We start from the raw sequence: 57,671 nt of genomic DNA, 5'->3' as shown, positions 1-57,671 counted from the left end.
GACCATCGCGGCGGACGGCCCCCACTGGCGCCGCGTCGTCCCGTCACCCGAGCCGCTTCGCCTGGTGGAGCAGGAATCCATCGAGCAGTTGGTGAGCAGCGGCACGATCGTGGTCTGTGCAGGAGGGGGAGGAGCACCCGTTGTCGACGAAGGGGCGTTGCACGGCGTCGAGGCGGTCGTCGACAAGGACCTGACCTCGGCTGAGCTCGCGATCGCAGTCAAAGCCGACCGTTTGCTCCTGCTGACGGACGTGCCCGCCGTGATGACGGACTTCGGTCTGCCCAGTGCCGAGCCGCTGCATCACCTCGACGTGGACGAGGCTGAACGGCTGACCTTTCCCGCGGGATCGATGGGCCCGAAGGTCGAAGCATGCCGTCGATTTGTCCGGGCGACTGGATCGACGGCCGCGATCGGCGCGCTAGTGGACGCAAAAGCGATCCTGAGTGGTGCGGCTGGTACGACGGTACTCCCAGTCGCACCGTGAAGGTGCCGACAGCCACAGCCCCATCGGCACCTCTACGCCGCCAGGCAGTGTGACGATGGGGCCATACAATCGCATGCAAGGTGAAGATAGTTGTGGCGCCACTGATAATGTCACCGTAAATAGCCGGACTTGAGAACCCAGACGACGCCACGAATTTGCGTGAGCTTCTTGTCTGCGGCTGGATCTGGCCACTATCGCATATGCGCTGCCAGCGGTTCTCGCTGAAAACCCGACGGCTGACGGCGTGTCGGTTAGGGTTTCCAGAGCGCACTGATCCCGTCGGGAGCTCGTGACGAGTTGCGGTTCAAGGGGGGACTTGACCCCCCACGTGTAGCAAGCTTGCGCAGTTCGAGTGTTCATGCGCTATTGGATAGCTCGGACCTAGTATAGAGGGCCAGTCGGCACTAATCAATCTTTCGGGCTGATTTGTATCGACTGGAGCAAGGACTTTCGCGGCGACCTGTTCGATCGCGCGCTGATCTGGAATCAGGCCCATCTGCGCCAGGTACTGCGTGAGTGCAAGCGGTACTACAGCGAGCACCCAGCCCGCCGACGCGGCATCCCTGCGGGCGGGCTTCAGCCTGGCGAACCCGCTCCGATCGAACGCCTCATCATAGACCGACATGATTTTCTCGGCTGAGTCATCTACGAGTATCGCCATGTGCCTTGACCTGCATGGACGTAGTTTTCGGCACGCACACCGCCACGGTGGCTTGTACGCGCTGGAACGCGTCGTCCAAGACAATCCCGCCCAGCGGCAGACCGTGATCAACGTGATCTGTGCCTACCTGCGCAACCACTACACCCCGTCGGCTGGGTGGTATGCCGCCCGCCAGATCGGACGGTCTGCGGCCGACCGCCGAAAGCCCGTAGTGCTCAGCGCTGCTGCTGCTTGAACCGCTCGACGTCGTCCTCGGTGATGGGCAGCAGGTAACCGCGCTTGTGCTGGTCCCGCACGTCCTGGTACGTCCAGGTCGTCTTCCACCCGGAATCGGGCAGGTACGACTCCTCCTGATCGAGCCCCTCGGGACTCGTCCAGGTCCGGATGACCTCCCGTGCGTCGTCCACAGAGGACTTGCCTTCGGCCAGCCAAGCCCAGTAGCGGTACTCGGGATCCACCTGAACCTCGTTTCGGCAGAAAGTGGACGTGCCCCCAGAGAGAAACCGTGGGCGCGTTCATTATGACGGGCGATCAGAGGCCCTTCTCGTCGATCAGGACCGAGCCGACCATCCTCGGCACGTCAGCCCAGAGCTCTATGCGCTTCGCCTCCAGCGTCTCGTACTCCTCGACCAGGACTACACCGATCCGGGCCGTGGCAGCGAATGTACGTGTGTATGTCCTCGTCGCTGGATTCGAACGTCGGTGATGGTCCGTACGCGTTGTCAGCGGCGTGAGTTGCGGGTGTAACGCGTCGACCGATTCCACGCGACTGGAGTCGGAAGCGCCCCGCCGGAGAAGGCGGTTGGAGGCACGCACCGCAGCTGGTCGTGCCAACTGTGCAACCTGTCTGCGGCTTCGTCATCGGCGTTGAGCGTTGACTGTCGACATTTCGATACGATCAGCCTGTGAGCACAGACGCCTTGCCGAGCCTCGACCGGACGACCCTGCGGGAGCGTGCGCTGGTAGCGCTGCGCTCCGCGATCTTCTCCGGCCAGTACGCGCCGGGGGACCACCTCGGTGAGGTCGAGATCGCCGCGCGCCTGTCCATCAGTCGCGGCACGGTCCGCGAGGCGCTGCGACACCTCGAACAGGAAGGCCTGGTGACGGCGGGCCTGCGGGGCATGCTGCGGGTGCGGACTTTGTCGGTGGACGAGGTGCATGAGCTTTACCGCGTGCGTGGCGCCCTGGAAACTCTCGCGGTCGCCGAGCTCATCGCCTCGCCGCGCCGTGAGGAGGCTGTGACGGCGCTCGACATCGCGTTGGTGAAGCTCGACGCCGCGGTCGACCTGATCGAGCAGATCGAGCTCGACCTCGGGTTTCACGCACTGCTGTGCGAGCTGTCGGGCAACACGATCCTGCTGAAGTCGTGGCGGCACCTGGAAGGTCCGACGCGAGTGGTGGTGATGAGTGCTGCCGCTGGTCAAGACCGCGAGGTCACGTTGTCCGCTGATCATCACCGGCCGATCGTGCGTGCGATCGAGCGGGGGGACGCGGAGGCGGCGCGCACGGTCATCGACGGGCACATGCGGGAAGCGGCTGAGAGGCTGACCGCACAGCTCTGAACGCTCCGCTCCTGATCAAAGGCCTGAGCCTGGAAGCACGCTCGCTGACTGTTGGGTGTTGACAGTCGAACACTCGGCGAGCAAACTCCTCGTAACATTCGACTGTTGACACTCAACACTGAGCGAGGAGGCTTGCGTGGAGAGTTCAGGTCCCGCCCACCGCAGCGAGGGCAGTCCGCAGAAGATGCGGGTCGCCGTGGGCTGCGGCATCGGTGCCACGATCGAGACGTACGACTTCATCGGGTTCGGCACGGCCGCCGCGTTGTACTTCGGGCAGGCTTTCTTCCCCGAGTCGGATCCTCTCTCGGCCTCGTTGCTCTCGTTCGCCACGCTCGGCATCGGGTTCGCGGTTCGCCCGCTCGGCGGGATCATCGCCGGTCACCTCGGCGACCGGATCGGTCGCAAGCCGGTGCTCGTGGCGTCGTTGCTGCTGATGGGCATCGCGACGGTGCTGATCGGCTGCCTGCCCACCTACGAGACGGTGGGCGCGTTGGCCCCGATCCTGCTCGTCGCGGTGCGGGTGGTGCAGGGTCTCGCGTTCGGTGCCGAGTGGGGCGGCGCGATCCTGATGACCTTCGAACACGCTCCGCGCAAGCGAAAAGGCCTCTACACCGGCATCACCCAGGCCGGCTTCCCCGTGGGGCTGCTGCTCGCGAACCTGGCGTTCCTGTTCAGCGCCCAGCTTCCCGGCACGTGGGCGTGGCGGGTGCCGTTCCTGCTGTCCGCGGTGCTGATCGTCGTGGGCATCCTGATCCGGCTCAAGATCGACGAGTCGCCGGAGTTCGAGGAGCTCAAGGAATCCGGTCAGCGAGCGAAGAACCCGCTGTGGGAGGTCCTGCGCGACGACTGGCGCAACGTGCTGCGCGCCTTCTGCCTGCGCATCGCCGAGACGGCAGGCTACGCGGTGTCGGTGACGTTCATGTTGTCCTACCTGAAGATGGGCGACGAGCCGCTGGCGTCGAGCTCGCTGAGCCTGCTCGCCCTGACGACCGCGGCAGCCGTCGGCATCGCGGCCACCACGCTGTGGGGCCACGCCTCCGACCACATCGGGCGCCGGCCGATCTACCTGCTCGGCTGCGCCATCACCGTCGCGTGGGGCCTGCCGATGTTCTTCGCGGTCAACACCGGTGTGGCGGCCTTGATCGTGCTCGCGTTCGTCATCAGCTACGCGGTCTGCCAGAACTCGCTGGCGGGCGTGCAGGGCGCGTGGTTCTCCGAGCTGTTCGACGCCCGCACCCGCACCGCCGGGGTGTCGCTGGCCTACCAGATCTCGGCGGTCGTCTCCGGGTTCACCCCACTGATCGCCACCGCGCTCTACGCCGCCACGGGCTGGCTGGGCCCGGCACTGCTGTTCTCCGCCTACGGGGTGCTGGGGCTGCTGGCCGCCATCACGACGCGGGAGACGTGGAACGCCGCCGACCGCGGCCAGGCCGTCGCACCGAGGAAGGAGAAGGCAGTTGTCTGAGCGAGTGCACCGGCTCCAGCAGTCGGCACAACGCATCCGGCGGTACGCGCTGGACATGGGGGAGGTGCAGGGCCAGGGCTACATCGGCCAGGCGCTCGGCGTCGCCGACGTCCTCGCCGTCGTCTACGGAGACCAGCTGAACTTCCGCGCCGACGACCCGCACTGGGACGGACGCGACCGGTTCCTGCTCTCCATCGGCCACTACGCCATCGCCCTGTACGCCGCGCTCGCCGAGGCCGGCGTCCTGGCAGTCGAGGAACTGCAGACCTACGGCAGCGACGACTCACGCCTGCCGATGTCCGGCATGGCGAGCTACACGCCCGGCATGGAGATCTCCGGCGGCTCGCTCGGCCACGGTCTCGGCGTCGCCACCGGCATGGCGCTCGGCCTGCGGCACAAGGGAAATCCGGCAAGGGTGTTCAACCTGCTGTCGGACGGCGAACTCGACGAGGGTTCGACGTGGGAGGCCGCGCTCGCGTGCGCCCACCACGGCCTCGGCAACGTCACCGCGATCGTCGACGTCAACGCGCTGCAGGCGGACGGTCCCACGGCGGGCGTGCTGCGCACGGAACCGCTGGTCGACAAGTGGCGGTCGTTCGGCTGGAACGCTGTGCGGGTCGACGGCAACGACGTCGCGGCGCTGGTGGACGCGTTCGACGCGATCGCCGAGCACCGGTTCGCGCCGTCGGTGCTGATCTGCGACACCCAGGTCGGCCGCGGCGTGCCCTTCCTGGAGACCAGGCCCAAAGCCCACTTCATGCCCGTCGAGGCGCACGAGTGGCAGCTCGCCCGCGAGGCGCTGGAGGTTCCCGCATGAGCACCCCGACCAAGAGGCTCACCACCTCCGCGATGATCGCGTCCTTTGCCGACGAGGGCCAGCGCACGAGCAAGGCCCCGTTCGGCGAGGCGCTCGTACGGCTTGCCCGGGAACGCGCCGACGTCGTCGGGCTGTCCGCCGACCTCGCCAAGTACACCGACATGCACGTCTTCCGCGACTCGTTCCCGGACAGGTTCTTCCAGATGGGCATGGCCGAGCAGGTCATGCTCGGCGCCGCGGCCGGGCTGGCCGAGGTCGGGCTCGTGCCGTTCGCCTCCACCTACTCGGTGTTCGCGACCCGGCGGGCGTACGACTTCCTGTGCCTGGACATCGCCGAACCGTCGCTCAACGTCAACGTCGTCGGCGCACTGCCGGGCCTCACCACGGGATACGGGCCTAGCCACCAGGCGACCGAGGACCTGGCGATCCTGCGGGCGATGCCGAACCTGACGATCGTCGACCCCTGCGACTCCGTCGACATCGAACAGGCCGTTCCCGCGCTCGCCGCGTCACCCGGCCCCACCTACATGAGGTTGTTGCGCGGCAACGTTCCCACCGTGCTCGACGAGTACGACTACACCTTCGAACTCGGCAAGGCGGCGTCGCTGCGCTCCGGCCGTGACGTGCTGATGATCTCCACCGGACTCATGACGATGCGCGCCCTCCAAGCCGCAGAACGACTGGAGCGCGACCACGTCGACGTCGCCGTACTGCACGTGCCGACCATCAAGCCGCTCGACACCGCGGCGATCCTGCGGGAGACGGCGGGCAACCGGCTCGTGGTCACCCTGGAGAACCACTCCGTGATCGGCGGCCTCGCCGAGTCGGTGGCCTCCTGCCTCGCGTTCGCCGGCGCGGCAACGAAGATCGTGCCGATCGCGCTGCCCGACGAGTTCCTCGCCGCGGGCGCGTTGCCGACCTTGCACGACCGCTACGGCCTGTCCGTCGACGCCATCACCGCGCGCGTGCGCGCCGAATACTGACCAGGGGAGAAGCACCATGACCACTCGTACCGCCATCATCACCGGCGCGGCCTCCGAACGCGGCATCGGCAGGGCCACCGCGCACGCCCTGGCCGCGACCGGCTGGGAGATCGCCGTCCTCGACCTCGACGAGGCCGGCGCCAAGGCCGCCGCCGACGAGATCACCGAACGGCACGGCGTCCGCGCGATCGGCGTGCGCGCCAACGTGACCGACCGCGACGAGGTCGAGGCCGCGGTGTCCACTGTGGAGTCGACGCTCGCTCCCATCGGGGCACTCGTGAACAACGCGGGCATCACCTCGCCGGTGCGCTTCGTCGAGGTCTCCGACGAGGAGTGGGACCGCGTCTTCGACGTCAACGTCCGCGGCAGCTACCTGATGACCCGCCGCATCGCTCCGGGCATGGCGGAGCGGGGCTTCGGCCGGATCGTCATGCTCTCGTCGGTTTCCGCGGAACGCGGCGGCGGCGTCTTCGGCGGCGTCGCCTACTCGGCGGCCAAAGCGGCGTTGCTCGGCTTCTCCCGTGCCCTGGCGAGGGAACTCGGCCCGAACGGCGTGACGGTCAACTCCGTCGCCCCTGGCCTCATCGACACCGACATCACCGCGGGCAAGCTCTCCGCCGAACGCAAGGCCGCGATGGTCGCCGACATCCCCGCCCGCCGCACCGGCGACGTCAACGACGTTGCCGGCGTCATCACCTTCCTCTGCAGCCCGGACACCGGATACGTCACCGGTGCCACCTACGACGTCAACGGCGGCTCGCACATCCACTGACTGGACGAGGTCACACGCGCGGGAGGGTGGTCGGCGTCGGCATCTGAAGCGTCGTTCAGGCCCTGCGCGACTTTCTTGATCACTGAGCGCAGCCAGGCGTGGCCGGCGTCCTGAGCGTGTACCGGATGCCACCACATCGCTTCCTGCAGCGGTACCGACGGGAAGGGCGAAGGCATGACGCGGACGCCAGGTGTGGGGGAGCGTTCAACCAGCCGTTTCTGCACGAGTGCAACGCGTCTGGTGTTCGCGACCACCATGGGCAGCAGGTGGAACGACGGGACCGAGACGTCCACGTTGGGGCTGATGCCGAGCATGCTCAGCTGGCGGGTGACCGGCGCGTCGTACGCGCGTTGGTAGACCGCCCAGGGCAGCTCGGCGAGCTGGGCGAGGGTCAGTTCGCCGCCGACGTCGGGGTGGTCGTCGGAGACCAGGCACACCCACTGGTCGCTGAACAGCTCCACTGCCGGGAAGCCGTCGATCACGCCGTGGGGCAGCAGCAGTCCGTCCACAGTGCTCAGAAGGGTGCCGAGGTTGTCCAGCAACGTCGGCGAGGTCTGCTGGAAGGTCAGGTGGACGCCCGGTGCTTCGGTGTGCAGCGCGCGGGCCAGGGGGACACCGAGGACGGTCGCGCCGTAGTCGGAGCTGATGAGCGTGAACTCGCGGGTGTCGGAGGCGGGGTCGAACGTGGCCTGGCTGGTGAACGTGCGTTCCAGGACCTCGCACGCGGTGGCGGCGCGGTCGCGGAGGACGGCGCCCAGCGGGGTGAGGCTGTAGCGCGAGCCGGTGCGGGAGAGCAGCGGGTCGTCGAAGTGGCGGCGCAACCGTGCGAGTGCCGCGCTCATGGCCGGCTGGGTCAGTCCGATGCGTTGTCCTGCCCTGGTGACGTTGCGTTCCTCGAGCAGAGCTCGCAGGGCAACGACGAGGTTGAGGTCGAGATTCGACAGGTTCACCGCGCCTCCGGTCATCCACGCCATGGATGGAACGCATCTAGAACATTCATTTCCGTGATTATTTAACGCCGGTCACAGTAGTCCTCACAACACGGGAGGACACCTGATGGCAACACTGGCGCAACCGGTCCGGTTCGCACTGGGCACCTTCTCCGGCGACGGGAGGCCGTTCCCCGGGCTGGTGGTCGGTGACCGAGTGCTCGACCTGGAGACGGCACTTCCGTGGCGGCCGGCCTCCGTCCTCGCGATCCTGGACCGCTGGGAGGAGGCCCAGGACCAGTTGCGCGGCCTCGCTGCTGACGAGAGCCAGGAGTGGCGGTCGCAGGACGGTCTGCGGGTGCACGCTCCGGTGGAGCCGCGGCAGGTGATCCAGTCCGGCGCGAACTATCGTCAGCACGTCATCGACCTGGTCGTGGCGAACCGGCCGAAGGACTCGGCGGAGACCGAAGAGCAGGCACGGGAGCGCGCGGCCACGCTGATGGATCGCCGTGCGCGAGACGACCTGCCCTACGTCTTCACCGGCCTGCCCTCAGCGATCACCGGACCGTACGACGACGTCGTCCTCCCGTCCTGGGCGATGCAGCCGGACTGGGAACTGGAGCTGGTCGCGGTCATCGGCAAGCCCGCGCACCGCGTGTCCGCCGAGCAGGCGCTGGAGCACGTCGCCGGCTACACCATCGCCAACGACCTCACCGCGCGTGATCTCGTGTTCCGCACGGACATGAAGGAGATCGGCACGGACTGGTTCCGTGCGAAGAACGCTCCGGGCTTCACGCCGCTCGGCCCGTTCCTGGTGCCCGCGCAGTTCGTTTCGGACCCCATGGACCTGCGGCTGACGCTCCGCCTCAACGGGGAGACCATGCAAGACGAGTCCACAAAGGACATGATCTTCGACGTCGCTCGTGTGGTATCGTACGCCTCGCACACCGCGCGCTTGCTGCCGGGTGACGTCGTCCTGACCGGCTCCCCGGCCGGCAACGGCATCCACCACGGCCGGTTGCTGCGCGACGGCGACGTCATGGAATCCACCATCACCGGTCTGGGCGTGCAGCGCACCAGGTGTGTCGCGGAGGAGCAGGCGTGAACCCGGCCGATCCGGAGGGCGCGATCGCCGCGGCCGCGAAGAGCTGCTCCAACTGGGACCGCTGGGGCCAGGACGACCGGCTCGGCACGCTGAACTTCCTCACGCCCGGCAAACGGGCGGAAGGCGCGGCGTTGATCAGGCGAGGTGAGAGCTTCTCGCTGTCGCTGCCGTTCGACATGAACGGGCCGCAGAAGGGCTGGCGGCGGCGGACCAACCCCGTGCACACGATGCTCGACACCGGAACCGATGCCGCCGCGGGCCTGCAGAAGTTCCCGCACGGCATCGGCGGTGCCGACGACGTGATCTCCATGCCGTTGCAGTGCTCCACGCAGTGGGACGGCCTCGGTCACATCTTCGACCACGGTCGCGCCTGGAACGGCCGGGACGCGGCTACCACGGTCACTTCCGAAGGCGACCTGGTCACCGGCATCGAGCACATGGCCTCCGCTGTCGCCGGACGCGCCGTGCTGCTCGACGTCGGCCGAGTCATCGGTGATGGCGAACTGCCCGATGGCTTCGCCATCACCGAAGCCCACCTCGTCACCACCGCGCACGCACACGGCGTCGAGGTCGGAACCGGTGACATCGTGCTCGTCCGCACCGGACAGCTGGCCCGAGCCAAGCGGGACGGCTGGGGTGACTACGCGGGCGGCCCGGCACCGGGCCTGTCGTTCGGCACCGCCGAGTGGCTGCACCGCAGCGAGATCGCCGCGATCGCCACCGACACGTGGGGGTTCGAGGTCCGGCCCAACGAGTTCGCCGACGCCTTCCAGCCCCTGCACCAGGTCGTCATCCCGCACATCGGGCTGCTGGTGGGCGAGATGTGGGACCTGGAGGCGCTCGCGGAGGACTGCGCCCGTGACGGCGTCCACGAGTTCTGGCTCACCGCCGCGCCGCTGCCGATCACCGGAGCCGTCGGCTCACCGGTCAACCCCGTCGCCGTCAAGTAACCCACGAGGAGTCGTCATGTCCCACTCCGTCCTCGTCCTCGGCGGGGGAACCGCCGGAAACGCCCTGACCGTGCTGCTCCGCCGCGACGGTCACCTCGTCGACCTGGTGGAGGCCAAGCCGGACTGGAACGCCACGGCCGGGTCCGGCATCACGTTGCAGGGCAACGCCTTACGCGTGCTCGATGAAGTCGGTGTGCTCGACGGCGTTCTGCGCGAGGGGTTCCCGTTCAACGAGCTGGGCATCCTCGACCCGAGCGGCGCGGTGGTGGCCGTCCAGCCGACCGCCCCGATCGGGGGGACCGGCCTGCCCGCCACCCTCGGAATGCAACGACCGCGCCTCCAGCAGATCCTCATCGAAGCCGTTCGTGCCTCGGGAGCAGGGGTGCGGCTGGGTCTCACCGCCACTGCGTTCGAGCAGCACGACGGCGGTGTCGACGTGATCTTCTCCGACGGCACGCGGCAGCGGTACGACCTGGTCGTCGGTGCAGATGGCCTCAACTCCTCGACCCGGCGCCTGATCGGCATCGACGACGTCCCGGTGCCGACCGGCATGGCCATCTGGCGGGCACCCGTACCGCGGCCCTCAGGCGTGGAGCACACGCAGATGATCTACGGCGGGCCGTGCTTCATCGCGGGCTGTTGCCCCACGGGCCCTGACACCGCCTACGCCTACCTGGTGGAACGCAGCCGCGACCGGGACAGCATCGTGCCGGACGCCTACGCGGACGAGATGCTGGTTCTCGCGAAGAACTACGGCGGCCCGTGGGCGGAGATCCAGAACGCTCTCACCGATTCCGCGGTGGTCAACTACTCGTGGTTCGACCGGCTACTGGTCGACGGACCGTGGCACCGCGGCCGCGTCGTGCTCGTCGGCGACGCCGCGCACGCCTGCCCTCCGACGCTGGCCCAGGGCGCCGCGATGTCCCTGGAGGACAGCCTGGTCCTCGCCGAACTGCTGGCCGCGCACGACGTCTGGGACGACGCCGTCTTCACCGCCTACCGCGACCGCCGCTACCAGCGCGTTCGAACGGTCGTGGACGCGTCCGTCCAACTGGGCCAGTGGCTGCTCGACGGCGCGCGCGACGCGGACGTACCCGGTCTCATGGGTCGCACGATGGCGACGCTGGCGGAACGACCGTGACGGCACCCACCGTGGACGTGCACGCCCACGTCCTGCTCCCCGAAGTGGACCGGCTCGTGGCCGATGCCCCAGGTCACGCGAAGGCTCGCGAGCTCGACGCACGGCGCAATGGTCCCGAGGCGCAGTCCGTCAGCGGTGCGATGATCAAGGAACGGCTGAGGCTCCTGACGGACCACGTCCACCGGCTCGCGGCGATGGACATGGTCGGTGTCGACGTTCAATTGGTCAGCCCTTCGCCCTCGCACTACCACTACTGGTCGGATCCCGAACTGGCTCAAGCGGTCTGGGAGACGGCGAACACCGCCACCGCCAAGCACTGCGCGCAGGCGCCCGACCGCCTGCGCGGCCTCGGACTGGCGCCGTTGCACCACCCCGACCAGGCGGTGCGCGCGCTGGACCACGCCCTGAGCGCAGGGCTCGCCGGCGTCGAGATCGGCAGCCACGCGCCCGGCCGTGAGCTGTCGGACCCCGCCTACGAGCCGTTCTGGGAACTGGCCGCCGAAACCGGCGCGATCGTCTTCCTGCACCCGTTCGGATGCACGCTCGACGAACGCCTGGACCGCTGGTACCTGTCCAACAGCGTCGGCCAGCCCGCCGAGAACGCCGTGGCACTGTCCCACCTGATCTTCTCGGGCGTGCTGGACCGCCACCGCGACCTCCGGGTGCTGGCCGCACACGGGGGTGGCTACCTGCCCACGCACATCGGACGCGCCGACCACGCCTGGCGAGTGCGGTCCGATGCCAGAACCAGCGCACATCCACCCAGCCACTACCTGCGCCACAACCTGTTCTTCGACTCGCTCGTCCACGACGCCGGAACGCTGCGCGAACTCGTGCGCGTAGCCGGACCATCCCGCGTGCTGCTCGGCTCGGACTTCCCGTTCGACATGGGTACCGACGACCCGCTCGAAGCGCTGCGCGGCGCAGCGCTGTCCGAACCGGACTTCCACGCCGTGCGCGGTGGCAACGCCGCCGCACTGCTCACCCTGGAGGAGAACCGATGACCAGGCGATTGCTGACCCACCTGAGGCACGTCGACCTAGCAGTGCCCGACTACGACAAGCAACGCGAGTTCTACGCGGGGGTCTGGGGCCTGACCGAGGTCGCGAACGACACGGGACTCAGCTTCCTCGCAGCCGAAGGCTCACCCGAGCAGTACATCGTGCGGCTGCGCAAGGCCGACGAGAAGCGGCTGGACCTGATCGCGTTCGGTGCCGCCACCAACGAGGACGTCGACGTGCTCGCCGACTCGCTGATCGCAGCCGGCGTGCAGTTGATCAGCACTCCCGACAAGCTCGACACGCTCGGCGGCGGCTACGGCTTCCGGTTCTTCGACATCGACGGCCGCACCGTCGAAGTCTCCGCCGACGTCGACACCCGCAGGCACCGCCGCGTCGAGGAGAAGGAAGCCATTCCGGTCAGGCTGTCGCACGTCGTGCTCAACTCACCCGACCTCAACCGCACCCGTGCCTGGTACGAGAAGCACCTCGCGTTCGCGCTGTCGGACAGCCTCAGCTCGCCGCACATGGGCGAGGTCATGCACTTCATGCGGATCAACCCCCAGCACCACAGCCTGGCACTGGCCAAGGGACCGCACACCTCGCTGCACCACATCTCGTTCGAACTGCGCGGCATCGACGAGTACATGCGCGGCACCGGACGCCTGCTGCGCGCGGGAGTCCGCAAGATCTGGGGACCCGGCCGGCACCTCGCGGGCGACAACACGTTCTCCTACTTCCTCGACCCACACGGCAACACCGTCGAGTACACGACCGAGCTCGAACTGCTGGACGAGGACGCGTGGCACCCGCACGTCTACGACTTCTCCCAGCCCGAGGTCACCGACCAGTGGGGCACGGCCAACCCGATGAGCGAGCTCGTCGCCAAGGAGTCGTTCAACGACCCGGACCGCGGCTGCTTCGTCGCCCCGCCGGTGTGACGCGATGAGGTTCGCCACCTATTCGTATGAAGGAACCACACAAGTCGGCGTACTCGACTACGACATGCTCCACCCACTCGACGCGGGTTCGCTCACCGAAGTGCTCGGCGACCTCGCGGCCGCGGGCAACGAAGCGTTGTCGAAGCCGCCGGGTCCGCACCTGTCGGCGGTCCGTCTGCTCGCGCCGGTGCAACCACCGTCGGTGCGGGACTTCGTGACGTTCGAGGAACACGTCGACGGCATGCGCGCCGGCGCGGGCGTACCCGAGCAGTGGTACTCCGCGCCCACCTTCTACTTCACCAACCCGCACGCCGTTTTTGGCCCGGACGACGACGTGCCCGTCCCGCCGGGGTGCGAGCGGTTCGACTTCGAGCTGGAGGTCGCCGCGGTCATCGGGCGAGAAGGTCACGACCTCACCGCGGACGAGGCGCGCGGTCACATCGCCGGGTACACGATCTTCAACGACTGGTCCGCTCGCGACCTGCAGAACGCCGAGATGGCGGTCGGGCTGGGGCCGTGCAAGGGCAAGGACACCGCGACCACCCTGGGGCCGTGGCTGGTGACCCCGGACGAGCTCGAGCCTTGGCGTGACGAGGACGGCTTGTTGCGACTCGCGCTGACCGCCGAGGTCAACGACGAGGTGGTCGGCTCGGACCTGTTGTCGAACATGAGCTGGACGTTCGAGGAGATGGTCGCCTACGCCTCGCGCGGCACGTCGGTACGTCCGGGTGACGTGCTCGGCTCCGGGACCTGCGGCAACGGCGGCTGCCTGGCCGAACTGTGGGGCAGGGGCTCTGACCGGCGCCCGCTCGAACCCGGCGACACCGTCACCCTCACCGTCGAGGGCATCGGCTCGTTGAAGAGCACGGTGGTCGCCGGTGTGCGGGCCCGGCCGCTGCCGCCGGCCCGCCGGCGACCGCGAACCAGGCCGTGACGCGGTCAGGAGGACGCGCGTTCGACCAGCTTGGGCTCGATGACCTTGCGCTGGTGGACGTGGACGTCGGAGTCGATCTCGTCGGCGAGCAGCTCCGCCGCCGCCTGCCCCAGCTCGTAGCCGCCGACGTGCACCGACGTCAGCGGCACGGCGGCGGCCTCCGTGGCGTCTATGTCGTCGTACCCGACGATGGCCAGGTCGCCCGGTACCGAGACGCCGGCGCGCAGCACCACCTGCAGCAGTCCCAGCGCCAGCAGGTCGTTGGCGCAGAACACCGCTGTCGGCCTGCGAGCAGATGCCAGCAGACGTTCCCCGGCACGTCGTCCCTGCTCGACGGTGAACGCCGCCATCTCGAGCACTCGCAACGAGTCGTGCGGCCGCTCGGCGAGGTCGAACGCCCGCAGACTGCCGGCGTGCCGGTCCACGGACTGGCGCATGGTCATCGGGCCGGTCACGAAGGCGATGCTGTCGTGCCCACGCCCGAGCAGGTGCGTGACCGCCTGCTCGGCACCCGCCACGTCGTCCACCGCGACCGAGCACACATCAGGCAGATCGGCGACGTTGTCCAGCAGGACCACCCGCAGGCCACGCGACCGCAACGAGGCGAGCCACTGCGCGGTCGGCTGCACGGGGTTGATCAGCACGCCCTGCATGCGTTGCTCGGTGACGAGGTCGAGGTAGCGGCGTTCCTTGGCCGGCGACACGTCGCTGTTGCACAACATCACGGCGTTGTCGTAGGCGAGCATCGTGTCCTCGCAACCGCGCGCGACATCGGTGAGGAACGGGTTGCGCACGTCGAACACGATCAGCGCCACGGCCTTGGTGCGGCCGCTGACCATCGTGCGCGCGGCCGCGTTCGGGACGAATCCCAGCCGCTCGATGACCTCCAGCACGCGGGCACGCGTCGGCGCGGCGACCCGGTCGGGCCGGTTGAGGACGTTGGAGACCGTGGCGACGGAAACCCCGGCGGTCTCGGCCACCTGCTTGATGCCCACAGCCGACACCGTCAGACCTCCAGCGGGGTTGAGCTGCCCGGAACTCTACCCGGGACAGGGTCCTGGTGAGCCGGGCGGCACGACGTCGTGAACCGGTGCACGCCTGGCCCGGTGTGCACCGGCTCGCTGCCGGGGAGATCGATCACGGCGGTGGTGTTCGAGGGCACGACGACCTCGACCGTGAGCCGCTCACCGTCACGCTGCCACTGCACGTGCGCCGTGCCGTACGGCGTCTCGTGCTCCGCGGAGGCGTGGGTCAGGCCGCCGCCAGGCCTCGGGGCGACGCGAAGCCGACGGTAGCCCGGTGCGTCAGGTGCGAGACCGGCGACGGTCCGGTGCAGCCAGTCGGCCACCGAGCCGAACGCGTAGTGGTTGAACGACGTCATCTCGCCGGGGTTCACCGACCCGTCCGGCAACATCGAGTCCCACCGCTCCCACATGGTCGTGGCGCCCATGCCGACCGCGTAGAGCCACGACGGGCACTCCCGCTGCAGGAGCAGCTGGTAGGCGTCGTCCAGGTGACCGGTGTCGGCCAGCGCGTCGAGCACCACCGGTGTGCCCGCGAAACCGGTGCCGATGCGGTGTCCTTCCTGCCGGACGAGCTCGGCCAGTCGCCGGCCGGTCTGGAGGCGCAGCCCGTCGGGAACCAGGCCGAACCGCAGGGCCAACGCCAGCGCGGCCGGCGTGTGAGCGTCCTTCAGGTAGGTGGCGATGAACCCGGTCTTCACGCGGTCGTGGAGTTCGAGGTAGGGGAGTGGGTCTTCGCTGAGCAGAGTGGCGATCTCGGCGAGTGTGCGGGCGGAGTGCGCGGCGTACACGGTGGCGACGAGGTGCGCGTCGGTTCGTGCGGCCCACGGGTCGTCGGGCGGGGAGGCGGGGTCGAGCCAGTCGCCCAGCTGCTTGCCCCGTCGCCACACGCCGTCCTCGTCGAGCAGGGAGGCGACGAGGTCCACCCACGCTCGCGCGCTGTCGTACTGCCTGCGCAGCACCTCGATGTCGCCGAACCGGTCGTGCAGGACCGCGGGTACGAGCACAGCCGCGTCGCCCCAGACCGCGCCGGGCCAGGCCGGGTGCCACTCGCCGGCGGGCAGCGTCGGGATGGCGGGGACGAAGAATGGCACGGTGCCGTCCGGCAGCTGGTCGGCGGCGAGGTCGGTGAGCCAGGAGGTCAGCAGCCCCGCGGAGTAGAACAGGAACGACGCTGTGGGCGCGAAGACCTGGATGTCGCCGGTCCAGCCCAGCCGTTCGTCTCGTTGCGGGCAGTCGGTGGGGATGTCGAGGAAGTTGCCGCGCATGCTCCAGACGACGTTCTCATGCAACCGTTCCAGCGCCGGATCGGAGCAGGTGAACCAGCCGGTGCGCCGCATGTCCGTGTGGCACACGACCGCGGTCACGTCCGAGGGGTCGAGCTTGCCGGTCACCTCGGCGTAGCGGAAGCCGTGGAAGGTGAACCTCGGCTCCCACTCCTCGGCTTCGCCACCGCGCAGGACGTACCGGTCGACCGACGTCGCGGTGCGCAATGGCCGCACGCACAGTTCGCCGTTCTCGAGCACTTCGGCATGCCGCAGCACCACCTCGTCCCCGGCCGCACCCCGGACGCGGATGCGCAGCCGGCCGACGAGGTTCTGCCCGAAGTCCACCAGGAAGCGGCCCTCGGTTCGGGAGATCACCGCGACAGGGCGGACCAGCTCGGTCCTGCGCACCGGCGGCCCGCTCGGCGCCACCAGCGTCGCGGTGTCGCGTCGCACGACCTCGACCGGGTGCCAGGCGGAGTCGTCGAACGTCGGCTCGGCCCAGCCGACCGGCTCCGCTCGGGCATCGAAGTGCTCACCCTCGTAGAGACCGGCGGTGACCAGGCCGCCCGTGCTCGATCGCCAGGACTCGTCGGTGCCCACGATCTCGCGGCCGCCGTCGGAGTAGGTGATCTCCACCTGCACCAGGGCGGCGAGGCGGTCACCGTAGATGTTCCGGGTGCCGCCGTTGAATCCCAGACGGCCCCGATACCAGCCGTCCGCCAGGACGACGCCGATCACGTTGTCCCCCTGCCGCACCAGATCGGTCACGTCGTAGGTCTGGTAGCGCAGGCGGGTTCCGTAGCTCGTCCAACCTGGTGCGAGCACGTCATCGCCCACGACGGTGCCGTTGAAGAGGAGCTCGTACACACCGTGCGCGGTGGCGTAGACCCGAGCCGCGACAACGGTTCTGTCGACACGGAAGAGTTTGCGCATCAGCGGCGGTCGCACAGTGTCCACAGGGGACACCATGTGCGCGCGCCAGTCGTCGGCCCGCAACAGACCAGTTTCCAGGGTCGTCGGCTCACTCCACGGCGTGGACCGCCCGTCCTCGCTCCAGACGCGCACTCGTACCGCCCGGCGCTGCCGCGACTCCAGCGGTCGAGCCGGCCACGGTGTCAGGTGCGACTCGCCGGAGGCGACGCGATGCCGGGTCAGCTCTGTGCCCGGACCGGAGATCTCCACCTCGTAGGCCGCCTGCGTCCATTGTCCTCGCGGGTCGTTCACCGTCCACGACAGACGCGGCCTCGACTCGCCGATGCCGAGGGCATGGCGGTGGTGCTCGACGGTCGGCGCGGTGACGCGAAGGGGCTGTTCCACTCTTCAAGTTGTAACGCTTCAACTAGCCTCTTGTGAAGCATCTGTCCCGCGTGAGTTGCGTTCATGCATGTATAGCAACCATGTTCCATGCATTCGCTTGACGAGTGAGGTCTGCGTCACCTATGTTTCGCCAAACCTTGTAAAACGTTTCAATCGCTGTCTCTCCGGCGAGAACGGAACACCTGTCATGGCAACAGCGCTTCATCCGCGCCGCCGTGCTCGTTCGGCCCCGTGGTGGTTCCTCGTGCCCGCTCTGGCGTTCTTCGCCTTCGCGGCACTGGTTCCAAGCATTCAGGGAGCCGGGTACGCCTTCACCGACTGGGACGGGATCAGTCCTGAGCTGACCTTCGTCGGCCTGGAGAACTTCCGAGAGCTCCTGGAGGACGAGACGGCGCGCTCGGCCCTGCTGAACACGGTGCTCGTCGCCGCTGCCATCACGGTGGTGCAGAACGCGATCGGGCTGCTGCTGGCCCTCGGCGTCCACGCCCGGATCAAGAGCCGGAACGTGCTGAGGGTGTTCTTCTTCGCTCCCGCGGTGATCACGCCGGTTGTCACGGCCTACCTGTGGAAGTACCTGTACGCGCCGGAAGGGTCGATCAACGCTCTGCTCGGCGCTGTGGGCCTGACGTCGTGGCAGCAGGACTGGCTCGGTGACGCCGACCTCGCGCTGTGGTCCGTCGTCGCGGTCGTGATCTGGCAGTTCGCCGGCTACTCCATGGTGATCTTCCTGGCGGGGCTGCAGTCGATCCCGCAGGAGGTCGTCGAGGCGGCGGCGCTGGACGGGACAGGCCCGGTGAGCCGGTTCTGGTACGTCACGCGGCCGATGCTGAGCCCGGCGATGACGATCAACCTGATGCTGTCGGTGATCGGCGGCCTGAAGCTGTTCGACCAGGTCTGGGTGATGACCCAAGGAGGTCCGGGCGGTGAGACCGACACGATGTCGACGGTCATCTACCGGCAGGCGTTCCAGTTCAACGAGTTCGCCTACAGCATCGCGATGGCCGTGGTGCTCACCGTGCTGGTCGCCGTGATCAGTTCGGTCCAGTACCGCGGGTTGAACCGGAGCGGAGGTGCCAAGTGAACCGCTACACGTGGCGCACCGCGGGCCTGGAGGCGGCGATGATCCTCGCCGCGCTGGCCTTCGCCTTCCCGGTGTACATCCTGCTTTCGTTGTCTTTGCGCGGAACCGGCGATGACCCGTCGCTGACCTTCGCGAACTACGGCGACGCCTGGCAGCAGGCGAACCTCGGTAGTGCGTTGCTCACGAGCGGATTCGTCACCGTCTGCAGCGTCGCGCTCGTCGTGGTGCTGTCCGCCATGGCCGCCTACCCCTTGGCGCGCAGCACCCGTGCGTGGTCCAAGGCGGTGTTCCTGCTGTTCATGCTCGGCTTGTTGCTGCCGTTCCAGCTCGCGCTCATCCCGCTTTACCAGACCATGCGCGACCTCGGCCTGCTCGGAAACCCGATCGCGCTGGTCATCTTCTACACAGGACTGCAGACGCCGTTCTCGGTCTTCCTCTACACCGGCTTCCTGCGAGCGCTGGACCCCGGTTACGAGGAGGCGGCGCTGATCGACGGATGCGGCCCGCTGCGAGCCTTCTTCTCGGTCGTGCTGCCGTTGATGCGTCCCATCACCGGCACCGTCGTCATCCTCAACGCCATCTTCGTCTGGAACGACTTCCTCACCCCGCTGCTGTACCTCAGCGGTACAGAGCAGCAGACCGTGCCCGTCGCGCTGTTCGGCTTCGTGGGTCAGTACGTCTCCCGCTGGCCGATGGTGTTCGCGGGACTGGTCATCGGAATCGCGCCCGTGCTCGTGGTCTACCTCGCGATGCAGAAGCGCGTGATCCAGGGATTCGCCGGCGGCCTGAAGGGCTGAGCCCGCCCCATCACTCACACCACGTCACACACGGAGTACAACGATGTCCTCGTCGAAGCGTGCCCTGGCAGCGATCGCGACCTCCGCGCTGCTGCTGTCCGCCTGCGGTTCCGGGTCGTCCACCTCGGACCCCAACACTCTCAAAGTGGCGGCCAACGCCACGGACCGCGCGTCGATGGACGCGGTCGTCGCCGCGTTCAAGCAGGAGAACGCGGGGATCAACGTCACGGTGACCTACGCGGACACCGACCAGCTGCAGAGCACGCTGCGCACCCAGCTGTCCTCCGGCACCGGCCCCGACGTGTTCACCGTGTGGCCCGGCAACGGAAACCCCGGCGCGCTCCAGGTCCTGCAGCCGGCGGGCTACCTTGCCGACCTCAGCAGCCGCCCGTTCGCCGCGAACATCCCGGCCGGCGCCCGCTCGGTGACCCAGGTCGGCGGCAAGACCTACATCGTCCCGGCCAACTACAGCGGCATCGGCCTCATCTACACCCAGAAGGCGATGACCGAGATCGACGGCCAGGCGCCGAAGACGTGGGACGAGCTCATCACCCTCTGCGGCAAGGCGCGTGCCAAAGGCAAGGTGCTGATGGCGCTGGGCAACCAGACGCCGTGGGTGACCCAGCTGGTGACCTACTCGCTCGTCGCCACCACGACCTACGCCGACGACCCCGAGTTCGCTCAGCAGATGACCGACGGCAAGGCCACGTTCGCCGGTTCCGGGTGGAAGACCGCACTGGACAAGTACCTGGAGCTCAAGAACGCCCAGTGCTTCAGCGACCAGCCGCTGGGCACCAGCTACGAGACCACGCTCAAGGACGTGGCCCAGGGCCGCGCGGTCGGCGTGGTCCAGGTCGCCAGCAGCCTCGCCGCGGTGCGCACGGAGGCCGGTGAGGGCGTCGAACTCCACATGGCCGCCCTGCCCGCAGGCAACGACCAGGCCAAGACCCGCATGCCTGGCGCCGTGTCCGGTGCGTACGGGGTGAACGCCAAGAGCGGCAACCAGGAGCTGGCAGTGAAGTTCGTGGACTTCCTCGCCTCCGAGAAGGGGCAGAACCTCTACAACGAGAAGGGCGGCACGCTCCCGGCCGTCCCCAACACGAGCTTCAAGGTCGACCCGGCCCTCGCGTCGCTCGACCAGCACCTGCGCAACGGCACCACGGTGCCGTTCATGGACCAGCTGTGGCCCAACCCCAAGGTGCAGCAGGAGCACTTCAACCAGGTGCAGAAGCTCTTCTCCGGCTCGACCACGGTCGACGAGGCCCTGGCCGCCTTGGACAAGGCATACGCCGCCAAGTGATCGTCACCTCCTGAAAGGTTGACATGGACCGTCGAAGCTTCATCTCAGCCACCACACTGACCGCCCTGACCGCGTTGGTGAGCACCCGCACTGCGAGCGCATCCACCGCCGCAGCCGATCCTCGAGTGGACCAACTGCTGTCCCGCATGACGCCGGGGCAGAAGATCGCGCTGATCCGGTGCGACTTCGCTTCCCTGTCGGCGCTCGGCATTCCTGCGCTGAGCATCGCCGACGCCTCAGCCGGACTTCGCGGCGAGACCGGTGTCACGGCTTTCCCCGTCCCGCTGGCGCAGGCCGCTACCTTCGATCCCGCGCTCATCGGCCGGATGGCGTCGGCCATCGCGGTCGAAGGTCGCGGCAAGGGGTTCAACAACCTGCTCGCCCCGACGGCGGACATCGCACGGAGCTGGCACTTCGGCCGGCAGTCGGAAGGGTTCGGAGAGGACCCCCACCTGTCCGCCGTCCTGGCGACAGCCGCGACCACCGCGCTGCAGCAGGGCAAGACCATCCCGACTCTGAAGCACTTCGGCGCCTACACCCAGGAGGTGGATCGGTTCGTAGTCGACGTCCAGGTGACCGAGCGGGCGCTGCACGAGGTGTACCACGCGCCGTTCCGAGCCGCGATCAAGGCAGCACCACTGGCCTCCGTGATGATGGCCTACCCCAAGATCAACGGTACCTACGCCACCCAGAGCCCGGCCTTGTTCGACGATCTGAAGCGTATCGCCGGTCTGCAGGGCTACACCGTTCCGGACTTCTGGGCCGGCGATGACCAGGTCGCCGCCGCGAAGGCCGGCATGGATCTCGCCGGACTCGGACCCGGCGGTGTGAGGATCTCCGCCGACGACCTCGCCCGCAACGTCTCACAAGCCCGCATTGACGACGCCGCACGTCGAGTGCTGTCCGCGATGTTCGCCGCAGGGTTGTTCGACACACCGCTGCCCACGCCGTCCCCGGTGGTCAGCACACCCGCCCATCAGACGCTGGCGCACGACATCGCCGTGCATTCGACCGTGCTGCTGACCAACCGGGGTGTCCTGCCGTTCTCCTCGTCGGTGAAGTCCGTCGCGGTCATCGGAGTCGCCGACACCGCGGCGATCACGGGCGTGTCCGGCTCGACCTACGTCGACCCCGGCACGTGGACGACACCGTTGCAGGCGATTCGCGCTCGAGCGGGCGTCACGGTCACGTCCTCACCCGGGACAGTGGGCGACGTGCCGCTGCCGGTGGTGCCTGCCAGCGCGCTGCCCGGCGGTCTGAACGGCACGTTCTACGCCGGGGCGACCCCGACCGGAACGCCGGTGGCAACGCAACGAGTCCAGGACCTCGACTTCGAGCAGCCGCCCGTGGCCAACCTGCCGACGACGTGGTCTGCCCGGTGGACGGGCACGCTGGCACCGACGACGACCGGTCTGCACCGCTTCTCCCTACTGGCTTCCGGCACCGCGAAACTGGTGGTCGACGGCAGGACGGTGATCTCCGGTACCCGCCATCTGCGCCGCTTCTTCCTCGGCCCGGCCGACTACCCCTTGCAGGGGACCATCAGCCTCACCGCTGGACGGCGGGTGAGCATCACCATCGAGTACACCAACGCGACTGCGGAACCCGGCAACAGCGCGCTGACGTTCGGATGGCAGCCCAATTCGCTCATCCCCGCAGCCGCGAACACCGCCACGGCTGCCGACGCCGCGGTGGTCGTGGTCAATCGCGTGGCCGGCGAGGACATGGACCACACCACGTTGTCCCTGCCCGGTGACCAGAACGACCTCATCGCCGCCGTCGCCGCCGCAAACCCGAACACCGTGGTCGTGCTCAACACCGACGGTCCGGTGGCCATGCCGTGGCTGAGCTCGGTGCGCGCCGTCGTTCAATCCTGGTACGGCGGCCGGGGGTGGGGGACCGCACTGGCGTCCGTGCTGTTCGGCGACGCCGATCCGGCCGGCCGGCTCCCGGTCACCTTCCCGGCATCGGAGACTCAAGGCCCCGCGGCCGCCCCGTCGTCCTACCCCGGCGTGAACAAGGTGGTCCGGTTCGCCGAAGGCGTGCACGTCGGCTACCGCTTCTACGACCGCAACGGGCAGGAGCCGCTCTTCCCGTTCGGTCACGGGTTGTCCTACACGACCTTCACCGTCGCCGAACTCGGTGTCTCCTGGACGAACGGCTCGCTGACCGCGGCCGCCACCGTCACGAACACCGGCACCCGATCGGGCTGGCAGGTCGTCCAGTTCTACGCGGCGCTTCCGGCTGGCGCTGATGCCGAGGTCCGCAGACTCGTGGGATTCCGCAAGGTCGCGCTGACCCCAGGACAGCGCCTCCAGGTCTCGATCACCGTCCCCGCGGAAGCATTGTCCGTGTGGAACCCCACGGCTGACCGCTGGGAGCTCAAGCCCGGGCTGCACACCGTCTCGGCGGGCTTCTCCTCACGAGACCTACCGGTACGCCGCGCCATCACGCTGTGAACGCGAGGGGCCGGTGCCTTTGTCAGGCACCGGCCCCGTTCACGTCACACCAGCCGCACTCGTATGGGGAGCGACTCCCACGCGCGCAGGGTGTTGTTGTGATGTCGCTTCGCCGGCCCCGCGAGCTCGATCCGCTCCACCCTCTTCGCGAGGGCGGACAGCAGCGCGGACGCTTCCAGCCGCGCGACGTGCTGGCCCACGCACTGGTGCAGACCCATGCCGAACCCGACGTGCCCGGACGGATCGCGGTCCAGGTCGAACACGTCCGCGTCGTGCCACCGCCGAGGATCGCGGTTCGCGGCGCCCAGGAACATCAGCACCTTCTCGCCCTCCCGCACCGGGACACCCGCGACCTCGGTGTCCCTCGTCGCGGTGCGGAAGAACGTCTGCACTGGCGACTCCCACCTGACCGCCTCGTCGAAGGCGACCCTCGCCAAGTGCGGTGCGGCGCGCAGCCGTGACCACTGCTCGGGGTGGGTCGCGAAGGCGTACAGCACAGCCGCGATCCCGTGCACGGTGGTGTCGACGCCCGCCGAGAGCAGAGAACGAACCACCAGCGGGGCTTGTTCATATGTGATGTCTCCGCGGTCCGCGGCAGCCCAGATGGCGGCGCCGAACCCGTTCTCGTCCAGGACCTCGCGAGCGCACTGGGCGTTCACCCACGCAGACAGCTCGCCGATCGAGGCATCGCCCCTGGTGAAGAGATCGTTGCGTGGCCCGAAGGCGTTGAACAGGTGGTCGCCGTAGGGGAGCAGGTTCTCCCTGCCGCTCTTCGGAATGCCGACTGTGTCCGGGAAGACCCTCAGCGGGAACGCCTGGGCGAGCTGGGTGATCGCGTCGAACTCCCGCTGGGCCACCACCGCCTCGACGAGGTTCTCGGCGTCGGCGAACCAGGCGCCGTGGAGCTTGCGCAGGGCTCGCGGACCGAGGACCTTCTCCAGGACGGCACGAGGGGCGTCGTGGTGTGGGGGATCGGCTTCCAGCAGCAGGCTCGGCGGACGCCACGGCTTCTCGTACCGGAAATTGCTCAAGCCGACGCCGGCTGCGGACTGGAAGCTCTGCCAGTTACGCAGAACTGCGTGCACCTGCTCGTATCGCCCAAGGGCGTACACGTCGTGAGCACTGAGGCGCACCACCGGCCCGGTCTCGCGCAACTGCCCCTGGAACGGAAGCGGGTCCTCCAACACGTCACGGGAGAAAGGGTCTACTTCGGACACGGGAACGGTGAGCATGGGTGTCGTCTCCAATGTCAGACGTCGAGCACGAGTCGGCCGGATCCACACCGGGACACGCAGGGGAACAGACAGTCGCCTGCGGCGCGCTCGGCATCGTCCAGGATGGAGTCCCGGTGCTCCGGGATGCCGGCGACGACAGCCGTCTCACACGTCCCGCACGTTCCCTGTCGGCAGGACGAGAGCACGCCGGCGCCCGCGGCGTTGATGGCGTCGAGCATCGACTGCCGCGGCGCGACCACGACCGTGACCCCGGTCCGCCGGAGCTCGACCTCGAACGGCTCGTCGGAGGCGGAGGACACCTCGGTGGTGGCCACGAACCGTTCGGTTCGCACCTGGCCGGCGGGGTGGTCGACGGTCAGCTGTTCGAGGGCATGGAGCAGCGGAGCGGGACCGCAGCAGTAGACCTTGGTGTCCGATCCCGGCGGAGGCAGGTGAGCGGGCAGATCCAGCAGCCCGGACTCGTCCTGAGGCACGATCGTGGCCCGTTCCCCGAGTTCGTCGAGGAAGGCCATGCCGGCGAGGGTGCGGCCGCCGTAGAGCAGGTGCCAGTCGGCGCCGAGCCGTTCCGCTTGGAGCACCATCGGCAGCAGCGGGGTGATCCCGATCCCGCCGGCGATGAACAGGTACCGGGGCGACGGCACGAGCCGGAAGTTGTTGCGTGGTGCACTCGTCGCGACGCGGTCACCCGGACGCAGCCGGTCATGGATGAATGCCGAGCCACCTCGTCCAGCGGGCTCGCGCAGAACACCGATCCGGTAACTGGTGCTGTCCCAACGGTCACCGCACAGCGAGTACTGCCGGACCATCCCGTTGGGCAGCACGAGATCGAGGTGTGCGCCGGGCGACCAGTCCGGCAGCCGAAGCCCGTCGGGATGGCGCAGGGTCAAAGCCACGACGCCCTGTGCCGCGGCCGACTTGTCCGTGACAACCAGGTCGATCAGCGCGTTACCCGCGTTCGTCACGAACGCTCCTCGGACACCACGGGCCTGGCGTCGATCGACCTCACCAGCCTGGTGACAAGGGCGAGGGAGATCGAGAGGGCGCCGATCACCGCAAGTGCGGAGGACAGACCGTTGATGGCCCCAGACAACACCAGCACCACCAGAGGACACACGAACTGCCCAATGAACAACGCGGCGGTCCACATGCCGGACGCACGTGGCCGTTGAGCGAAGGTGAGCCGCCCCAACGCCCAGGTGACCAGGGCAGGCAGCAGCAGACCATTCCCGACGCCGGTGACGACGGCGCCCGCGACGACGAGGGAAGCGCTCGGTGCAACGCCGAGCACGATCAACCCGATGCCCGACAACAGGAACGCCAGTGTCACGGTCACTCCGGGACCCTTGTCCGCGAGAGGCGTGAACAGGAACGCGCCAGCAGCGGTCGCGAGAGAGGCGAGCGCACTGATCATGCCGATCGTCGCGGACGAATCCACACCGACCGCGCTCAGTACGAACGGCAACTCGACGATCAGCGTGTAGAACACCAGACCGCCGACCAGGGTGACTCCCACCGGGATGGCGAGCAATCGCCACTCGAGCGAGACCTTCTTCGCACGTTCCTGACGATCAGCTGGTTCCCACAGGTACCGGGCCGCCATCAGCGCAAGCGGCAGACTCGCCGCGTAGAGCCAGAACGGCGTTCGCCAACCCTGACCACCGAGCAATCCGCCCAAGGCGAAGAACAGGGTGGCCGCCACAGTCGTGTAAACGGTCTGCAGGCCGAAGTACCGCTGCCGCTGCCGGCCGTGGAAGTAGTCGGCCAACAACGTCGTGCTGCACGTCATGATGGCCGCCTCGGTGACACCGACCAGCACACGACTGGCCACGATCAGCTCCAACGACGGCAGCCACAGCGGTGCGGTCCCGAACACGCCGTACGTGACGAGCCCGACGAGCAACAGCCTCTTGCGCCCGATCCGATCCACGACCCGACCGGCGATCGGGGCCGTCAGCCCGATCATCAACGCTGGCGCGGTCAACACGATCGGCGCGAGAGCCGCTGCACCAGCGGTGGAGTCAAAGGCCCGCTGAATGTCCGGAAGCACCGGCGCGAGCAACACCGAACCAAGCACGGGCAGGCAGCTCGCAAACAGCAATACCAGCGCTTGGGCACGTCCTGGCACACGCCCGGCCTCAAGACCCTCAGCGGGCGCTCCCCGGCGCTCGGAGCTTTGGCCGGCCTCCGGTCTTCCGGGGCGTGAGACTGGTCGCGACATGGGCGTCTCCGATGACGTGCACCTGCCGATCTCCGGTGACCGGCATCACTGCCTCCAGTCTTGGTTTGTCGGTCCACGCGCGGAAATCACTTGTCCTGACAGCAGGTATCCACCGGGTGGATGGACGTGCAGCGGGAGCAGTACACCGGTTTGGTCAGAGCTTCGGCCGTCTGGGCCAGCGGGCCGACAGCATCGGTACACACTGCGCCAGACGACCGAAGACCAGTTCGGAAGCGGCGGAACGCTCCGTTCGAGTGGACGTGCGCCAGGGCTCGTCACGAGCTCTGGGCTTCGCGGTCTCGGCTCTGACCTGAGGAGCCGATGATGACCGTGCTGACGAATGTCGAGTTGCTGGCTGTCGTGGCGAACCACCGCCCGGTGTCGACGCCGGTACCCGAGGCGTGCATGCGATTCGCGTTCTATGGCTGGATGTCGACGAGTGAGTTCCAGGATCCGCAGACCTCCCGAGCGTGGCAGCGTGCGGTGTCTGATGAGTTGATCGATGGTGTCGGTTCTGTGGTGGTTGAGTTCTTCGACGTGGGGAGGTCGCGTCGTTGGTCGTGGTGGGAGCGTCCTGAGGCGTCGGCGTTGCTTGCCGCGGCGACCCGGTCGGACCGCGCGTTCGACGCCGTGGTGATCGGCGAGTACGAGCGGGCGTTTTATGGGGACCAGTTCCGTGAGGTGGTCTCGCGGTTGAACGAGCTGGGTGTTGAGGTGTGGTTACCCGAGGCCGGCGGCGCGGTCGAACTGGACAGCCCGGTCCACCAAGCACTGATGGTCTTGCTCGGTGCGCAGGCGCAGCGGGAAGTGGCCCGTGCCCGGCAGCGCGTGCTCGCAGCGATGCGGGCGCAGACTAGTCAGCAGGGCAGATTCCTAGGCGGCCGCCCGCCCTACGGTTACCGCCTGGTCGACGGCGGTCCACATCCGAATGCCCGGCACAGCGGGTGGGGTCGGCGGGTCCAGGTGTTGGCGCCGGATCCTGTGACGGCGCCGTGGGTGCGGTGGATGTTCCGTGAGCGTGCGGGTGGTCGTGCGCTGGCGTCGATCGCGCGTGAGCTGAATAGCCGTGGTGTGCCGTGTCCGTCGAGTGCGGATCCGGGACGGAACGCGCATCGGCAGGGCGCGCGGTGGATGGTGACTGCGGTCGCGGCGATTTTGGAGAACCCGCGGTACACGGGCAGACAGGTGTGGAATCGGCACGGCACGCGGGGGAGGGGACCCGGAGGCCGGCGGGGTGGTCGTGCCGCGGGCCGGGTGACCCGCAACCCGGTCACGGTGTGGGAGGTGTCGGAGAAGCTCTCGCATGAACCTCTGATCGACGATGCGACCTTCGTGGCGGTTCATCGGATCAGGGCGCCGAGGCAGGCCAAGGACGGCGAGGTGCGCAGATATGCGTTGGCTGGTCTGGTCGTATGTGGGGTGTGCGACCGCAGGATGGACGCTCACTGGGTGCACGACCGGCCTGCCTACCGGTGCCGCCACGGCTACAACAGCGCGTCGACCCGGCCTGCGGATAAGCCAGCCAACACCTACGTCCGCGAGGACGTCGTGCTTCAGAAGCTCCCAAAAATGCTAACTGAGCGCGGGCACAATCCGGAGTCCGATCTGACAGCACAACTTTACGATCTACAGCTAGAAGTAATCTGCGTAGGGCCTGATCTGAGATTAAGGCTCAGGCTGACCAGTCGAAATCCCGTGCGAACTCAACGTCCAACGCAATCGGCGCTAGCATTGGATTGGGGATCGAGGGCGCCGAAAGCGCCCTTATAAAAGCAATTACCCCACAGGGTAAAGCGCTCCCGTGGGGTAATTCCGTGTCCGAGGGGGACTTGAACCCCCTCGCGTAGCAATCGTGCGACATTCGCGTGTTCATGTGGTCTTGGATAGCTCGAACCTAGTATAGAGGGCAAGCGGGCGTGTTTCAATCCTTCGTGCCAACGAATTCGACTCTTAGTTAGTGCAAGGGCCACCGGTTCAACGGCGTCGTCCTATTTCGTTCTCGTTGACGCCGGCATTGAGGTCGTGAAGATTCCGCTGCGGCGTGCGCGAGTCAGCTGCTGCGCAAAACGGTTTGCTGGCACCGTCAGGCCGCTCATCCTGGCACGTTGCCCGGCTGGCGCCGCAGGTTCATCGCCCGCGAGTGGGATCACACCGCGCCGGCGAACCGGGCGTTCCTCAACCGCACGGCGCTTGTACTTCGACTCGCTAGAGAGAATCTGCGGTTGGGGCATCGGCGTATCCATGGCGAGTTGGTTCGGCTTGATCATCGTCTGGGTGCCTCGACGGTGAGTGGTGCGTGATCTTGATGGCTCTGGGTCTCGACCCGTCCGCACGCGGATCCTCGGTGGGTAATCAACGAGCGCCGATATGCAGCTTGAGCTGCAGCGATGACTTTTCGAGCGGTACAGGGTCTGTACGTCGCCGGCAAATACTCGGCGGCTTGATCAACGAACATGTACCTGCGGCATCCTGGTTCGCAGGTCAGGCCGCTGGGCCGTGTTTTGGAACCCCGCAGGCCTGCCTGCGTCAGGGATTTACGCCACCGATGCGGCCGGACTGAGATGATCCAGGCGTGGACGAGCACAGCGAGGACGAGCCGGAGCCAATCTCGTTCGTCTCTAACACCGTGCATGGTGACGTGTACGGGAATGTCTTGCAGGTCGGCCATGTGCATGTTCAACAAGGGTCGAAGGCAAAGTCGCGATATCGTGAGTTAGTTAAGCGGATCGCTCCGTCGCGGCTGGGATAACCTCCTGCACTGCCGCTGCATGCTCACACCACCTGTGGGCCGTCCGGCCTCACCCAGGAATTCGCCACGCCTCCTCGAACGCTGCCAGCAGTTCCCTCGCTGCGTAGGGATTTACGCCGAGGTACCGTCGCACGCGGGCCAGGTTCTCGAAGTCGCCGGGGCCATGGGTGAGGCCGATTCGCATGTGTTGTTCGTCGAGCCTGTGGTCGAACACGTCCATCAGCATCGCGAGGTATTCGCACATGACCACGACGTCGAGTTTGGTGTCCCTCGCGGCCTCGGAAAGCTCAGTGGCTTCGATCCTCGCCGCGAAGGCACGGAGACCATTAGTGGGGTTCTCGTCCAACACCGGGACGAGCTTCGATCCGGCGGCGCGGTCCGGCAACCGGACGAGCCGATCCATCGCCGCACGCGTCGTCCTTCGGAGCTGGGCTCGCACGAGGAACTCGGTCACCTGAGGCAACTCGCCGCCGCGCGAGCCAATCACCTCGACGATCCGTACCAACTCGCGGGCGAGCCCACCGGAGAGCGCGTAGGCCAAGGCGGCGAACTGCTCCGGCAGATTGACGACGCGCAGGTTCAGCAGCCTGCGAGCTTCGGCGAACTGAAGGTAGTCGACTCGCACGACGGCGTCGAAGGCACTGTCGAACGCGGTCCGCATCCCCATAGCGGCGAGCTCGAACTCCGCGAGCGCGTCCTCGGACACCGACACCAGGAAAAAGCAGTGCGGCACGTCGAACACTGCCTTCAGCTCGTTGATGAATTTCTGGGCTTGGGGCCCGTCGCTAATCCGGTCCAACTCGTCCACGCCAATCAGGACCCGGCCCCTGGACTTCGCGATGACGGCCGCCACCTCACGCAGAAAGCCGCGGAACTCGTCGACGAGCTCGGGGTAGTTCAACGGGATGTCGTCGCGCTTGACCGCGACCTTCCGCTTCGCCGCGATCTTCGCACCCCAAGAGACATCGAATCCCAGCTCGCCCTCGGTGGTGCGGCTTTGGAGGTACCGGATCTTGGCGCGTTTCTCCCGCGCGGATTCGGCGAGCTTCACCTCGTGCTCGAGTTGGCTAGGAGAGCGCCGAGGCAGCCGCTCGACCTCGTCGCACAGGCGGCCGAAGAGGTGGATCAGAAACTCCTTCGGGTCGTATCCGACAGGCGCGTCCACACGCACACTCAACAAACCTCGAGCAGGGGTCGGCAGATAGACGCCGGCGCACCATCGCTCCAGCAGGGTCGTCTTGCCCGCGCCGCGTGGTCCCGCCAGCGCGACGCTGCCTTTGCCGCGTTTGAGCAGTTCTCGCAGATCTGTTGTCGCCGGGGTGTCGATGTCGACGACGGTGTCGAAATCCACGTAGCTGCGCGCGGGCAGTTCCAGTTTCGTGCTGTAGACGGTTCCGGAGCTGTTGGCCACCTCGGCAGCGGCGGCCAGCACTCCTCGCTCGTAGAGGCTGTCCAACCATCGGTCGAACGCGGCCTGTGCCGTCTGCTTGGCGTCTGCCTCGGAGTCGTTGAAACCAGGTGCAAGGGGCGCCGCGACGAAAACAGCTGCGGCCAGCGCCGAGGCACCGAGCGCGACCTGCACCCCTGACTCCAGTCCGAACCACGCGGTTGCCTGCCACATGTACCCGCCGAGGCACAGCACAACCATGATCGGCACCAAACGCCAGCGTCTGGGGGACAGGAAGCGGTTCAGCTGTCGCCAGCGCAGTCGTTGAAGAGCGACCAGCCACATCCCCGCAGGCACGATGAGCACTGCGACGCGCAGCGCGACATTCAGCCTTAGAGACGAACCGATCCACCACGTGAACAGGAACGGCCCAACGAGGAGGTAGCCCATGGCGAGCAGCATCCCGGCCCAGGCAAGTGTCCTCGGCGCCACCTCACCGAATCCGCGGTCGCGGATCCAGAGATAGGTCGCCCGTGCTGAGGAGTAGTCCTGCTGATCCTCTTGCGCGGTGCTGAGCACCGGATCAGGAGTCTCACCTACGCGCTGGCGCAGTCGCGCCGCCACGTCGGCGGCCAGCCCCAGTCTCCGTGCTGCCTCCACGGCGAGGCGGTCCAGCACGACGCGCGGAGCGTCCTCGTCGCTGTCCCAAGGACGTTCGATCCTGGGTAACGCATCGTGCGTTGGTGGCATCAGGCCAGTGTGTCGTAACGACCGCGATCTCTGCCTCCGTTCGGGGTCATCGCACTAGCGAACGCTGCCGCCTCCGAATGGCACATGGTCATTGCCCGATGAATATCTGGTATAGATCGACCTGGCAACGCGGTGGTCAACGTCGTGAAACGCCCGGCGTCGGATTCAGTCGTCCAGGCTGGCGGTGCCGAGGCGGTATACACCAAGTACTTCGGCTCACGTCGCTTCACAGCGGCGAGCGCTGTCGTCGGGCCGCGTCGTGGGATCATCGGCCGATGTTGGTCTCCCCTCTGCCAGGCGTCGAACCGTCCGAACTACTGCGCTTACTGCGCGAGCTGAAGTCCCAAGTGGACAACCTGCACGCCGTCGGCGGAGGTCGGGGCTTCGCCGGTTCGCTGCAACGAATGTGGGAGTACTTGGAATGGGTGGATGAGACCGCCCGTCGGCTGAACTCGACCGTTGGCGCGGACACCGCAGACCGCCTGGTGCGTACACGCGGCTACGAGGTGCTGCTCGGTAACTCGGTCGCACTGGGCGGCACTTTCGGCGGGGATATTTACCCGGAACGGTTGCTCAACACGATGGTCACCAACGAGTTGACTGCACGCTCCGATGCACTGGCGCGGGCGATGACCGAGCTGGAACACGCGAAGCAGTGGCGGGGCTGGTCCTGGCTGGTGGTGCTGGACACCAACGTGTACTTGGAACACGAGCGCAAGTTGGAGGAACTGGACCTCGCCGAGCTGTTGGAAGCCGGTGAACAGCCGGTGCACCTGCTGGTGCCGATCGCGGTGGTGGACGAACTCGACAAAGCCAAGCGCAACGACAAGACCAGGTACCGGGGGGCCTATTCGCTCGCGCACATCATCAAGGCCTTGGACGAGGTCGACGGCGTGCTGCGCGAAGCCGATCCCGGCTCCGGACCGGACCCGCAGGCACGTGGACAGATCACCGTGGAGATCGTCTCCGATCCGCCGGGCCACCGCCGGATGCCCGACCCGGACGACGAGATCGTGGACCGTGCCCTGGCCGTGCAACTCCGCGCTGGCGCGAAGGTCACGATGATCACCTACGACACGGGCATGTCCTGGCGCGCAACCGACGCGGGGCTCACCGTGGTCAAGCTCGACTTCGATCCCGGCGCCGAACCACCGCCTTCGTCGCGACGGACATCCCGCCGAACGCGCCGCGCCGCATCGGAACCATCCCGCAACTGACCCGACACGACGGAGCCCGGAAACCATGTCAGGGCGGACTCGGTCTTCGTGGTGTCGGCGCACCCGCGCACTGGCTCTCTAACGACCTCTACCAGGCACTACCTGACCACTTGGCACGTTTCGTCCGTATCCTGGTGACCCCCTACCTCGCCGGGTATGGAGCCAAGCTGGGCACGGCGACCCGGCACGGCCGCTTCCTCACCTCGTCGAGCAAGGAGCTGTTCATGGATGTCAGGAAGTTCACGGCCGCCGCCTGGCTGCCCGCCCCGGACACGGTCGAGGCGCACGAGCACGGGTGGGCGGCGGTGGAGCACTGGATCCGCGAGCAAGAGAAGGTCGCCGGTGCACCGTCAGTGCTGCTGACATGCGACTTCCAGGTCGACGACCACGGCCTGCTGGGGACCTACCGGCGGGGCAGCACACACTACAGCGCGAAAGCTGGTGGACCGCCGTCGTCAGGACCGGTATTCGTCTACAACCCGACCCGCCGGGCTCTGCGCGCCGCACACGACATGGCCCGGTCGGCCATTTGCGTGTGGGAACACCCCTCCGACCCGGTTCTCGGCTGGGCTGGGCAGGTCTACGCCGTCGACCTGGTCACCGGACAGCCCACCCGACCCGCCGCGGCCTTGGCCGAACACCTGGACCGGCTGCTGTTGGCGGGGAACAACGGCTACGCCGACCGTCCGGGTGAGCGCGACGCCCGCCGCATTCTGGTCGAACTGCGCGAGGCGGACCTGCTCGGCGAGGACATTCCCGGCGCGCTCGCGGCGTACGAGGACATCTCGGTGGAGGCCCAGAAGCGCATCGTGGGGTTCATCGACCGATTGAGGCCGGCGCACAAGCCGTTCAGCGCCGACGTGAAGGATCTGTGAGCGGCGTCGCCTTACCCGATGAGGTCCGCAGCAAGTCGGATCGTCGTCGGCCGGAGAAGGAGACGGTGTTGGGAGAGGCAACGCGGGCGCGCCAGCAGGATCCTGGCGGGGCCCGTACTTCCACGGATGCACCAGGACTGCCCGTGGGTACGGTGTTGGTATCCACGACATCACCTACCTGTACGCGTGCACGACCCGCCTGGATCTACCTCACCACCGACGAGGACGTCGCGGCCGGGTTCGCCGGCCACTACTGCACCAGAGACGGTCTGCCCGGCTTGTCGCTACAGTGCAGTCTATTCAGGCCGCGTCCGAACCTTCTCGGCGACGGCGAGTGCATCTTGAGCACCGAACTGGCCACCCACGGCGCTCAATTGGCCAGCTGAAGCGCTCAGTCACATCAATCGGAGGCAGATAACCTGCGGGGTGCCAGAACTCTGCAGTCATACGCTGAGCTGCAGCGATGACTTTCCGGGCGGCACAGGTCAGTCGGTTTTCGGAATGTCCCAAGTGGACTTGGGCCGGTGCGGGCCCCGCGTTTAGTCCCTCGCACTGAAATGTCGATGAAAGCGGCGCCCTACCGGCGTTAGACTCCGCCGACTGAGCTGGGCGCCACGTGCGGTGTAGAGACTGCGATCGGCGCGACGCCCTGCCGTGGCAGTGCTATTGAGGTGACGCTGAGGATGTCAAGGAGTTCGGGCGGAGATCAGTTCGCGTCAGGGTTGCCGCTCAAGGTTGTCGAGCGGATTCATGCCGAGCTGGGAGACCGCGGCATCAAGGTGGTGGCCGCGTTGCGGACAGCCGCTGAGATGTTGGCGTGGGCGTTGCGTGATGAGAGTGGACTTAGGCTTGCTGAGAGCGCCATGTACAACGTCCGTGAGGCGTTCGACGGTGTAGTGGCTAGTCAACAGGCCGTGGTGGGAGGGGCGGCTGCGGCGCTCGCAGCGCTCAACAGGTTCGAGGACGAGGTTCGCCAGCCGGGCAACGACGACGTCGCGTCGCTCGAGGAGCTGAAGGTCGCGTTGCGCAGGGACCTGGAGAGACGCGAACGGACCTCCTACCACGCCTCGAAGTTGCTGGGGTATCTCCAGCGCAAGGCCGGCATCGGACCGCTCGCTGGACCCTTCGACCCTGTAGCTGAGTACAACAGGCTTCGCGGCCGTGCCGCTGGCGCATTGCACACGAGTACTGCTCTCGCTGACGCAACGGACCTCTATGAGCGCGCATTGGCGTGGTTCGTTCGCATGTTCACGCCACCGGACGCGGTCGTCACGGCCGTGCGCGAACTCGCTGCCGAAGCGTGGCAGGGCGAGGAGCAGATCGAGCGACTCCGGTTACTGGCGTCGAACCCGCATCACCTCCGGTTGTTCTTCACGGGGTTGCGCGATCCGGCCTGGTTGCTCCCGCTTCACGCGGCAGGCGTGATCACCCCGCCGGAACAGGGCGCATCGTGGCCGTTGACCGGACTTCTCGAGCACTTCGCGCAGGCACACCCGGCGGACCTCGCCGCGCTGCTGAAGCTCGTTTTCGTTGATGTGAAGCAACTCTCGGATCCTGCGCAGAAGTCGGAGGCGGGGTTCGAGGTCATCCGCATGGCGACTCAGCTGGGAGCGCCCGCCGACGCCTTGGTCGGTGACATCTACTCCGCACTACCCGGCGACCGCAACATCCGGGCGCTTGCGGTGGACGCTGTGAAGCGGTCGGATCCGGCCGACGACATCGTGCTCAGGGTCGGGCGACTGGTTCTGAACGGTAGCCCGTTCGACACCGACCGGTACTACTACAAGGTCGTTCTCGACCAGTTGCTGGCCGGGGTCGATGCCGACAACCTGTCGGGCAGGCTCGGCATGCTGGTTGCGAAGGTACGTGCGGCGGCCGAGCACGAACAGGCCAAGTACGTCGCGCTTGACATCGCCAGGTTCACGACCCCCTTGGGCGAGCAGGAGCGACACTATTTGGTCGTCATCACCCACTACCTCAGCAGGCTACTCGCAAAGGTCGTCGAACTGGGCCTCGACCCCGCCGTGCTCCTCACGAAGGTCAGGACCATCCCGGGCAAGATCGGGGGACGCCTGGCCAGTCAGCTCCTCGTCCGAGCCGACGAAGTCGCCCTGCGGGACAAGATCAGCCACATCGCGGACCGACTGACTTCGTCCACGGCCTCAGGTGAGGATCAGGACTTGGTGGTCGCGATCCTCTCCCTCGAACCGAGCCCCGAAGACCTGGCCGTCTGGGGCGAAGCGCTGGGCACGCCGTCCGAAGCGCAGGGTGGAGAGGTGCCCCGTGATTGGGCTCGAACCTGGCGGTGGTCGTCAGTGCTGCCGGCGGAGTCACTTGCCGCGTGGGGTGAGCAGATAGCTGCGGTGACTGCACGGTACGGAGAACCCGAGCGGACGTTCGAGAACCGCATGCCGCAGGTCTCGGGTCGCTGGGCAGAGTCGCCTCGCTCGGCTGAGCACCTTCGGACGCTTCCAGTACTTGCCGCAGCAGCGTTGGTGGCCGAATGGCGCCCAGGCGCGGACACGTTCGCGTCCACCGGAGGCGCTCTGGAACTCGCACGAGCACTTCAAGTCGTGATCGAGGCTGAGACTGAGCAGTGGGCAGCTGACCCAGTCGAAGTCGTGCGCACACTCCGCGAACCAACCTACGTGCAGCACTACTTCTCCGGCCTGACCAAGAAGGCTGCAGACCTCAGCGACCGCACTGCGGCAATCGTCGAAGCTGCGAGATTGGTGAGGACTGAAAGGTGGACTCCCTCCACCCTGGCCGACAACAACTTCGACTACGAGGCGGACTGGAACGCGGTAGAGGTCGCCTTCGTCGATCTGATCGCAGCGCTGGCCAACACCGACGCACCCTTGCGAGATCAACTCGACGACCTCTGGGAATGGGCTGACGATCTGCTCGACCGCCAGCCTCCTCCGGCAGGTGACTCAGGCGGGGACAGGGACGCACTCAACCGCGCGATCAACAGCCGGAGCGGACACGGCCTCCAGGCGATCCTCGCCCTGGCGGCGTGGGAACACCGGAACAACCGCGGTGTCCGAGCCCGTTTCGAGGACATCCTCGACCCGCTCCTGGCCGTGCGCGGCAGCGTCGGTATGGAGTTCCGAGCTGTGCTGTCGATGCGGCGCGTGCTGCTTGAACGCATCGCCCATGAGTGGTTGGAAGCGAATGTGGAGGCGCTGTTCCGCGACCCGGAGCTCGGCGCGGAGACGTTCGTCCTCACCCTGAAGTACAGCGGCCGCGCAACTCCGTGGTTCTTCCACACCTTTCGCGACGACCTGTTCGATGCCGCCCGCCGAGGCGTGACCGAAGCGGTCGATTGGATCGCAATCGGTGCCACGCAGGGAGAAGAAGGCTACGGCGTCGCCTCGATCATCAGCTCCTTCCGCGGCAACGGTGAACTGTTGGCGCAGACCACGGAGGACATCGCTTTCCGCGTTCAGAACCTCACCGGCGACGCGCCTGAACTTGCTGTCGGAGTCGAGTTCTGGCAGGCGCTGCTTGACGCAAAGCGCGTGCACGCACCGGCTGAGGCACTGCACTCGGTCGGTCGTTGGGCGTTCGTCGCCGGCCTCGGAGACGACGTCTGGTCGCGCCTCATGGTCGAGACGTTGAAGATCACCGACGGTGTAGTCGACTACGTGATCGAGGTCGCCGACCGTTGCGAGAGCACGCCGGTCCCCGGAGACAGCACCCGGATCCTGCTCATGCTGCTCGGCAAGGGCGAACCTTGGGAGCAGCACTACGTTGCCGGGATCGCTTCGCAGGCGCTCGCAGCCCTCAGCGAGACGCGACCCGACGAGAACTTCGCGGCCCTGAGGACTCGGCTGCTGGAGCTCGGACGCCACGAGGTCGTCGACTTGATGCCCTACGACGACAGCGACTGAGTTCGAAGAGACCTGGTGACAAGGGCTAGCGCTGGAGAAACTGTCGGACCTGCGGCGTAGCGTCCACTACAACAGCTGGTACTCACGTGGAGGAGATGGGATTGGGATAATTGACTGACCAGCTGCTCTGCGGGGACCAGGAATTCCCTAGCCCGAAGTGTGGGTTCCAGGTATTCTGCGTCAACGTACTGGTGTCCACTCATCGTTCGAATCTGGAATTCCCAGAGGGAAGAGCTCGATCGGTGCGTGGTGGTTTTGGCGGCCGGATCAGTCGACCTTTCCCACCTTGCTTGGTGTAGCTCTTGGGATGATAAGGACAGTGGGAAAACTGCGTTTTCCGGATTCTTTTCGTATCTGCTCTGCTTGCTGTTCGAGGCTTTCGGCGAGACGTTCAGGCGAGTGTAGTCTCGTCGCTGCACGCTTGGGATCAGGGTCCGCTGCGGTCCAGTGCTCTAGGGGGTACCAACCGACGAGGTAGATGCCGGCATCGGTGTTCTTGGCCTCCAGGTAGGGCATCAGCTGGTCTAGTTGTGCTGTGGGAACCGCTTCGTGCCAGCTGCCCTTGATTTCGATGGGTACGCTGATCGTCTCGATGCTCTCAAGCCATGAGGACGTCGCCGTCGCCTCAACGAGGATGTCGGGACGTTCGCCGGAGTCTCCTTCGTCGGTTGGCTTGATCATGACTTCGCGGTTGACGATGATGCCGCGGAGTTCGAGCCTCAGCAGTAGTTCGTGGGCGATGTACGCGGAGAGCGCTCCTTCGCGTTTGGGTCGCCACAGACGATGTTGCCTGTTTTTCCCTGTTGATTCGTCAAATTTCGGGATTCGTTCGCAGTCCCAGAGCAGGTTGGAATGCGTGTGCAGGCTATTTTGGATGTCGGTGATGGTGTCGAGGAGGACTTCGGCGAGTTCGACGGCAGTGCGGACGACCCGTCGATGAGGGTCGGCCAGGAGTGTGGTGACCTGTTCGTGCGTGAGCAGCACGGCGGCGGCTGCTTGAGCTTGGCGCCGTGCGTTGATCAACGCGGCTCGAAGCGTGCGATCTCCCGGGAACCGGTCGACGATCTTCCGGACGCTGCGGACTGACGCCGCAGTGCCTCGGCGGGACAGCAGTGTCAGCACCCTTTTGCGCCATTCGTGAACCGCCTGGTCACCTGTGACGTAGAAGTCTGCGGTCAGGTCGGCCTCGGTGTCGGGAGGGCAGGCGTCGGCCAGCCAGAGGTAGACCTCGGCCAGTTCGGTGTCGGACAACGTCTCGATGATCGAGTCGCTCATGATCCGGCTAGCGCATGCCTGGGCAAGGTCCTGCGCAAATTGCGGTGATTCCGTCAGTTTCGAGTTGATGACCGGCCACGCGGCGCTGGCGTCTGAGGACAGCAGGACCTCGGCGGCGGCGACGCCGACGAGATGCGAGGTCTCGCTATTTTGGATGGCGTCCAACGTCTGGGTGACCAGTTGGACAGTTCGAGCGTCTCCGGTAATCAGAGGGTGGCGCAGGAGGTCTTGCCAGGTTCGGAGGGCTGCATCGCGAGCTTGTTGGGTCGGAGGCAAGGTGATGGGGTCGACGTGGGCCAGGGCGGATGACGGGGACGGTGGGGCGTCGTTTGACTGGGGTGCGGTGTCGATGGTCTGTCGGTTCAGCGCCGCGTGGAGTTCCTCCGCGAGAGTGACGAGAAGATGGTGTGTGGCCGGTGGGAGTGCCGAGGCGAGCTGGCTCAGCGCCCACGGTTGCTGGCCGTCATTGCAGGCGCGACGGACCAGTCGCTGGAGCGCGTCGTCGAGTTGAGTCGGCGCGTGAACTGCGATCTGGTTGAGAAAACTGCGGTAAGCGGTGCCCTCTTGGGCCACATTCAGTCGGTGTGCCTTGTCGATGACCGCACCCACCCAGGCGCTCCACGGGACGTTCAGGTCGTCGAGCCGGCCGGTGTTGTGCAGGAACAGCAGGGCGGCGTAGCCCGCTTCGGCCTTGTGGTTGGTCAGCTGGGCGCCGAGCCAGGTGTCGCGGTGGTCGTTCTCGGTGAGCAGGTAGTGGCGGGCGGCGAGGTGGAAGGCGTTGTGGAACTCGTCTTCGGGCCACAGGATCGCGCCCGCATGGCGTCGTACGTCGTAGGTGTCAGTGACGTCGGGTTGGCCGGTGAGCGGGTTGGCGCGTAGATCGTGCACGAGGCGATGGAAAGCGGTGGTGTCGCCTTCCGTGGCCGCATGTAGACGCTGGCGTTGTATCTGGGCGAACTCGGTGGCGTGTTCCCACTTCTTCGGTCCGCGGAAGCTGCGCTTCATATTCTTGGCGCGCTGACTGTTCAGGTCGACGCCTTCGTACATCCACTTGATGTTTGTCCACTCAGGTGTGTCGTGGAGAGTGTAGGCGCGCTCGAACGTTGCAGGGTTGTACAGGTCGGCGATGGCGGTCGCCAAGACTCGCAAAGCGGCTGCATGTGCTGGGGCGCCTTGGGTGTGATGGTGATCTGCGCGGTCCAATGCCCAGGCGAAGTCTTGGTCGTCGAGCAGGTGCGTCCGGTCGCCACGCTGTGTTCCGACCGGGGCGAGGGTGTCGCGGTATGAAGGGGTGCGCCGCCATTCACGGGCGATCATGAGAGCGAGTGGCAGGTCGAAGTCGCCTGTGCGCTTGACGATCTCCAGCACCATGGCTTCGGCCAGCGCGTGCCGCAACTCCCGGCTTCTGCTGTCCTCGGTGCTGTCGTTGTGCACGAGGTCGAGTCCGACTGGGAGCGTCGGCCGGAATTCGACTCGGATGAGATCAGTGAACAGATCTGCCAGCGCCGGAATGTGCAGATGTGCATTGGATGAAACCGACACACGATCGGTGATTGGCGCGAGGACCTCCTCTAGCGTCGTTTCACGCGAGAGCCCGTGGTTCGGTGTGCCCGTGACGTCGACCAAGTCGCCATCTTCGGACAGGCTTGCGACCTTGCGCGCCAGCTGAGATGCAGTGTCCAGCAGGGCCGGGACATCGGCATCGGTCACTGCACGCGGGAACTGGCTCAACTGCCAGCGGTACATGCCTTGTGGTCTTTGCTGCACGGGCCGGACGTGCGGTAGTACCTCCGCGAGGTTCGCGTGCTTGGGCCACAGCAAGGACAGTAGGACGCCGACGAGTTCGTCGTGCTCCTGGTCGCGATCGTCGGACACGTCCTGGAGGGTGCCGAGTAGTGAGCGCAGCCGTGGCGCTGCGACGGCGGCAGCGGTTTCCATGGCGACATCCGCGGCGGTTGTACGCAGCAGAGTGGACAGTTGTGGATTCTCCGCCAACCGCAGGAGCAGGTCGGTCACAGTCTCGTCGGGGCAGTCACGTGCGAGGTGCAGGGCGACAGTCACCTCGGCGTAGTTCGACTCTCCTGCCGGATCGATGTTGGGCGTGTCGAGGACGACACGGAGTTGGTCAGCTAGACCCGGATGTGGCAGATGCCAGCGTGTGCCTCGCCAAGACCACTGGGACAGTTCGACCTCGGCGGCGCGTCGCAGCAGCCCATCGGTCATCACTGCCCGCGTGTCATGATCTGTGATGACGGCGCTGTGTGCCACGAGACCTTGAGGATCGGCGCGCGCCAGCCAGCGGTGCTGAGTCGGCGCATGCGCAAGCAGCCATGCGGCGGTCTCACGCAAGTGGACCGGGATGCTGACGGTGTCCTCGTCAGGGGCTGCGACGAGGAACAAACCGGCCAGCTGGCGGCGCACACCGCTGCCACCCCGGTCGGCCCGAATCGCGAGATATCGGGCTGCGAGATACGCGGCGAACGACGAGTGGGCGAACGCCCTACGGTTCGGTCCGCTTCGGGAGAACAACGCCGTTCGAAGGGTCTGAGCGACAGCAGCGGGCGTGACGTCGAAGCTTCCGCCCGCAATCTCGGTTCCTCCGGCCAGTGCGCCCTCGGTGAGATCGTGTGCATCTGCCAGCGCATACTCACCGGTCCAGATCGCCCGCTGACCGGAGAGTACGAGACGTGCGGCGATGCGGCCGGCGATCTGCACGCGCTGCGGCACACTTGTGATCGGCATCCACGTCCGGGCACGTTCGCGATCGTGCTCGTCGGCCAGGCGCTTGACGCCTAGCGCAAATAGACCGAGCGCTCCCTGAGCCAACGATTGAGCGTTCTGACGGTAGGCGCCAAGCAGTATCGCCAACGTCAGCGGGACGCTGGCAAGCGTACCGGCACCGTTGGCGACAACAGCCTTCACGAACGCCTGCGCGTCCACACCGTCGAAGCTTGACGCCAGAGTGGTGACATCAGCTCGGGTTAACGGAGCAAGGTCGGCGACTATGCACCCGCCCAGCGTCTGCTTGAGCACCGCGGTCAGCGCTTCGGGGTAATCGGCCGTGCGGCAGGCGATCAGCAGCCGCAGAAACCGTGTGTTCTTGTCCTTAAGCGCTTGTTGCAGGCGTCGAGGCAGGTTCCGGAGGAACGGGCTCTCGTCGAGCTGATCCAACACGATCGTCAATGGGTATGCCGCCGCGCCCAACCCGCTGGAGGGCAAGGCGGCCAGGTGCTCTCCGATGGTCTCCCGAAACGTCGCAAGGTCGCTCAGTTCGGAGCCGGTCACCCACAGCGTGCCCGATTGACCTGGATCGGGTGGCAGGGTGTCGGGGCCGACACCTGTCACCAGCGACAGCGTCGTGGTCTTGCCCGCACCGGGCTCACCCAACAAAACCAAAGCGCCGCTGCCGGCTGCCTCATCGGGGCGGACCAGAAGTTGTGAGACGGAGCGAGCCGTGCGACTGTCCCGCGTAGGGAGGAAACCGTCCTCGTCGAGGTCGAACGGCGGATCGCCACTTTCTGACTCATCCCGGACCCGCACCCAACGCGGGACAGGTGCATCGAATCTCAACTCGCTCGCCACAACACCGTGATCGCTCCTCACCCGCATACCGCTACACGACACGGCCTGCCGCATCCCTGTCAGCACGAATCCGAGGCAATCGTCGAGATGAACGCGATCATGGAACGCTGGGTCAAGGCACTTAGCGGCGAACTCCTCGACCGCACACTGATCTGGAACGAGGCCCATCTCCGGCACGCCCTGCGCGAGTACGAGCGGCACTACAACGAGCACCGCACCCGCCGATCGTTCGCCGCTATAGCACCCCTGCGAACCCGGCACCAGGCCCTTGGAACTGACCGGATCGAATGCCTCGCGGTACTCTGACGAGACCGACTCGGCGGAGTCCTCCACGAGTGTCGGCATGTAGCTTGACCTGTGCGGACGTAATTTTCGGCACGCACACCAGCAGGCGAGGAACCTGGCGAGCGAACTCGGAGCGCGCCTGGAATCTCTGCGCTTCCTGCGGCGTGACCGCGACGGCAAGTACGGAGACGCGTTCGACGCCGTCTTCGAGGCAGAGGAACTTCGCGTGATTGCGACTGCACCGCGAGCTCCCCGGATGAACGCGCGGTGCGAACGGATCATCGGCAGCATCTGCCGTGAGGTGCTCGACCATGTCCTCGTCCTGGGAGAAGGTCATGCGCGTCAAGTACTCGCGGCCTACCAGACTCACTACAACGAGCACCGGCCTCACCAGGCTCGCGACCAGCTACCGCCAGACATCTTCGAACACCCCGCATCGGCGCATGATCTTGATAGCCCTGGCTGTCCTCCACTTCGCAGGCGGATCCTCGTTGGGGTGGTCCACGAGTACAGGTGCGCCCCTTGAACTGCGGCGATGACTTTTCGAGCGGCACAAGTTAACTTCGTTTGAGGGTGGCGTAGGCGCCTGTGGCGTCGAGATGCCATCCGTCTGGCCAGCAGTTGGAGTTCGCGCCGGCTTCCGGGTTGGTTGCTTCGGGATGCTCGATGACGGTATCTCGGAACTCGACGGATGTGGATCCGTCAGGCCATGTGGCGTTGCGGAAGTCCGCGCTGCCGGAGAACACCACGCCCTCGAACCGTGTCTTGCCGTTGAAGGTGCTTCCCTGGAACGAAACATGTCGGCCGAATCTGGCTGGTCGGTAGAACTTGTCACCGTGAAACCAAACGCCGTCAGCAAAGATAGAGGATGAAATCCATGCCGAGTTGGTGAACTGGGTGCCACGGAAATCCGTGTGGCCGAGGAAGTTCGTGTTCTGTACGAACGCAGATTCGCACTGCATCCCCCTGAACACGGTTTCGCCCGCGAGCGTCGCGTTGTTCAAGTTGATGGAGAGCAGGTTGGCCTGGGCAAGCGTGAAATGGACGAGGTGTGCTCCGCTGAGGTCCAGGTGGACGTTCGACCAGAAGCTGGTTAGCGAGTTTGACGATTCAGGGCTGTTAGCAGACGGGTCATCGCGCAGATGGTTGGCTAGTATGCGTTGCGCGGCGGTTCGTACTTGCAGTTCCTCATGCCGTTGACGCTTAATGAGCTCGTCGGCGTCGGCCTGTTCGTCGAGTGACGCGTACGGCATCCGCAGGTAGGCGCAGATGACGTCGACAATGGTGTGCCGATGGTCAGGGTTGCCTTGTCCCAGTCTTTCCAACGCGTACAGCCCTGCCAGCCGTACCGGCGCTTTGTCAGAACCCAACTGGTCGGCTGCCTTGGTGTACAGCTCGGTGACGCGACGTTCCGCGGCGTCCAGACGCGAGTCCTCAGCAACTCGTTCCGCGTGGATCTGCACCCTGTCTCGTTGCGTAAGTTCGATTCGACGCACCTCGAGTTCCAGCTCCTGGGTGCGCTGCCGCCGGGCTGCCAGGTACAGGGCGAACAGCCCGCCGCCGCCGACGACGATTCCGGAGGCGAGTTTGACCGCCTCGATCTGCGCTGAGGTGCGTTTCTCCGCATCGGCGAGGGCCCGGCTGTCGATCCATCGCCACAGAACCAGTAGCACGGCTGCACCGGCCAGGACTGCCAGCGCGGCGACGAGTGGCACAGTCCAGCGGGGGAGCGGAGCTCGTGGTCTTGATGCCATCGCGTCGTCCATGCATCTGCGATCCACGGAACCAGCCCTCCTGTTACAGATAGCGGCAGGGCTGGGTATTCGGCCGACTCCTCGTTCCGGCCGAAGTCGGCCTGCGGATACTGGCCTGTGAGCGGCGAGTAGCAGTTCGGCCCTGCACACCACCACCGGGCACGCCGAGGCGACCTCGTCCCGCACTAACTCAGCCACCACAGAACAACCTCGCGCCACAACGCAAGCGCCTGCTTACCCAAAGGCCGCCCGACTGGGGCGGTGGCCGGAGCTTGAGGGCATGCTGACGGCCATGAATCGTGAGCACGACGTCGTCGTCTACGGCGCCACCGGGTTCGTGGGGGCGCTAACCGCGGCATACCTGGCGCGGCACGCCCCCGAGGGCGTGCGGATCGCGCTGGCCGGGCGGTCCGCGAACAAGCTCGCCGCCACCAGGGCCGGGCTGCCCGCGGCGGCTCGGGAGTGGCCGCTGGTCGTCGCCGACTCGGGGGACCCGGTCGCGCTGGCGGCGCTGGCCGCGTCGACGCGGGTACTCGCCACCACCGTCGGCCCGTACGCGCGTTACGGGCTCCCGGTCGTCGAGGCGTGCGCACGGGCCGGCACGCACTACGCGGATCTGACCGGCGAGGTGTTGTTCGTCCGTGCCGCGATCGACGCCGTGCACGAGCTGGCCCTGGATTCCGGAGCCCGGATCGTGCATGCCTGCGGCTACGACTCGATCCCGTCGGACCTGGGCATGTTGTTGCTGCACGAGCGGGCCGTGGCTGACGGCGCGGGTCCGCTCACCGAGGTGCGGTTGGTGGCTACGGTTCGCGGCGGTTTCAGCGGCGGCACGATCGACTCGCTGCGGGCGCAGATCGAGGCTTACGAGAGCAATCCCGGTTTGCGCCGCGTCGCGGCCGATCCGCATGCGCTCAGTCCCGACCGCGCAGCAGAGCCGACGCCCGCCCAGCCCCGTGACGCGGCGATGCCCTCCCGCGCCGCCGACGGAACGTGGCAGGCGCCGTTCGTGATGGCCCCGTTCAACACCCGCATCGTGCGGCGCAGCAACGCCCTGCTCGACTGGGCCTACGGGCCGCAGCTGCGCTACGGCGAGGTGATGGGCGCGGGGCAGGGCGTCACCGGAGCGCTTATGGCGGTCGGTATCACCGGTGGGCTGGCCGGGCTGGTCGGCGCGATGTCGGTCAAGCCCGTCCGTGGCCTGCTCGACCGGGTGCTGCCCGCGCCCGGTAGCGGGCCCAGCGAACAGGCTCGTGCGAAGGGCTGGTTCCGTTCGGTGCTGCACGCCACCACCGGCTCGGGGCGCCGCTACCGGGCCACGGTCGCCGGAGCGGGCGATCCCGGCTACGCCGCCACGGCCGTCATGCTCGGGCAGAGTGCCCTCTGCCTGGCCCTCGACGACCTCCCGCAGCGCTCCGGCTCGCTCACGCCCGCGACGGCCATGGGCCGGCCGCTGATCGATCGCCTGCGGCTCGCCGGCCACACCTACGACGTCACGACCGCCTGACCCACGCCACCTTGCGGGGTTGGGCGGCGGCAGAGGGCCAGGATGCAGATCCGTACGTCGTCGGCGAGTGCTTGGCGGCTTGGTCAAGGAGTACGAGCCTGCAGCAGCGTGATCCGCAGGTCAGGCATGTTGAGCCATGTTTTGGCACCCCACAGGGTCACCCAGGCGATCCGCAACCTGCTCATGGACCTCGAAGACACCGGACACCTCACGCGGATCAGGTTCTTTATTCGCGCCCGCGACGCCAAATACCCAACGTTGATAGACAAAATCCTCGGCACCGCCGGGATCGACACGGTACCGACCGGCGTCCGGATGCCCCGTATGAACGCGATCATGGAACGCTGGGCCAAGACACTTCGCGTTGAACTGCTGGACCGCACGCTGATCTGGAATCAGGCCCACCTAACGCACGCGTTGCGTGAGTACGAGCGGCACTACAACGAGCACCGCACCCACCGATCACTCGCAGCCGCAGCACCCTTGCGAGCGCGGCCTCAGCCTCGTGAACCCGAGGAGATCGAACTCCTCACCACAGATCGACAGGACCGTCTCGGCGGAGTCATCCACGAGTACCACCATGCGGCTTAACCTGCACGGACGTGGTTTTCGGCACGTACAGGACTTGTAAGCGCACTCCTCTGACGTGGCTCGGGCACACAGAGACCTTTGTCCCTACCGTTCGCGATGGCGGCCGTAATTCCTGATGCTGCTGCCTCGACCGTTAATGCTTGGTTGGGCCATCTTGATCGAACATACTGGTCGGAACGTAGAGGTGCAGATGCAGATATGGCTACTTCAGGGTCTTGAGACGTTCCCTGACGAGTTCGTCATTGTACCGAACTAGCGCTGATTTCCAGAGGGGTTCTGTCGGTGCAACCTGTTCTGCGAACGCTTTAATCTTACCAGTCCACAGGCCGCGCTTTTCGAGGCCCGACGCAGCTACGGTCATCAGAGTGGTTCGCGGGTAGACTCCACGTTGCGCGACAACTCTATCGAAAATGAATTGTGAAAGAGCGTGAGTTGCCTCCAGGGCGGCGACCGCTTCGGGTCTCGTGGGCTCGTATCCGCCATGGACAACGCGATGCCTCAAGCGGTACGCGCGCTGGTACCAATGTCCAAGTGCACCCTGATCCGTTTTCCAGGTTCCCTTAAGTCTGGGGGCGAGTTGTTTCAAGATTGCGGGCACGATCTTTCCGTCTTCCCACGCTGAAGCTGCGACTGCGGTCGGGACTTTGTCTTCCCAAAGAAGTGTCGTGAGGATGCTTGTTACTAGAACCTCTGCGGCAGTGGAGGCGAGTACGACGGCTTGACCGGCCTCTCCCCGGGAATAGAGCGCTTCTCTCGCTTCGAGGAAACGTTCTGACCATCCGATCTGCCGGTCGCCGATTCTGATGGAACCAAGCCATTGCGTAAATCTCTCGGCGAGCGGTCCGTTGATTCCAGGTTCGGGCGGTGATGCGTCCAGCAGGAAGTTGTTGTGATTTGGAAGTACGAGCTGGGGTCCTTCCCAGGTTCCGACAGGCTGAAGTACATTCAAAATTCGCCCGTCTTCATGCTCGTAGGAAGTTACCTCTCCATCTGCGTGGTAGCACAGGATGGGTCCCGAGATAGTTGGATAGAGAGGGCGAGGTTGGGGACGCTCGACTGCCAAGCGAAATGCTCTTGTGAGGTCGTCGATATAGCGGAGGCATCGCATGAGCGGATCAGCGCGTGGAGGTAGATCTTGCGGATCGCCAGTCCAGTCTGCATCAGGCTGATCCGGAGACTTTGCGTTTGTCATGGCTTCGACAACCGTGTAGTACTCGTTGGGTCGGATCATTCTTGCCTGCTGCTGCTCTTCAGTCGAAGTAGTTGGCATGATTTGAGGGTCTCGACTGACTGCCTCGAAAACAGCGTCACCCATCGCGCTAAGACGACCAGCATCCTGAGTGATCTGGTGGATGACGATACTTACTATAGGAGTGTCCTCGGCATCGTCGCTGCGAGGTTGATTGCCAATGTGATCGACCAGCTGGGTGCGGTCCGGAAAAGGAAGAACCACGGGTAGGCAAAAGAACCATCGGGAGAGTTTCCCCGCTGGAGTCTTTGAGACTTCCTTTACTTCAGAACCGAGGCTGGTGCTCGCTGAATCTTGATCCATCGATCCTCCTGAGTTCCTGTATATCGATTCGCGACGTGAAATTTCGGGCGGCGCCTGCCAAGGTTTTCTGGTTCTCTATATTTGTCATTTTTGTTTCTTGTGTGGACCCTTGGAGTCGGAAGGAATCGAATATGCCCGACATGGCCGAGTGATCTGCAGGCTCCGGGAAAAATATTCTGATTGGCTGGATGGAACGCGTACCGTCCCTGTGGGCGATCTTCTTGACTGATGTGGCGCAGAATCTGCCCGACTTTGTCTGCAGTGCGTAGCGCTGTGTCATCCGTCAGCTCAGTACTGCCTGGTTGAACAAAGCTGGCGTGGGGAAGCCCTCTTTGAGTGCTCGCAAAAGTCCGCGGCGAGCAAAGTCGGAGGCAAGGGCATATGCCTCCATGATCTGAGTTTTATCGGGGTATTTCGAGCCGTGCACGAGTCGGCTGCGCATCTCGTAGATGCCGCTAAGCTGCTTCGCTACGGCGGGCCTATCGTCTGGGTGCTCTGACAGATAGTGGGCGCCGTGCACACGGAAGCGGTAGCCAAGATCACCCCGTCGGGCGCTCTCGTCATAGGGAAGCAGCAGCGCCTCCAGCGCAATTGTGAAGTCGAGCACGCCGTCGGCATAGCTATCGCGTGCCAGACCTGCGACGAACCGATGTACGGCTAGATCGCGCGGTGATCTGGGCTCGCTGATGTGGTAGCGCTCGAGCTGTTCCGCTCTTGTCACGATGTCCAACAGATCTTCGGGCGTAATCTGCGTAGCAGCGCCTGTGTCATGTGATCGCTGGGGCAGCAGCAGTGGTTGGTGTCCACGTCCGTCCATGACCCACGGAGGTTCGGCGCCTTGGACGGCGAAGCGCCCCTTCACATGATGGCCAAACAACTGGAACGCAGTAGTCAATGGCTGCGCTCGTTCGAACAGAGAGAGGTTCTGTTTGTTCCTTGGGCCGCGAAGCTCCAATTCCAGAACGGTATGGGGGATCTCGGTGAAGGTGGTCATCATTGATGCGAAACCACCACGCTCATCGAAGATGGCGCCCTGCTCGCTCGGCAAGAGACGGCGCACGCGGACATCGCTGACGGTGAGCGTCTCATTGCCTTCCACATGTACGCCGCTGATGGGAATACTGACGCTATATCGCAGATCACTGGCCGTCGCGACATCCAGTACCTCGTCAGCAAACGCCAGGGCTGATGCCTCATCTGCGTCAGTTACGCTCGGCAGTTTTGTCAAGTGGTAGTGCAATGCGGGCACAACGACAATCCGCATGACCCAGCCTGTGGGGTCTTCCTCGAAAGGAGGCGGTGGGCCGAGCTTGGCGATGAAGCCCTCGGACGACGGGAGGGGGCACCAGTAAGGCAGGTTGGCCTCGTCGAGCTCGACGAGTTGCGTTGAGCAGTTCCGAATGGCGTCGACTTCTGCGTCGTTGAGCCACGGGGGCTCAGGCAGCAGGGGATGCCAGAACGCCAGCACGTTCTGTGCCTCGGTGTGGGGCGTTCCGCTCCACTCGGTTGCGCTTGGGCGTTCGATCACCGTCCGTTGGACGTGGACGGTGAGTGGCGCCCCGGCGAGTTCTAGCCGACGTCTTGCGGCATCAGCTGTAGCCAGGAAGACCGAGGCGAGATTGCGTCGCAGGTCATCGAGCGTGAGCGTTGGGCACCTCCTTGAAATCGCCGGACGAGCACGCGCTGCTTGCCGAGTCCCATGCGAGTCCTAACTCGTAGGTGTGGCAAGGCAGGACGTTTGTCCAAGCCCTCATTGACGTTCGGAGCCCGTCACTCTACTTCGGATCAAGCAAGTGGCGGCGCGACGCACCCGTCCGGAGGCAGAGTCTCTTGGCGCATGAGGATTACATCTTGCGTTCAAGAGACCTCCGCCATAGGTACACATCCGGCTGCGTCATTGGCTGCAGTACACCTCGAAAGTGCCTTTAGTTACCGCGTGCACATACGATTCGGCGCCGGCGAGGACTCGCAGGTGCTCATCTGTTGCCGCGGCACCAGAGAGGCCTGGTTGTGCAAGCAGGTTGTGGAAGCGAGGGCGTAGTTGCGGCGCGATCGACATGAGCTGGTAGAGATCCGTGAGCGCGCCGACCATAAAGGGTGAAGCGTCGGTGCGCTGATAGAAGCGTTGTGCGCGCTTGTCGAGGTGGCGAAGTAGTGGCATCGCGCCGTGTTGGCGCCACTTCGCGCCGCGGACTGCTTGACCACACAATTCATAGAGGTCATCGAGTCGCGCCCCGGCCTTCTTCTTGCTGGAGTACTTGCAGTGGACGAGCGTGATGTGCAGCTCGTGCTCGTGGACTCGAAGACCGACGAGGTCGGCAGCTTCGCCGGCACCGTCGTCGTCGATGAGCAGGTCGAACTGCAGCGTGTTGAGCAGATGCCGGACCATGTAAGCCTGAATGGAGTCCGCTCGTCGCTCCGGCCCTTGAGATTCGACAGACAGGTCTACACCCGCCCAGTCGAGCGCCGTCAAGCGTTCACGTGGGAACGGGCGCAGGTCGTAGCGGGGCTCGAGGAGCTTGTCCTGGGAAGTGATCATGCGGTCGTTCTCGAGCAGCAGCATGGGCTTGTTCTCGTTGATCCACTGCTGCAGCTTGGTCGAGGTCCTGGCGGTCTCGACCTGAGCATCATTCCCAAGTGGACTGTAGGTGAGGCCGCTGTCGGTGAAGTCTGCGTGATAGGGGACTTCCCAGGCCGGGGTGACGAGAGACAGGACGAACGGCCCCGTGGTGCTGAAGTCGTCAACCCGGATGTCGATGTCGGTCAGGTGGTATCTGCTGTCGTCAACTCGGATCATCAGTTCGGGACCTGTACCGAGGTAGAAGCGCCAGTCCCACTCTGCTGCAAGCAGGACGAGTTCGGGGCGTTCGGTGAGGTCTTGCGGGACGATGAAGCCGCCTAGGACCTTGGCGAGGTCGATGCTCGAGTCGAGCAGCTTCGTGCCCTGTGCGTCACACCATTGCCGCCAGGCGCTCAGGCTCGGAGCCGTTCTGGTGGACCAGAAGCGCCCGGATAGGGCGGCGCTGATGGTGATGCGGTCGCCATCGCTGAAGCCGGATGTGCTGATGTGCGTCTGGGTTTTTCCCTGCTGATCCAGGGCGTCCAGAGCGTGAAGCACGTCGCTGCCGACGTGCATGGAGAACCGGTTGAAGTGGTCCCTGGCATCGAGGAGCCCGATGTTCGTGGGGATCAACCGATCGAGGTGGGCCAGCACGCGGAACGTGGTCGAGCCCTTGATCGGTTTGGTGCCGGCGCCGAGGACGGCCTCGGCTAGATCGGCGTAGTCACCGTTCTTCATCGAGCTGTGCACGTAGAGGATGCGGTGTTCTCGGTCGAAGTACATGACGATGAGCTCGTGCAGGACCTGTTCGAGAGTCTTCACATCACCCCAAGCCACCTCGTCTCGGTGCTCGACGACGAACCAGGCGACCGACGACTCAACGCCGAGCGCGATGCTGCTGTCGAGCACTTTGTCCGGCCCGTAGAAGACCAGCGCGGCTTCCGGATCCCAGTTCTGGGTTGGCGCGGTGTGGGCGATGGCGCTCATTTTGGGCTCCAGCAGGGCCGTTGCCACGTCCTCGGGACCGCCGCTGAACGAGTTGTCGAACGCCGAGACTGCTTCGGCCGCCTGAGTGACTCGCTCTGTCATGTCGCGCAGAAGCAGGTTCCAGTCGGCGTCTTCCCGTAGTAGGTCGCGCAGCGGCGACGCCACGATGGACGGATCACGGGCAACGAACACCGATGCGGTACCGAGATCTGTAGCGTCCGCTCGCGCGCGGGTGAACCGTCCGATGAACTGGATCATCGGGCTAAGGCTCTTCTTGACGTCGTGGAGCGCGGCGACTTTGAGCGCTGGCAGGTCGAAACCTTCGCCCAGCATGTCGACGCAGACGACAATCCGACAGTCACGTGTCTTCAACTGCTCGTGGACTGCTCGCCGGTCGGCTGCAGCCACCTTCTCATGGAGCACTGCCGGATGAAGGTCGCCGGCCTTCGCTTCATACAACTTCAAGAGCGACTCTGCGCGAGCGACGCTTTTGGCTCGGGCCATGAGGATGTGGTTGTAGCCAGCAGTGAGGTCTTCGCGCAAGCGGGTGATAGCCAGATCAGCCAGGACCTCGTCGGTGCCTTCGATGGCGACGACGGCTTGGTAGTCGATCGTGGTGAAGTACTCGTCGCGCTGTGCCTCGCGGAGCGGAAACCGGTAAATCGTGCGGCCGGGAACGCTCTTACCGTCTTCGCGAAACGGGGTCGCGGTGAAAAGCAGTACCCTGCGGTCGGAGAAGGCTTCGACGACTCGCTTCCAGCTCGGGGCTGGAGCGTGGTGGGCTTCGTCCACCATCAGGTGAGAGCACCCCTGCAAGATCACCTGGAGCGCTTCGTCAGAACACGCGTTGAGCGCATGCGGCGTGGCGACGATGACGTTGGATGTCGAAAGCAGCTGAGCTGCATCCTCGACATCTTTGATTCCGTGCTTGAAGCGTGCAACGCAAGGTCGGAGTGCTTGCCGTGCGGCGATCTCCTTCTCCTGAAGGATGCCCAAGCTTTCGAACTTGTCTGCGACCTGATCTCGCAGAGCCAACGTCGGTACCAAGACAAGCAGCCGCTCTGGACGTTCCGCAAGCATCACAGCCAGCATCGTCTCGGTCTTGCCGGTTCCTGTGGGCATGACGACAACGCCGGGCTCCGTCACTCCAGTCGACCAGTATCCGATCACCGAATGCAGAGCGCCTAGCTGAGGACGGCGCAAACTGCCTGGCACGCCGGGTTTCCGGAACTCGATGGAGCCTTCGAAGGAGTTGGACACCGCTTCCGGAGGGTGAAGTTCCCGGCTACCGCACCACGTCAGGAGCGGGCTCGCCGGAACGGTGACGTCGAGATGAGCCGTTAGCGGTCCGTCAGTCGGCGCGCTACCACCCACTACTGCCGGCCAGACACCGAACTGGTTGGACACAACCGAACCGGTGTCAGTCTGACGTACCTCGAGCGTGGACTTAGGGACGAGCAGCTGACGTACTTGATTGCGCGCGACCTTGACAGTTCGGGCCCATACTTCGTCGGTGGCAACCAGCATGCGCGCTCCGATCCCTCGCTAATGCGGTGGGTATCGGCCCCGCGGTCCAGTCGTTACGGACATTTGCGAACAACAGCCGATCGTGTGATGCAACCTGGATAATGACGGCCGCACGTCACCTGAGTAGGGCGACTGACTACGAGTGAGGAGTCGCGTCCCAGGCCGCGCAAGGTTGCAGAGGACCAGGCTGCGCTGCCATTCGAGGCCGTGGTCGAGCACACCCGCGGCACGGAGGCGCAGATGTGCGTCCTCGCGCACCGGCGGGCGGCCGAACTGAGCGCTCACCGGTAGAGGACGACCGCCTCGGCCACGCACACCGGTCGATCGGAGTCCGGCACCTCCACGGTGATTCCGAACGTGGCCTCCACGCCGCCGGCACGCTCGCGGGCGTCGAGCAACCGCACGCGGGCGCGCACCGCTGAGCCGACGGGCACCGGGGCGGGGAACCGGACCTTGTTCAGGCCGTAGTTCACGCCGGCCTGGAGTACCTCGATCTCCACTGTCTCGTAGAGGAACTTCGGGGCCAGCGCGAGGGTCAGGTAGCCGTGCGCGATGGTGCCGCCGAACGGCCCGGTGCGCGCCCGTTCGGGGTCGGTGTGGATGCACTGGTGGTCGTCGGTCGCCTCGGCGAAGAGGTTCACGCGGTCCTGGGTGAAGCGGGCTCGGCGTTGCTGCAGTAGGCCGAAGTCGATCTGACCGGCCTCGTTGTAGACGACGACCTCGCCGTCGAGCACCGCGGCGCGCCCTCGCAGCGCCGCGGTGAGCACGCCGGTCAGCTCAGCGAACTCAGCGGTGAGGTCGAGACCGTTGCGGCTGGTCAGCACCGTCGTTCCGTCAGCCGCGATCCGCATCGCGGCACGGTAGCCGTCGAGCTTGTACTCGTACGCCCACTGCGGCCCTTCCCGCAGGCGGCCACCATCGGGCTTGGCCAGCATCGGGTCGATCCACGCGGGAACGGAGTCGTGTGTCACGGCGACCTCCGATCCCGGTGTGTTACCTGCTCACCAGGAATCTGAAGGTAGCCCGAACGGCCTAGCCTCGCCCGCCGGGCCGTTCGCGCAGCCGGAGCACGTGGAAGGGCACCAGTTGGTCGACCAGGTACACCTTCTGCGGGCGGCCGTCGGCATAGCCGATCTCGTAGTTGACGACGCCGAACCAGTCGCCGTCGATGCTCGGGAAGCGGCCGTAAAGCCTGCCGGGGACCTCGCCGGTCATGTCCAGGCCCGTCTCGATCACCTTTCGCGGTGCACCTGCGATACGGGCGAACAGCCGATCGAGCCGGACCCCGACGCTGGTGAGCACGGCCCTCCGGCCGTGGATGGTGTCGCCCTCCCATGTCGTGTGTGGAGTGTGGAGTGTCATGTTCACCTGCTCGCAGTCAGTGCACGGTTCGCGCGGTGGAGGACGAGTTCGAAGTAGCGCTCCTCGGACAGTTCCGCGCTGTCGGGAGCAGGCGCCGTGGCCGCCAGTCGCCAGGCGTCGTCGAAGCCGTTGGTCGTGCAGGCGAGGCAGCTGATGTGGGCTTCACCGTCTCGTACGACTGCGCGGAACTGGGAGTGGTCGAGCGTGTGTCGCCCGAGCTTGCACCTCGACGGCAAGAGAGCCACCGGTTGTCCGGTCGAGTCGTACCTGTAGGTGAGTGTGCCGTCCATTTGGGACGGTTCAAGAAGCTGCCGATCCATGAGGCGAGAACCTATCACTGTATTCGTACATATGTTCGATTGGATGCGTGTGGCGTTCCAAGTCCGTCCTATTGGGTCACGACCTGTCGAAAAGAGTTGCCGAGGGAGTGGCGACCGCCAGCGGATGCTCTTCGTTCGTGAGCGCGGCGAGCGCCGTGGCGACTTCTTCGAGCGTGGCTCGGACGTAGGTGGTCGTGGTGCCGGCGTCGCTCTTGCCGAAGTGTCCGGCGTACGCCCGTGCGACGGCGTACCCGAAGTGCCGCTCGACCCACGTCAGCGTGGTGTACCGGATCCAGTGGGTGCTCACCTGCTGCGTTGCGACCCAGGGCAGGTGCTTGCCGAGCCGCTGCCACAGGTAGTCGTAGCGACGCCTCGTGATCGGGTCGCCGTTGCGGTAGCGGAGAAGCTGCTCGTTGCCTACGGCGCCACGTTGTTCGCCGAGAACGAGGAGGTGCTTCATCAGGGTTGGTGAGACCGGCTGCCAGCGCACGGTGCCGCCCTTCTCCAAGAGCTTGACGAGACATTGCTCGGGGTCGAGGTCGCAACGCCGAAGCGCGAGTGCGCCGCCACGACGCGCGGCGGTCTCGGTGTGGAAGCGGAGCAGGACGAGGTCGAGCTCGGGATCGTTGCCGGTCGTGCCGGCGACTTCGTTGATCTCGCGGAGTCGGTTGTCGGGAAGCGCACGGCGGGTGTTGGCGAGTCGGCGTGGTTTGGCGACGCGTCGCGCTGGGTTGTCGCTTTCGGACATGAGGCGGTCCGCGATCGCGTGTTGGTAAAGGCAACGGGCCGCCGCGATGAGGTGCTCGGCGGCCGAGCGGCCGCCGCGGGAGTTCTTGCGGACGAGCGCTGCCGCCTTGGTCTGCTCGGCGAGCTGCTTGATGTCCAGCGGGGTCGGCTCGTCGAGTGGGCGGTCGCCCCACTCGTCGACGATGCGGTTCCAGTACGTCTCGTAGACGCGCAGCGTGCCGGCGGGTACGGCCTTGGACACGCTCTCGACGTACTCGCGGATGCTCGGCATCGAGGTCGATGCCGGTTGGTCGAGCAGTTGTTCCGGCCGGACCCCGAGGCGGTTGAGCAGAAGCCGCACCGCCTCGAGGTCGATGTCATTCACAACAACCTTCCGCGCACGTACGAGCCGAGCGCCTGGTCGAGTGCCGCCGTCGTGCAGACGACAAGGAGGTCGCGAGCGGCAGAGGTCGTGAGCAGGAGCCCGTCGCCCGCGTGCAACTGACATCGGTGCCGGATCGCTGCAGGGAGGCGGATGTGGCCGAGCTTCAACACGGTCACGGTGCCTGGAGAACGACGGAGCACGATGATCCGGTCGTTGAGCACGGTCGGTTTGAGCAAGGTGCCGGGCAGCCAGTTCAGCAGCCTGACCAACGACCTGTCACCCAGACGACCATGGACATCGATGGTGGTGAACGCGTAGCACGAGGTGCCTCGTTGAACTCGTTCAGGCGGCCGGGCAACGGGGAGCCCGTCAACCCGAGGCGAGCGCGTTGCTCGGTTGGTGGTGCTGGCCGCCTCGATCCCGGCCAAAGCTTCGACGAGGTTCATGCCGCACGTCCTTGAGCTGGCGTGTGCCTGACCGCGTGGAAGTCGGCAAGCAGCATCGAGACCGCAAGGGCGGCTTGGTGCGGGACAACGCCGTTGCCGAGGATTCGCAGTTGGTTGACGCGGGGCAGCGGAACGTCAGTGACCCACCCAGCCGGGAGACCCATGAGGTGCTCGACGAACGCGGGGGACAGCACCGGACCGCCGTGTGCGCCTGGCACGGTCGGACGGGGGACTGTCCGGCCTGCGACGTTCTCCCAGCGAGTTACGACATCGGAGAAGGCACGCCAGTTCGTGTGCGAGGGCGGCGGAGGCCGGGACGAGTTGTTCTGGATGACCGCGTTGACTTGGTTTTGGAGCCATCTGGTGTTCGCCGACGCGCTGCAAGCATCTCGTTGACGACGTCGTGCAGACTCACCTGGCGACCGAGGGCACGGCGCCGTGCCGGATCGGCGGCCCCGCGGTTGTCGCCGTCTCGCGCCTGTGGTGTCGGGAACAGCGGGCCACGCGAGCAGGAACACCCGTTCACGGCGGTGTGGCGCGCCAACGTCGGAGGCGCGAACGCTGCGCCAGACCGTGTCATACCCTGCCTCGGCCAGGTCCCCGAGAACGCGGTGGAGTCCGCCGTTCCTCCAGCGGAGCGCGGCGACGTTCTCCACGACGACGAACTGCGGTCGTAGAACGCGAATGCCCTCCACGACGTCGATCCACACTCCACTGCGGGTTCCCTTCTCGATGCCATTGCGTTGTCCGGCGGCGGAGATCTCCTGGCAGGGGAACCCGATGGCGAGGATGTCGACTTGCTCGACCGCGGTCCAGTCGACGAGGCGAACGTCGCCCAGGTTGGGCACACCGGGCAGGCGGGCGGCGAGAACCTCTTCGACCTGTGGGTCGTGGTCGGCGCACCATGCGATGCGACCGCCGCCGAAGGCGGCCAGCACGCCGACGTCCAAGCCGCCGTAGCCGGTGCAGAGCGAACCCAGCACCGGCCCGGGGCTGGACCTGACGGTCAGGTCGGGTGTTACGGGCGTGTTCATGCGGCGCGTGCTTCGACAGCCGCTGAGCGGGATGGGCGAAGTGGTGTGCGGAAGACGAGCACGTCCTCGTGTGCGATGAGGTGGAGGGGGAGTCCTGCTTCGCGTTGCTTGCGGAGGAAGTCGCGTTGGAAGAAGGAGCCTCGGGCGACGAGGTCGTGCTCGGCGACGCGGGCCAGGAGAGCGACGCAGCGTTCGACCGGGATGAGGCCGGCGTTGCGTCCACAGGTGAGGATCTGTGAGGGCAGGTCGATGAGCTCGGCGTGCTCGCGCCATGGGCGCACGGTGATGGCGATGTGTCCTCCGGGTCGCATGAACTCGGCGACTGTGGCGAGGATGCGGGTGAAGCCGGCGAGCAGCCGGTGGTATCCGATGTTGGCGAGGTTGCCGCGGTCGAGAGTGCTGCCGTACTGGTGGAAGTACTTCTGAATGCCTTCGCCAGGGGCAACGGCGACGCGGCCGTGCGTCGAG

General features: G+C 66.1%; 43 protein-coding genes and 1 pseudogene (2 of these 44 only partly in view). 24 read left to right on the top strand and 20 right to left on the bottom strand.

The window, feature by feature from the left end:
• Nucleotides 1–484 carry the 3' portion of a carbamate kinase gene (locus tag ABZX02_RS10030; protein WP_355296687.1) on the top strand. Its footprint begins 425 nt before the window's first position, so the window shows 484 of its 909 coding nt (coding positions 426–909); its start codon lies beyond the left edge, outside the window; its stop codon occupies nt 482–484.
• A 701-nt stretch (nt 485–1,185) separates the two neighbouring features.
• Nucleotides 1,186–1,278, top strand: a pseudogene (locus ABZX02_RS10025) (pentapeptide repeat-containing protein); the annotation flags it as partial.
• A gap of 82 nt (nt 1,279–1,360) precedes the next feature.
• Here ABZX02_RS10025 and ABZX02_RS10020 read toward each other — a convergent pair.
• Nucleotides 1,361–1,603: a hypothetical protein gene (locus ABZX02_RS10020; RefSeq protein WP_355296685.1), complete on the bottom strand. Its 243-nt coding sequence runs from the start codon at nt 1,601–1,603 to the stop codon at nt 1,361–1,363.
• A 447-nt stretch (nt 1,604–2,050) separates the two neighbouring features.
• Here ABZX02_RS10020 and ABZX02_RS10015 point away from each other — a divergent pair, with 447 nt between their 5' ends.
• The 5 genes from ABZX02_RS10015 (at nt 2,051) to ABZX02_RS09995 (ending at nt 6,744) form a co-directional block, all read left to right on the top strand.
• Nucleotides 2,051–2,707: a GntR family transcriptional regulator gene (locus ABZX02_RS10015; RefSeq protein WP_355296683.1), complete on the top strand. Its 657-nt coding sequence runs from the start codon at nt 2,051–2,053 to the stop codon at nt 2,705–2,707.
• A gap of 136 nt (nt 2,708–2,843) precedes the next feature.
• Nucleotides 2,844–4,172 carry an MFS transporter gene (locus tag ABZX02_RS10010; RefSeq protein ID WP_355296682.1) on the top strand — a complete coding sequence of 443 codons (1,329 nt, stop codon included), beginning with the start codon at nt 2,844–2,846 and terminating at the stop codon, nt 4,170–4,172.
• The gene (locus tag ABZX02_RS10005) at nt 4,165–4,989 is read left to right on the top strand and encodes a transketolase (protein WP_355296680.1); all 825 of its coding nucleotides are present in this window, start codon (nt 4,165–4,167) and stop codon (nt 4,987–4,989) included. Before ABZX02_RS10010 ends, ABZX02_RS10005 begins: the two co-directional genes overlap by 8 nt.
• Nucleotides 4,986–5,972 carry a transketolase C-terminal domain-containing protein gene (locus ABZX02_RS10000; protein WP_355296678.1) on the top strand — a complete coding sequence of 329 codons (987 nt, stop codon included), beginning with the start codon at nt 4,986–4,988 and terminating at the stop codon, nt 5,970–5,972. The genes ABZX02_RS10005 and ABZX02_RS10000 overlap by 4 nt, the downstream gene beginning before the upstream one ends.
• 16 nt (nt 5,973–5,988) lie before the next feature.
• Nucleotides 5,989–6,744: an SDR family NAD(P)-dependent oxidoreductase gene (locus ABZX02_RS09995; RefSeq protein WP_355296676.1), complete on the top strand. Its 756-nt coding sequence runs from the start codon at nt 5,989–5,991 to the stop codon at nt 6,742–6,744.
• On the opposite strand, the gene ABZX02_RS09990 is transcribed toward ABZX02_RS09995, so the two are convergent.
• A complete protein-coding gene (locus ABZX02_RS09990) occupies nt 6,711–7,718 on the bottom strand; it encodes a LysR family transcriptional regulator (RefSeq protein ID WP_355296674.1) in 1,008 nt (335 codons plus the stop codon). The genes ABZX02_RS09995 and ABZX02_RS09990 overlap by 34 nt on opposite strands.
• An 82-nt stretch (nt 7,719–7,800) precedes the next feature.
• On the opposite strand from ABZX02_RS09990, the gene ABZX02_RS09985 reads away from it, so the two are divergent.
• Genes ABZX02_RS09985 through ABZX02_RS09960 form a run of 6 tightly spaced genes read left to right on the top strand, consistent with a single transcriptional unit; the run spans nt 7,801 to nt 13,742 of the window.
• Nucleotides 7,801–8,778, top strand: coding sequence for a fumarylacetoacetate hydrolase family protein (locus ABZX02_RS09985; RefSeq protein ID WP_355296673.1), 978 nt, complete (start codon nt 7,801–7,803; stop codon nt 8,776–8,778).
• Nucleotides 8,775–9,728 carry a cyclase family protein gene (locus ABZX02_RS09980; RefSeq protein WP_355296671.1) on the top strand — a complete coding sequence of 318 codons (954 nt, stop codon included), beginning with the start codon at nt 8,775–8,777 and terminating at the stop codon, nt 9,726–9,728. The genes ABZX02_RS09985 and ABZX02_RS09980 overlap by 4 nt, the downstream gene beginning before the upstream one ends.
• A 16-nt stretch (nt 9,729–9,744) precedes the next feature.
• Complete coding sequence (locus ABZX02_RS09975) at nt 9,745–10,869, top strand: FAD-dependent oxidoreductase (RefSeq protein ID WP_355296669.1); 1,125 nt, start codon at nt 9,745–9,747, stop codon at nt 10,867–10,869.
• Complete coding sequence (locus tag ABZX02_RS09970) at nt 10,866–11,873, top strand: amidohydrolase family protein (protein ID WP_355296667.1); 1,008 nt, start codon at nt 10,866–10,868, stop codon at nt 11,871–11,873. The genes ABZX02_RS09975 and ABZX02_RS09970 overlap by 4 nt, the downstream gene beginning before the upstream one ends.
• The gene (locus ABZX02_RS09965; RefSeq protein ID WP_355296665.1) at nt 11,870–12,808 is read left to right on the top strand and encodes a VOC family protein; all 939 of its coding nucleotides are present in this window, start codon (nt 11,870–11,872) and stop codon (nt 12,806–12,808) included. The genes ABZX02_RS09970 and ABZX02_RS09965 overlap by 4 nt, the downstream gene beginning before the upstream one ends.
• Nucleotides 12,809–12,812: 4 nt before the next feature.
• On the top strand, nt 12,813–13,742 hold the full coding sequence (locus ABZX02_RS09960; RefSeq protein WP_355296663.1) for a fumarylacetoacetate hydrolase family protein: 930 nt from the start codon (nt 12,813–12,815) through the stop codon (nt 13,740–13,742).
• Nucleotides 13,743–13,747: 5 nt separating this feature from the next.
• Here the strand turns inward: ABZX02_RS09960 and ABZX02_RS09955 are convergent, their stop codons facing one another.
• Nucleotides 13,748–14,737: a LacI family DNA-binding transcriptional regulator gene (locus tag ABZX02_RS09955; protein ID WP_355296661.1), complete on the bottom strand. Its 990-nt coding sequence runs from the start codon at nt 14,735–14,737 to the stop codon at nt 13,748–13,750.
• 11 nt (nt 14,738–14,748) lie between these two features.
• Complete coding sequence (locus ABZX02_RS09950; RefSeq protein ID WP_355296659.1) at nt 14,749–17,349, bottom strand: glycoside hydrolase family 78 protein; 2,601 nt, start codon at nt 17,347–17,349, stop codon at nt 14,749–14,751.
• Nucleotides 17,350–17,593: 244 nt separating this feature from the next.
• On the opposite strand from ABZX02_RS09950, the gene ABZX02_RS09945 reads away from it, so the two are divergent.
• The 4 genes from ABZX02_RS09945 to ABZX02_RS09930 all read left to right on the top strand — a co-directional run bounded on the left by ABZX02_RS09945 (nt 17,594) and on the right by ABZX02_RS09930 (nt 22,986).
• Nucleotides 17,594–18,430, top strand: a complete 837-nt coding sequence (locus tag ABZX02_RS09945) for a sugar ABC transporter permease (protein ID WP_355296657.1) — start codon at nt 17,594–17,596, stop codon at nt 18,428–18,430.
• Nucleotides 18,427–19,227, top strand: a complete 801-nt coding sequence (locus ABZX02_RS09940) for a carbohydrate ABC transporter permease (protein WP_355296656.1) — start codon at nt 18,427–18,429, stop codon at nt 19,225–19,227. The genes ABZX02_RS09945 and ABZX02_RS09940 overlap by 4 nt, the downstream gene beginning before the upstream one ends.
• 43 nt (nt 19,228–19,270) lie before the next feature.
• Nucleotides 19,271–20,527, top strand: coding sequence for an extracellular solute-binding protein (locus ABZX02_RS09935; protein ID WP_355296654.1), 1,257 nt, complete (start codon nt 19,271–19,273; stop codon nt 20,525–20,527).
• A 125-nt stretch (nt 20,528–20,652) separates the two neighbouring features.
• Entirely contained in the window at nt 20,653–22,986 is a 2,334-nt protein-coding gene (locus ABZX02_RS09930) for a glycoside hydrolase family 3 C-terminal domain-containing protein (protein ID WP_355296652.1), read from the top strand.
• 44 nt (nt 22,987–23,030) lie between these two features.
• Here the strand turns inward: ABZX02_RS09930 and ABZX02_RS09925 are convergent, their stop codons facing one another.
• The 3 genes from ABZX02_RS09925 to ABZX02_RS09915 form a co-directional block, all read right to left on the bottom strand.
• Nucleotides 23,031–24,173, bottom strand: coding sequence for a cytochrome P450 (locus ABZX02_RS09925; RefSeq protein ID WP_355296740.1), 1,143 nt, complete (start codon nt 24,171–24,173; stop codon nt 23,031–23,033).
• 62 nt (nt 24,174–24,235) lie between these two features.
• Nucleotides 24,236–25,183 (bottom strand): PDR/VanB family oxidoreductase, encoded by a 948-nt coding sequence (locus ABZX02_RS09920; RefSeq protein ID WP_355296650.1) that lies wholly within the window; start codon nt 25,181–25,183, stop codon nt 24,236–24,238.
• Nucleotides 25,180–26,346: an MFS transporter gene (locus tag ABZX02_RS09915; RefSeq protein WP_355296649.1), complete on the bottom strand. Its 1,167-nt coding sequence runs from the start codon at nt 26,344–26,346 to the stop codon at nt 25,180–25,182. The genes ABZX02_RS09920 and ABZX02_RS09915 overlap by 4 nt, the downstream gene beginning before the upstream one ends.
• 417 nt (nt 26,347–26,763) lie before the next feature.
• Between ABZX02_RS09915 and ABZX02_RS09910 the strand changes: the two genes are divergently transcribed.
• Entirely contained in the window at nt 26,764–28,209 is a 1,446-nt protein-coding gene (locus ABZX02_RS09910) for a recombinase family protein (RefSeq protein WP_355296648.1), read from the top strand.
• A gap of 1,028 nt (nt 28,210–29,237) precedes the next feature.
• On the opposite strand, the gene ABZX02_RS09905 is transcribed toward ABZX02_RS09910, so the two are convergent.
• Nucleotides 29,238–31,253 carry a hypothetical protein gene (locus ABZX02_RS09905; RefSeq protein WP_355296646.1) on the bottom strand — a complete coding sequence of 672 codons (2,016 nt, stop codon included), beginning with the start codon at nt 31,251–31,253 and terminating at the stop codon, nt 29,238–29,240.
• Between the two features lie 347 nt (nt 31,254–31,600).
• Between ABZX02_RS09905 and ABZX02_RS09900 the strand changes: the two genes are divergently transcribed.
• The 3 genes from ABZX02_RS09900 to ABZX02_RS09890 all read left to right on the top strand — a co-directional run bounded on the left by ABZX02_RS09900 (nt 31,601) and on the right by ABZX02_RS09890 (nt 37,310).
• Nucleotides 31,601–32,542 (top strand): PIN domain-containing protein, encoded by a 942-nt coding sequence (locus ABZX02_RS09900; RefSeq protein WP_355296644.1) that lies wholly within the window; start codon nt 31,601–31,603, stop codon nt 32,540–32,542.
• Between the two features lie 110 nt (nt 32,543–32,652).
• Complete coding sequence (locus ABZX02_RS09895) at nt 32,653–33,417, top strand: hypothetical protein (RefSeq protein WP_355296642.1); 765 nt, start codon at nt 32,653–32,655, stop codon at nt 33,415–33,417.
• Between the two features lie 671 nt (nt 33,418–34,088).
• Nucleotides 34,089–37,310, top strand: a complete 3,222-nt coding sequence (locus ABZX02_RS09890; protein ID WP_355296640.1) for a hypothetical protein — start codon at nt 34,089–34,091, stop codon at nt 37,308–37,310.
• 267 nt (nt 37,311–37,577) lie between these two features.
• Here the strand turns inward: ABZX02_RS09890 and ABZX02_RS09885 are convergent, their stop codons facing one another.
• Nucleotides 37,578–42,512, bottom strand: coding sequence for a hypothetical protein (locus ABZX02_RS09885; RefSeq protein WP_355296638.1), 4,935 nt, complete (start codon nt 42,510–42,512; stop codon nt 37,578–37,580).
• 166 nt (nt 42,513–42,678) lie between these two features.
• Between ABZX02_RS09885 and ABZX02_RS09880 the strand changes: the two genes are divergently transcribed.
• The gene (locus ABZX02_RS09880) at nt 42,679–42,978 is read left to right on the top strand and encodes an integrase core domain-containing protein (RefSeq protein WP_355296636.1); all 300 of its coding nucleotides are present in this window, start codon (nt 42,679–42,681) and stop codon (nt 42,976–42,978) included.
• Nucleotides 42,979–43,009: 31 nt separating this feature from the next.
• On the opposite strand, the gene ABZX02_RS09875 is transcribed toward ABZX02_RS09880, so the two are convergent.
• Nucleotides 43,010–44,218: a pentapeptide repeat-containing protein gene (locus ABZX02_RS09875; RefSeq protein ID WP_355296634.1), complete on the bottom strand. Its 1,209-nt coding sequence runs from the start codon at nt 44,216–44,218 to the stop codon at nt 43,010–43,012.
• A gap of 280 nt (nt 44,219–44,498) precedes the next feature.
• Between ABZX02_RS09875 and ABZX02_RS09870 the strand changes: the two genes are divergently transcribed.
• Both ABZX02_RS09870 and ABZX02_RS09865 read left to right on the top strand, forming a co-directional pair.
• Nucleotides 44,499–45,713 carry a saccharopine dehydrogenase NADP-binding domain-containing protein gene (locus ABZX02_RS09870; protein ID WP_355296633.1) on the top strand — a complete coding sequence of 405 codons (1,215 nt, stop codon included), beginning with the start codon at nt 44,499–44,501 and terminating at the stop codon, nt 45,711–45,713.
• 108 nt (nt 45,714–45,821) lie between these two features.
• Nucleotides 45,822–46,304: an integrase core domain-containing protein gene (locus ABZX02_RS09865; protein ID WP_355296632.1), complete on the top strand. Its 483-nt coding sequence runs from the start codon at nt 45,822–45,824 to the stop codon at nt 46,302–46,304.
• A gap of 202 nt (nt 46,305–46,506) precedes the next feature.
• Here the strand turns inward: ABZX02_RS09865 and ABZX02_RS09860 are convergent, their stop codons facing one another.
• From ABZX02_RS09860 to ABZX02_RS09815, 10 genes are all read right to left on the bottom strand, one after another.
• The gene (locus ABZX02_RS09860; protein ID WP_355296630.1) at nt 46,507–47,856 is read right to left on the bottom strand and encodes a hypothetical protein; all 1,350 of its coding nucleotides are present in this window, start codon (nt 47,854–47,856) and stop codon (nt 46,507–46,509) included.
• 283 nt (nt 47,857–48,139) lie between these two features.
• Nucleotides 48,140–49,324: a hypothetical protein gene (locus ABZX02_RS09855; protein ID WP_355296628.1), complete on the bottom strand. Its 1,185-nt coding sequence runs from the start codon at nt 49,322–49,324 to the stop codon at nt 48,140–48,142.
• A gap of 426 nt (nt 49,325–49,750) precedes the next feature.
• Nucleotides 49,751–52,930: a DEAD/DEAH box helicase family protein gene (locus tag ABZX02_RS09850; protein ID WP_355296626.1), complete on the bottom strand. Its 3,180-nt coding sequence runs from the start codon at nt 52,928–52,930 to the stop codon at nt 49,751–49,753.
• Nucleotides 52,931–53,211: 281 nt separating this feature from the next.
• Nucleotides 53,212–53,865, bottom strand: coding sequence for a MaoC/PaaZ C-terminal domain-containing protein (locus ABZX02_RS09845; protein WP_355296739.1), 654 nt, complete (start codon nt 53,863–53,865; stop codon nt 53,212–53,214).
• Between the two features lie 97 nt (nt 53,866–53,962).
• Nucleotides 53,963–54,166 (bottom strand): hypothetical protein, encoded by a 204-nt coding sequence (locus ABZX02_RS09840; RefSeq protein WP_355296624.1) that lies wholly within the window; start codon nt 54,164–54,166, stop codon nt 53,963–53,965.
• A 128-nt stretch (nt 54,167–54,294) separates the two neighbouring features.
• Nucleotides 54,295–54,537: a hypothetical protein gene (locus ABZX02_RS09835; RefSeq protein WP_355296622.1), complete on the bottom strand. Its 243-nt coding sequence runs from the start codon at nt 54,535–54,537 to the stop codon at nt 54,295–54,297.
• Between the two features lie 151 nt (nt 54,538–54,688).
• On the bottom strand, nt 54,689–55,714 hold the full coding sequence (locus tag ABZX02_RS09830; RefSeq protein ID WP_355296737.1) for a site-specific integrase: 1,026 nt from the start codon (nt 55,712–55,714) through the stop codon (nt 54,689–54,691).
• 5 nt (nt 55,715–55,719) lie between these two features.
• On the bottom strand, nt 55,720–56,169 hold the full coding sequence (locus ABZX02_RS09825) for a hypothetical protein (RefSeq protein ID WP_355296620.1): 450 nt from the start codon (nt 56,167–56,169) through the stop codon (nt 55,720–55,722).
• Complete coding sequence (locus ABZX02_RS09820; RefSeq protein WP_355296618.1) at nt 56,166–57,203, bottom strand: DNA cytosine methyltransferase; 1,038 nt, start codon at nt 57,201–57,203, stop codon at nt 56,166–56,168. The genes ABZX02_RS09825 and ABZX02_RS09820 overlap by 4 nt, the downstream gene beginning before the upstream one ends.
• Nucleotides 57,200–57,671 carry the 3' portion of a DNA methyltransferase gene (locus ABZX02_RS09815; protein ID WP_355296616.1) on the bottom strand. It continues 413 nt past the right edge of the window, so 472 of the gene's 885 nt are visible here — the last part of the coding sequence; the start codon falls outside the window, past its right edge; it ends in the stop codon at nt 57,200–57,202. Before ABZX02_RS09815 ends, ABZX02_RS09820 begins: the two co-directional genes overlap by 4 nt.

It is taken from the genome of Lentzea sp. NPDC003310 (assembly GCF_040610935.1).
Taxonomy (GTDB): Bacteria; Actinomycetota; Actinomycetes; order Mycobacteriales; family Pseudonocardiaceae; genus Lentzea.
This window is presented reverse-complemented; position numbering and strand designations above follow the sequence as displayed.

Excerpts from the sequence above, each read along its gene's own strand:
- ABZX02_RS10000 (WP_355296678.1), top strand. The coding sequence starts at position 4,986 with ATGAGCACCCCGACCAAGAGGCTCACCACCTCCGCGATGATCGCGTCC.
- ABZX02_RS09995 (WP_355296676.1), top strand. The coding sequence starts at position 5,989 with ATGACCACTCGTACCGCCATCATCACCGGCGCGGCCTCCGAACGCGGC.
- ABZX02_RS09990 (WP_355296674.1), bottom strand. The coding sequence starts at position 7,718 with ATGGCGTGGATGACCGGAGGCGCGGTGAACCTGTCGAATCTCGACCTC.
- ABZX02_RS09985 (WP_355296673.1), top strand. The coding sequence starts at position 7,801 with ATGGCAACACTGGCGCAACCGGTCCGGTTCGCACTGGGCACCTTCTCC.
- ABZX02_RS09975 (WP_355296669.1), top strand. The coding sequence starts at position 9,745 with ATGTCCCACTCCGTCCTCGTCCTCGGCGGGGGAACCGCCGGAAACGCC.
- ABZX02_RS09965 (WP_355296665.1), top strand. The coding sequence starts at position 11,870 with ATGACCAGGCGATTGCTGACCCACCTGAGGCACGTCGACCTAGCAGTG.
- ABZX02_RS09960 (WP_355296663.1), top strand. The coding sequence starts at position 12,813 with ATGAGGTTCGCCACCTATTCGTATGAAGGAACCACACAAGTCGGCGTA.
- ABZX02_RS09935 (WP_355296654.1), top strand. The coding sequence starts at position 19,271 with ATGTCCTCGTCGAAGCGTGCCCTGGCAGCGATCGCGACCTCCGCGCTG.
- ABZX02_RS09910 (WP_355296648.1), top strand. The coding sequence starts at position 26,764 with ATGACCGTGCTGACGAATGTCGAGTTGCTGGCTGTCGTGGCGAACCAC.
- ABZX02_RS09900 (WP_355296644.1), top strand. The coding sequence starts at position 31,601 with ATGTTGGTCTCCCCTCTGCCAGGCGTCGAACCGTCCGAACTACTGCGC.
- ABZX02_RS09885 (WP_355296638.1), bottom strand. The coding sequence starts at position 42,512 with ATGCCGACACTCGTGGAGGACTCCGCCGAGTCGGTCTCGTCAGAGTAC.
- ABZX02_RS09875 (WP_355296634.1), bottom strand. The coding sequence starts at position 44,218 with ATGGACGACGCGATGGCATCAAGACCACGAGCTCCGCTCCCCCGCTGG.
- ABZX02_RS09870 (WP_355296633.1), top strand. The coding sequence starts at position 44,499 with ATGAATCGTGAGCACGACGTCGTCGTCTACGGCGCCACCGGGTTCGTG.
- ABZX02_RS09860 (WP_355296630.1), bottom strand. The coding sequence starts at position 47,856 with ATGGATCAAGATTCAGCGAGCACCAGCCTCGGTTCTGAAGTAAAGGAA.
- ABZX02_RS09850 (WP_355296626.1), bottom strand. The coding sequence starts at position 52,930 with ATGCTGGTTGCCACCGACGAAGTATGGGCCCGAACTGTCAAGGTCGCG.
- ABZX02_RS09845 (WP_355296739.1), bottom strand. The coding sequence starts at position 53,865 with ATGCTGGCCAAGCCCGATGGTGGCCGCCTGCGGGAAGGGCCGCAGTGG.
- ABZX02_RS09825 (WP_355296620.1), bottom strand. The coding sequence starts at position 56,169 with ATGAACCTCGTCGAAGCTTTGGCCGGGATCGAGGCGGCCAGCACCACC.
- ABZX02_RS09820 (WP_355296618.1), bottom strand. The coding sequence starts at position 57,203 with ATGAACACGCCCGTAACACCCGACCTGACCGTCAGGTCCAGCCCCGGG.